The organism is Streptomyces sp. NPDC053069, from assembly GCF_044546895.1.
In the GTDB taxonomy this organism is placed as follows: domain Bacteria; phylum Actinomycetota; class Actinomycetes; order Streptomycetales; family Streptomycetaceae; genus Streptomyces.
Window position 1 is genome coordinate 56,444 of the sequence record NZ_JBITZN010000003.1, and the last position, 55,868, is coordinate 112,311.

51 protein-coding genes and 1 pseudogene (2 of these 52 running past the window's edge) are annotated in these 55,868 nt (G+C 71.6%); 23 read left to right on the plus strand and 29 right to left on the minus strand.

The genetic code is table 11. The features are described from left to right. The 3 genes from egtC to ACIGXP_RS07250 all read left to right on the plus strand — a co-directional run. Window positions 1–323: the 3' portion of an ergothioneine biosynthesis protein EgtC gene (gene egtC / locus ACIGXP_RS07240; protein ID WP_399765036.1), read on the plus strand. Its footprint begins 493 nt before the window's first position; 323 of the gene's 816 nt are visible here — the last part of the coding sequence; its start codon lies beyond the left edge, outside the window; its stop codon occupies window positions 321–323. After that, complete coding sequence (gene egtD / locus ACIGXP_RS07245; protein WP_399765037.1) at window positions 320–1,279, plus strand: L-histidine N(alpha)-methyltransferase; 960 nt, start codon at window positions 320–322, stop codon at window positions 1,277–1,279. The genes egtC and egtD overlap by 4 nt, the downstream gene beginning before the upstream one ends. Window positions 1,280–1,383: 104 nt before the next feature. After that, window positions 1,384–1,599, plus strand: a complete 216-nt coding sequence (locus ACIGXP_RS07250; protein ID WP_363215562.1) for a dodecin — start codon at window positions 1,384–1,386, stop codon at window positions 1,597–1,599. Between the two features lie 16 nt (window positions 1,600–1,615). Here ACIGXP_RS07250 and ACIGXP_RS07255 read toward each other — a convergent pair whose 3' ends face one another. Further along, window positions 1,616–2,104 carry a hypothetical protein gene (locus ACIGXP_RS07255; protein WP_399765040.1) on the minus strand — a complete coding sequence of 163 codons (489 nt, stop codon included), beginning with the start codon at window positions 2,102–2,104 and terminating at the stop codon, window positions 1,616–1,618. Between the two features lie 81 nt (window positions 2,105–2,185). Here ACIGXP_RS07255 and ACIGXP_RS07260 point away from each other — a divergent pair, with 81 nt between their 5' ends. From ACIGXP_RS07260 to ACIGXP_RS07270, 3 genes are all read left to right on the plus strand, one after another. Next, on the plus strand, window positions 2,186–3,193 hold the full coding sequence (locus ACIGXP_RS07260) for an LLM class flavin-dependent oxidoreductase (protein ID WP_399765043.1): 1,008 nt from the start codon (window positions 2,186–2,188) through the stop codon (window positions 3,191–3,193). 81 nt (window positions 3,194–3,274) lie between these two features. Next, entirely contained in the window at window positions 3,275–3,469 is a 195-nt protein-coding gene (locus tag ACIGXP_RS07265; protein WP_363215559.1) for an antitoxin, read from the plus strand. Between the two features lie 27 nt (window positions 3,470–3,496). Then, entirely contained in the window at window positions 3,497–5,848 is a 2,352-nt protein-coding gene (locus ACIGXP_RS07270) for an ATP-binding cassette domain-containing protein (protein ID WP_399765046.1), read from the plus strand. Window positions 5,849–5,857: 9 nt separating this feature from the next. Here ACIGXP_RS07270 and ACIGXP_RS07275 read toward each other — a convergent pair whose 3' ends face one another. The 7 genes from ACIGXP_RS07275 to ACIGXP_RS07305 all read right to left on the minus strand — a co-directional run bounded on the left by ACIGXP_RS07275 (window position 5,858) and on the right by ACIGXP_RS07305 (window position 12,111). After that, a complete protein-coding gene (locus ACIGXP_RS07275) occupies window positions 5,858–6,343 on the minus strand; it encodes a hypothetical protein (protein WP_399765049.1) in 486 nt (161 codons plus the stop codon). A 31-nt stretch (window positions 6,344–6,374) separates the two neighbouring features. Continuing rightward, entirely contained in the window at window positions 6,375–6,935 is a 561-nt protein-coding gene (locus ACIGXP_RS07280; RefSeq protein ID WP_363215556.1) for a hypothetical protein, read from the minus strand. Between the two features lie 80 nt (window positions 6,936–7,015). After that, window positions 7,016–7,825 (minus strand): lysophospholipid acyltransferase family protein, encoded by an 810-nt coding sequence (locus ACIGXP_RS07285; RefSeq protein ID WP_399765053.1) that lies wholly within the window; start codon window positions 7,823–7,825, stop codon window positions 7,016–7,018. After that, window positions 7,825–8,595 carry a GNAT family N-acyltransferase gene (locus ACIGXP_RS07290; RefSeq protein WP_363215554.1) on the minus strand — a complete coding sequence of 257 codons (771 nt, stop codon included), beginning with the start codon at window positions 8,593–8,595 and terminating at the stop codon, window positions 7,825–7,827. The genes ACIGXP_RS07285 and ACIGXP_RS07290 overlap by 1 nt, the downstream gene beginning before the upstream one ends. Before the next feature lie 147 nt (window positions 8,596–8,742). Further along, the gene (locus tag ACIGXP_RS07295; RefSeq protein WP_399765056.1) at window positions 8,743–9,492 is read right to left on the minus strand and encodes a succinate dehydrogenase/fumarate reductase iron-sulfur subunit; all 750 of its coding nucleotides are present in this window, start codon (window positions 9,490–9,492) and stop codon (window positions 8,743–8,745) included. After that, window positions 9,489–11,438 carry a fumarate reductase/succinate dehydrogenase flavoprotein subunit gene (locus ACIGXP_RS07300; protein WP_399765058.1) on the minus strand — a complete coding sequence of 650 codons (1,950 nt, stop codon included), beginning with the start codon at window positions 11,436–11,438 and terminating at the stop codon, window positions 9,489–9,491. The genes ACIGXP_RS07295 and ACIGXP_RS07300 overlap by 4 nt, the downstream gene beginning before the upstream one ends. 1 nt (window position 11,439) lies before the next feature. Next, the gene (locus tag ACIGXP_RS07305) at window positions 11,440–12,111 is read right to left on the minus strand and encodes a succinate dehydrogenase (RefSeq protein ID WP_363215574.1); all 672 of its coding nucleotides are present in this window, start codon (window positions 12,109–12,111) and stop codon (window positions 11,440–11,442) included. A gap of 119 nt (window positions 12,112–12,230) precedes the next feature. Between ACIGXP_RS07305 and ACIGXP_RS07310 the strand changes: the two genes are divergently transcribed. Further along, window positions 12,231–13,115, plus strand: coding sequence for a LysR substrate-binding domain-containing protein (locus ACIGXP_RS07310; protein WP_363215551.1), 885 nt, complete (start codon window positions 12,231–12,233; stop codon window positions 13,113–13,115). Between the two features lie 115 nt (window positions 13,116–13,230). On the opposite strand, the gene ACIGXP_RS07315 is transcribed toward ACIGXP_RS07310, so the two are convergent. The 4 genes from ACIGXP_RS07315 to ACIGXP_RS07330 all read right to left on the minus strand — a co-directional run bounded on the left by ACIGXP_RS07315 (window position 13,231) and on the right by ACIGXP_RS07330 (window position 18,173). Next, entirely contained in the window at window positions 13,231–15,375 is a 2,145-nt protein-coding gene (locus tag ACIGXP_RS07315) for a putative bifunctional diguanylate cyclase/phosphodiesterase (protein WP_399765061.1), read from the minus strand. Continuing rightward, window positions 15,372–16,184 carry an SAM-dependent methyltransferase gene (locus tag ACIGXP_RS07320; protein ID WP_399765064.1) on the minus strand — a complete coding sequence of 271 codons (813 nt, stop codon included), beginning with the start codon at window positions 16,182–16,184 and terminating at the stop codon, window positions 15,372–15,374. The genes ACIGXP_RS07315 and ACIGXP_RS07320 overlap by 4 nt, the downstream gene beginning before the upstream one ends. Before the next feature lie 309 nt (window positions 16,185–16,493). Beyond that, window positions 16,494–17,450, minus strand: a complete 957-nt coding sequence (locus tag ACIGXP_RS07325; RefSeq protein WP_399765067.1) for an SCO0930 family lipoprotein — start codon at window positions 17,448–17,450, stop codon at window positions 16,494–16,496. 465 nt (window positions 17,451–17,915) lie between these two features. Beyond that, window positions 17,916–18,173, minus strand: coding sequence for a hypothetical protein (locus ACIGXP_RS07330; RefSeq protein ID WP_399765070.1), 258 nt, complete (start codon window positions 18,171–18,173; stop codon window positions 17,916–17,918). A gap of 46 nt (window positions 18,174–18,219) precedes the next feature. Here ACIGXP_RS07330 and ACIGXP_RS07335 point away from each other — a divergent pair, with 46 nt between their 5' ends. Together ACIGXP_RS07335 and ACIGXP_RS07340 are read left to right on the plus strand one after the other, a co-directional pair. Beyond that, the gene (locus tag ACIGXP_RS07335) at window positions 18,220–18,348 is read left to right on the plus strand and encodes a hypothetical protein (RefSeq protein ID WP_399765073.1); all 129 of its coding nucleotides are present in this window, start codon (window positions 18,220–18,222) and stop codon (window positions 18,346–18,348) included. A 31-nt stretch (window positions 18,349–18,379) separates the two neighbouring features. Beyond that, window positions 18,380–19,144 carry a hypothetical protein gene (locus tag ACIGXP_RS07340; RefSeq protein WP_399765076.1) on the plus strand — a complete coding sequence of 255 codons (765 nt, stop codon included), beginning with the start codon at window positions 18,380–18,382 and terminating at the stop codon, window positions 19,142–19,144. Between the two features lie 120 nt (window positions 19,145–19,264). Here the strand turns inward: ACIGXP_RS07340 and ACIGXP_RS07345 are convergent, their stop codons facing one another. Further along, window positions 19,265–20,050 carry a hypothetical protein gene (locus tag ACIGXP_RS07345; RefSeq protein ID WP_363215545.1) on the minus strand — a complete coding sequence of 262 codons (786 nt, stop codon included), beginning with the start codon at window positions 20,048–20,050 and terminating at the stop codon, window positions 19,265–19,267. A 333-nt stretch (window positions 20,051–20,383) separates the two neighbouring features. On the opposite strand from ACIGXP_RS07345, the gene ACIGXP_RS07350 reads away from it, so the two are divergent. Beyond that, entirely contained in the window at window positions 20,384–21,055 is a 672-nt protein-coding gene (locus ACIGXP_RS07350; protein ID WP_363215544.1) for a class F sortase, read from the plus strand. Window positions 21,056–21,087: 32 nt separating this feature from the next. Here the strand turns inward: ACIGXP_RS07350 and ACIGXP_RS07355 are convergent, their stop codons facing one another. After that, window positions 21,088–21,924, minus strand: a complete 837-nt coding sequence (locus tag ACIGXP_RS07355; RefSeq protein WP_399765080.1) for a polysaccharide deacetylase family protein — start codon at window positions 21,922–21,924, stop codon at window positions 21,088–21,090. Window positions 21,925–22,343: 419 nt separating this feature from the next. Then, window positions 22,344–25,625, minus strand: coding sequence for a bifunctional lysylphosphatidylglycerol synthetase/lysine--tRNA ligase LysX (gene lysX, locus ACIGXP_RS07360; RefSeq protein WP_399765083.1), 3,282 nt, complete (start codon window positions 25,623–25,625; stop codon window positions 22,344–22,346). 230 nt (window positions 25,626–25,855) lie between these two features. On the opposite strand from lysX, the gene ACIGXP_RS07365 reads away from it, so the two are divergent. Continuing rightward, window positions 25,856–26,332: a universal stress protein gene (locus ACIGXP_RS07365; RefSeq protein WP_363215541.1), complete on the plus strand. Its 477-nt coding sequence runs from the start codon at window positions 25,856–25,858 to the stop codon at window positions 26,330–26,332. On the opposite strand, the gene ACIGXP_RS07370 is transcribed toward ACIGXP_RS07365, so the two are convergent. Next, entirely contained in the window at window positions 26,268–27,509 is a 1,242-nt protein-coding gene (locus ACIGXP_RS07370; protein ID WP_399765088.1) for an MFS transporter, read from the minus strand. The two genes, ACIGXP_RS07365 and ACIGXP_RS07370, sit on opposite strands and share 65 nt — an antisense overlap. 108 nt (window positions 27,510–27,617) lie before the next feature. Here ACIGXP_RS07370 and ACIGXP_RS07375 point away from each other — a divergent pair, with 108 nt between their 5' ends. Both ACIGXP_RS07375 and ACIGXP_RS07380 read left to right on the plus strand, forming a co-directional pair. Next, window positions 27,618–28,565: a LysR family transcriptional regulator gene (locus ACIGXP_RS07375; RefSeq protein WP_399765091.1), complete on the plus strand. Its 948-nt coding sequence runs from the start codon at window positions 27,618–27,620 to the stop codon at window positions 28,563–28,565. Window positions 28,566–28,615: 50 nt separating this feature from the next. After that, window positions 28,616–30,040 carry an amino acid permease gene (locus ACIGXP_RS07380; RefSeq protein WP_363215538.1) on the plus strand — a complete coding sequence of 475 codons (1,425 nt, stop codon included), beginning with the start codon at window positions 28,616–28,618 and terminating at the stop codon, window positions 30,038–30,040. Window positions 30,041–30,051: 11 nt separating this feature from the next. Here ACIGXP_RS07380 and ACIGXP_RS07385 read toward each other — a convergent pair whose 3' ends face one another. Continuing rightward, window positions 30,052–31,197, minus strand: a complete 1,146-nt coding sequence (locus ACIGXP_RS07385; protein WP_363215537.1) for a CapA family protein — start codon at window positions 31,195–31,197, stop codon at window positions 30,052–30,054. A 216-nt stretch (window positions 31,198–31,413) separates the two neighbouring features. On the opposite strand from ACIGXP_RS07385, the gene ACIGXP_RS07390 reads away from it, so the two are divergent. From ACIGXP_RS07390 to ACIGXP_RS07400, 3 genes are all read left to right on the plus strand, one after another. Further along, entirely contained in the window at window positions 31,414–31,983 is a 570-nt protein-coding gene (locus tag ACIGXP_RS07390) for a sigma-70 family RNA polymerase sigma factor (protein ID WP_399765094.1), read from the plus strand. Between the two features lie 145 nt (window positions 31,984–32,128). After that, complete coding sequence (locus ACIGXP_RS07395) at window positions 32,129–32,644, plus strand: hypothetical protein (protein ID WP_363215535.1); 516 nt, start codon at window positions 32,129–32,131, stop codon at window positions 32,642–32,644. A 174-nt stretch (window positions 32,645–32,818) separates the two neighbouring features. Beyond that, window positions 32,819–33,475: a zf-HC2 domain-containing protein gene (locus tag ACIGXP_RS07400; protein ID WP_363215534.1), complete on the plus strand. Its 657-nt coding sequence runs from the start codon at window positions 32,819–32,821 to the stop codon at window positions 33,473–33,475. A 9-nt stretch (window positions 33,476–33,484) separates the two neighbouring features. On the opposite strand, the gene ACIGXP_RS07405 is transcribed toward ACIGXP_RS07400, so the two are convergent. Together ACIGXP_RS07405 and ACIGXP_RS07410 are read right to left on the minus strand one after the other, a co-directional pair. Then, window positions 33,485–34,348 carry an Fpg/Nei family DNA glycosylase gene (locus ACIGXP_RS07405; protein WP_399765098.1) on the minus strand — a complete coding sequence of 288 codons (864 nt, stop codon included), beginning with the start codon at window positions 34,346–34,348 and terminating at the stop codon, window positions 33,485–33,487. Window positions 34,349–34,382: 34 nt separating this feature from the next. Beyond that, on the minus strand, window positions 34,383–36,464 hold the full coding sequence (locus ACIGXP_RS07410) for a SpoIIE family protein phosphatase (protein ID WP_399765101.1): 2,082 nt from the start codon (window positions 36,462–36,464) through the stop codon (window positions 34,383–34,385). A gap of 199 nt (window positions 36,465–36,663) precedes the next feature. Here ACIGXP_RS07410 and ACIGXP_RS07415 point away from each other — a divergent pair, with 199 nt between their 5' ends. Then, window positions 36,664–38,085: a lipase maturation factor family protein gene (locus ACIGXP_RS07415; RefSeq protein WP_399765103.1), complete on the plus strand. Its 1,422-nt coding sequence runs from the start codon at window positions 36,664–36,666 to the stop codon at window positions 38,083–38,085. Here the strand turns inward: ACIGXP_RS07415 and ACIGXP_RS07420 are convergent. Continuing rightward, window positions 38,080–38,559, minus strand: a complete 480-nt coding sequence (locus ACIGXP_RS07420; RefSeq protein WP_363215530.1) for a cupin domain-containing protein — start codon at window positions 38,557–38,559, stop codon at window positions 38,080–38,082. The genes ACIGXP_RS07415 and ACIGXP_RS07420 overlap by 6 nt on opposite strands. Before the next feature lie 64 nt (window positions 38,560–38,623). Here ACIGXP_RS07420 and ACIGXP_RS07425 point away from each other — a divergent pair. Further along, window positions 38,624–39,025: pseudogene (locus tag ACIGXP_RS07425) on the plus strand (FadR/GntR family transcriptional regulator); the annotation flags it as partial. A gap of 1 nt (window position 39,026) precedes the next feature. Here ACIGXP_RS07425 and ACIGXP_RS07430 read toward each other — a convergent pair. Beyond that, a complete protein-coding gene (locus ACIGXP_RS07430; protein ID WP_399765107.1) occupies window positions 39,027–39,941 on the minus strand; it encodes a DMT family transporter in 915 nt (304 codons plus the stop codon). Window positions 39,942–40,004: 63 nt separating this feature from the next. Between ACIGXP_RS07430 and ACIGXP_RS07435 the strand changes: the two genes are divergently transcribed. Then, the gene (locus ACIGXP_RS07435; RefSeq protein WP_399765110.1) at window positions 40,005–40,964 is read left to right on the plus strand and encodes a LysR family transcriptional regulator; all 960 of its coding nucleotides are present in this window, start codon (window positions 40,005–40,007) and stop codon (window positions 40,962–40,964) included. 24 nt (window positions 40,965–40,988) lie between these two features. Here ACIGXP_RS07435 and ACIGXP_RS07440 read toward each other — a convergent pair whose 3' ends face one another. The 6 genes from ACIGXP_RS07440 to ACIGXP_RS07465 are packed head-to-tail and all read right to left on the minus strand — an operon-like array spanning window position 40,989 to window position 50,441. Beyond that, window positions 40,989–44,009 carry an alpha-mannosidase gene (locus ACIGXP_RS07440; protein ID WP_399765112.1) on the minus strand — a complete coding sequence of 1,007 codons (3,021 nt, stop codon included), beginning with the start codon at window positions 44,007–44,009 and terminating at the stop codon, window positions 40,989–40,991. A 38-nt stretch (window positions 44,010–44,047) separates the two neighbouring features. After that, the gene (locus ACIGXP_RS07445; RefSeq protein WP_399765115.1) at window positions 44,048–46,072 is read right to left on the minus strand and encodes an endo-beta-N-acetylglucosaminidase; all 2,025 of its coding nucleotides are present in this window, start codon (window positions 46,070–46,072) and stop codon (window positions 44,048–44,050) included. Continuing rightward, window positions 46,069–47,325, minus strand: a complete 1,257-nt coding sequence (locus ACIGXP_RS07450) for a glycosyl hydrolase (RefSeq protein WP_399765117.1) — start codon at window positions 47,323–47,325, stop codon at window positions 46,069–46,071. Before ACIGXP_RS07450 ends, ACIGXP_RS07445 begins: the two co-directional genes overlap by 4 nt. A 30-nt stretch (window positions 47,326–47,355) precedes the next feature. Further along, window positions 47,356–48,261 (minus strand): carbohydrate ABC transporter permease, encoded by a 906-nt coding sequence (locus ACIGXP_RS07455; RefSeq protein ID WP_363215524.1) that lies wholly within the window; start codon window positions 48,259–48,261, stop codon window positions 47,356–47,358. Further along, entirely contained in the window at window positions 48,258–49,145 is an 888-nt protein-coding gene (locus ACIGXP_RS07460; RefSeq protein ID WP_399765122.1) for a carbohydrate ABC transporter permease, read from the minus strand. The genes ACIGXP_RS07455 and ACIGXP_RS07460 overlap by 4 nt, the downstream gene beginning before the upstream one ends. A 6-nt stretch (window positions 49,146–49,151) precedes the next feature. After that, on the minus strand, window positions 49,152–50,441 hold the full coding sequence (locus ACIGXP_RS07465) for an ABC transporter substrate-binding protein (protein WP_399765125.1): 1,290 nt from the start codon (window positions 50,439–50,441) through the stop codon (window positions 49,152–49,154). Window positions 50,442–50,654: 213 nt separating this feature from the next. Here ACIGXP_RS07465 and ACIGXP_RS07470 point away from each other — a divergent pair, with 213 nt between their 5' ends. From ACIGXP_RS07470 to ACIGXP_RS07480, 3 genes are all read left to right on the plus strand, one after another. Then, window positions 50,655–51,701, plus strand: a complete 1,047-nt coding sequence (locus tag ACIGXP_RS07470; RefSeq protein WP_399765127.1) for a LacI family DNA-binding transcriptional regulator — start codon at window positions 50,655–50,657, stop codon at window positions 51,699–51,701. 199 nt (window positions 51,702–51,900) lie between these two features. Further along, the gene (locus ACIGXP_RS07475; protein WP_399765130.1) at window positions 51,901–52,959 is read left to right on the plus strand and encodes a M12 family metallopeptidase; all 1,059 of its coding nucleotides are present in this window, start codon (window positions 51,901–51,903) and stop codon (window positions 52,957–52,959) included. Window positions 52,960–53,212: 253 nt separating this feature from the next. Then, entirely contained in the window at window positions 53,213–54,562 is a 1,350-nt protein-coding gene (locus tag ACIGXP_RS07480) for an amidase (RefSeq protein WP_399765133.1), read from the plus strand. 7 nt (window positions 54,563–54,569) lie between these two features. Here the strand turns inward: ACIGXP_RS07480 and ACIGXP_RS07485 are convergent, their stop codons facing one another. Then, window positions 54,570–55,055, minus strand: coding sequence for a GNAT family N-acetyltransferase (locus tag ACIGXP_RS07485; protein ID WP_363215518.1), 486 nt, complete (start codon window positions 55,053–55,055; stop codon window positions 54,570–54,572). 61 nt (window positions 55,056–55,116) lie between these two features. Continuing rightward, entirely contained in the window at window positions 55,117–55,290 is a 174-nt protein-coding gene (locus ACIGXP_RS07490) for a hypothetical protein (RefSeq protein ID WP_351240678.1), read from the minus strand. Between the two features lie 494 nt (window positions 55,291–55,784). On the opposite strand from ACIGXP_RS07490, the gene ACIGXP_RS07495 reads away from it, so the two are divergent. Then, on the plus strand, window positions 55,785–55,868 hold the 5' portion of the coding sequence (locus ACIGXP_RS07495) for a hypothetical protein (protein WP_399765137.1). The gene runs 279 nt beyond the window's last position; the window shows 84 of its 363 coding nt (coding positions 1–84); it begins with the start codon at window positions 55,785–55,787; its stop codon lies off the right edge, out of view.

Genomic DNA, 55,868 nt, shown 5'->3' on the forward strand with positions numbered 1-55,868 from the left:
AGGCCCTCGGTGAAACGGTTCGGCAGCTGGCTGGGGCGGCCCCCGCCTCCCGGCTCAACCTGCTGCTGACCGACGGCGCGACGATCGCCGCCACCGCCTGGGGCGACACCCTCTGGTACCGCACGGAGCCCGGCCTGAGCACGGTCGTCGCCTCCGAGCCCTACGACGACGATCCGCTCTGGCAGGAGGTCCCCGACCGCACCGTGCTCACCGCGAGCCGCGCCGGCGTGCTGCTCGCACCGCTGGAGGATCCCGCGTCCTCCCCCACTCTCGACTGCGCTCGAGCGGGGGGACCCCCATCAACGAAGGAGCCCTGTACGTGAGCCCCCTGCACGTCACCCGCACCCTCCCCGAGGACGCGACGGACGCCGCGCTGCGCGCCGACGTCCGGCACGGCCTCACCGTCAATCCCAAGTGGCTGCCGCCCAAGTGGTTCTACGACGCCCGGGGCAGCGAACTGTTCGAGCAGATCACCGAGCTGCCCGAGTACTACCCCACCCGCGCCGAGCGCGAGATCCTCGCCACCCGGTCCGACGAGATCGCCGCGGCCAGCGGGGCACGCACACTGATCGAACTCGGCTCGGGCTCCTCGGAGAAGACCCGCTACCTCCTCGACGCGCTCGCCCCGGCGGCATACGTCCCGGTCGACGTCAGCGAGAGCGCCCTCACCCAGGCCGGGAAGGCGCTGGTCGCGGACCACCCGGACCTCGCCGTCCACGCGCTGATCGCCGACTTCACCGCCCCGCTGGCCCTGCCCGCCACCCCCGGGCCGCGGCTGCTTGCCTTCCTCGGCGGCACGATCGGCAACCTGCTGCCCGACGAACGCGCGCGGTTCCTGGCCTCCGTGCGCGCGCTGCTCACGCCGGGTGACGGGCTGCTGCTCGGCACGGACCTGGTCAAGGACGAACGGGTGCTGGTCCGGGCGTACGACGACGCGGCCGGGGTGACGGCCGCGTTCAACAAGAACGTGCTGTCCGTCGTCGACCGCGAGCTGGGCGCCGACTTCGACCCGGACGCCTTCGACCATGTGGCGCTGTGGGACGCCGAGCGGGAATGGATCGAGATGCGGCTGCGCTCCCGTACCGCACAGACCGTGAAGGTGCCCGCGCTGGACCTCGCCGTGGACTTCGCGGCGGGCGAGGAGCTGCGCACCGAGGTGTCGGCCAAGTTCCGCAAGGACGGCGTGAGGGCCGAACTGGCCACAGCGGGCCTGGAGTTGACTCACTGGTGGACGGACGCTCAGGGTCGCTTCGCGCTGTCGCTGAGCGTGCTGCGGTGAGCCGGACGTAAGGAACGGGACGCACGGCGGGCATGTGACCGCCGTGCGGTCCGGGCGCGGATGCGGCACCGTGGAGTACGGCGTGACACGAGAGGAGCACCCGCATGTCGAACCACACCTACCGGGTCACCGAGATCGTCGGCACCTCGCACGAGGGCGTCGACCAGGCCATCCGCAACGGCATCGCCCGCGCCGACCAGACCCTGCGCAATCTGGACTGGTTCGAGGTGACGCAGATCCGGGGCCAGATCGAGAACGGACGGATCGAGCACTACCAGGTGGGCCTGAAGGTGGGTTTCCGCATCGAGGACGGCGACTGAGGGCGGCCGCCAGCCGTCAGGTACGCCCTTCGCGTTCCTGCGCCTCTTCCAGTGCGGCGGACTTCGCGGCCCAGCGGGCCCGCACCACGGTGAACCCGGCACGTTCGGCGTCATCGCAGACCAGCTCGTCGTCGTCCACGACGACCCGCACCTCCCGGTCCCGCGCGAGCCGGCGCAGGATCTCCAGCTTGGTGAACCGGGCCGGCCTGCGGTCGGCGTTGCTCCGCATGTGCACCCGCCCCTCGGGCAGCCCGTGGTGCGCGAGCCACTCCAGGGTGTCCCGGCGGTACCGCTCGGGCCGGCCCGTCAGATAGACGACCTCGCACTCCCGGGCGCTCTCCACCGCCAGCGCCACCCCCTCGGCGAGCGGCGGATCCGCGGGCGCGGCGGCGAAGAACGCGCCCCACTCCCGCGGCCGGCTCTCCAGGAAGTGCTGCCGGTGAGCGGTGTCGGCCAGGGTGTTGTCGAGGTCGAACACGGCAAGCGGACGCCTGATGTCTGTCACAGGGTCACCCTAGCCAGGCGTTTCGGGACCGACGCCGGAACGCCTCGGGAATCATCCGGCCGTCAGGGTGTTGAAGCCTGCGTGAGCAGTACGACGATCGCGCGGACCCCGTTCTCCGTCCTCGACCGTTCCCGCGCCCGGCAGGGGCGTCCGCCCGCCGAGGCGCTGCGTGACACCCTCACGCTGGCGCGCGAGGCGGAGGCGCTCGGATACCACCGCTTCTGGGTGTCCGAGCACCACGGCGTGCCCGGCGTCGCCGGCTCCGCGCCGACCGTGCTCGCCGCCGCGGTCGCGTCCGCGACCCGCACGATCCGGGTCGGCACCGGCGGCGTGATGCTGCCCAACCATCAATCCCTGGTCGTCGCCGAGCAGTTCGGCGTCCTGGAGTCCCTGTTCCCCGGGCGGATCGACATGGGGCTCGGGCGTTCCGTCGGCTTCACCGACGGGGTGCGCAGGGCGCTCGGCCGGGACAAGGAGGACGCCGAGGACTTCGCGACACGGCTCGGGGAGCTGCTGGGCTGGTTCGAGGGAACCTCGCCGACCGGGGTGCGGGCACGCCCCGCGGAAGGTCTGCGGGTGCCGCCGTTCGTGCTGGCCATGGGCGAGGGCGCGCGGATCGCGGCACGTGCCGGACTGCCGATGGTGATCGGCGATCTGCGCGGCCGGGAGAGGCTGCTGCGCGGCATCGACCAGTACCGTGCGCTGTTCCACCCCTCCCCCTGGGCGTCCGAGCCGTACGTCGTGATCTCCGGCACGGTCGCCGTCGCGGGCACGGAGGAGGAGGCCCGGCGGCTGCTGGTACCGGAGGCCTGGTCGATGGCGTACTCCCGCACCCACGGCACCTTCCCGCCCCTCGCTCCGGCCGAGGAGATCGAGGCCCGCCCGATGACCGCGAAGGAGCGCGGCTTCTACGAGGCCGCTCTCGCCGGCCACATCGCCGGCACCGGCGAGCAGGTCGCCCATGCGCTGGAGACGGTGCTGAAGGAGACGGGGGCGGACGAGGTCCTGGTCACCACGAGCACGTACGACCGTCCGGCGCTGCTGGATTCCTACCGGCGGCTCGCCGGTCTCCTCGCGCCGGGCCGCTGAGGTCCCGCGGTCCCGAGATGCGAACCCGGCCGGGGCCGGTGACCCTGGGAGGGGAAGCCGCAAGCGACGAGGAGGGCTGCCATGTCCTTCATGGACAAGATCAAGGGGATGCTCAAGGGCCATGAGGACATGGCCGACAAGGGCATCGACAAGGGCGGCGACTACATCGACCAGCGCACCGGGGACAAGTACCAGTCGCAGGTCGACACCGGCCAGGACAAGCTGAGGGACGAGTTCGGCACCCGGCCGAACCGGGACAACCCGCCGCAGTCGTAGCGTACGGGGGCGGCTAGAGTTCCCCCCATGCACAGCCCCCGCGACCCGCACGACCCCTGCGTCCGCGTACGCGGAGCCCGTGAGCACAACCTCAAGGGCGTCGACGTGGACATCCCCCGGGACGTACTGGCCGTGTTCACCGGCGTGTCCGGCTCGGGGAAGTCGTCCCTGGCGTTCGGCACGATCTACGCCGAGGCTCAGCGGCGGTACTTCGAGTCGGTCGCGCCGTACGCGCGCAGGCTGATCCACCAGGTCGGGGCGCCCAAAGTCGGGGAGATCACCGGGCTGCCGCCCGCGGTCTCGCTGCAGCAGCGCCGCTCGGCCCCCTCCTCCCGTTCCTCGGTGGGCACGGTCACCAATCTCTCGAACTCGCTGCGCATGCTGTTCTCCCGCGCCGGGGAGTATCCGGCGGGCGCGGACCGGCTCGATTCGGACGCCTTCTCGCCGAACACGGCGGCCGGGGCCTGCCCGGAGTGCCACGGCCTGGGCCAAGTGCACCGCACCACCGAGGAGTTGCTGGTGCCGGATCCCTCGCTGTCCATCCGCGAGGGTGCCGTCGCCGCCTGGCCCGGTGCCTGGCAGGGCAAGAACCTGCGTGACATCCTCGACGCGCTCGGCCATGACGTGGACCGGCCCTGGCGCGAGCTGCCCGCGCGGGAGCGGGAATGGATCCTGTTCACGGACGAGCAGCCGGTCGTCACCGTCCACCCGGTGCGGGACGCCGACCGCATCCAACGGCCGTACCAGGGCACGTACATGAGCGCCCGCAGGTATGTGCTGAAGACCTTCTCGGACACCAAGTCCGCGTCGCTGCGGGCGAGGGCGGAACGGTTCCTGACCAGCGCCCCGTGCCCGGTGTGCGGGGGCAGCCGGCTGCGGCCCGAGGCGCTCGCGGTGACCTTCGAAGGCCGGAGCATCGCCGAACTGGCCGCGCTGCCGCTGACCGACCTGGCCGCCCTGCTGGACGGCGGCGGCGAGGCGGGCACCGAGACCGTCCGGGTCCTCACCGAGGACCTCACCTCCCGGATCGCACCGGTGGTCGAGCTGGGCCTCGGCTATCTGAGCCTGGACCGCGCCACTCCCACCCTGTCGGCCGGTGAGCTGCAACGGCTGCGGCTGGCCACGCAGCTGCGGTCCGGGCTGTTCGGCGTGGTGTACGTGCTGGACGAGCCGTCCGCGGGACTGCACCCGGCGGACACCGAGGCACTGCTGACCGTGCTGGACCGGCTGAAGGCCGCGGGCAACTCGGTGTTCGTGGTGGAGCACCATCTGGAGGTGGTGCGCGGCGCCGACTGGCTGGTGGACGTGGGCCCCGGCGCGGGCGAGCACGGCGGACGCGTGCTGTACAGCGGGCCGCCGGCCGAGCTGGCGTCGGTCGAGGAGTCGGCGACGGCCGCGTTCCTCTTCGACGAGTCACCGGGTCCCGCACGTGCAGTCCGCGAGCCGCGCGGCTGGCTGACGGTGGGTCCGGTGACCCGGCACAACCTGCGCGCGGTGACGGCCGAGTTCCCGCTCGGCGCCTTCACCGCCGTCACCGGGGTCTCCGGCTCCGGAAAGTCCACGCTGATCGGTGAGTTGACGGAGGAGCTGGCGGGGGTGGACCGGCTGGTCCGGGTCGACCAGAAGCCGATCGGGCGCACCCCGCGGTCCAACCTGGCCACCTACACCGGTCTGTTCGACGTCGTACGCAAGGTGTTCGCCGAGACGCAGGAGGCGCGAGCGCGCGGGTACGGCGTGGGCCGGTTCTCCTTCAACGTGGCGGGGGGACGCTGCGAGACGTGCCAGGGCGAGGGGTTCGTGAGCGTCGAGCTGCTGTTCCTGCCGAGCACGTACGCGCCCTGCCCGGACTGCGGCGGTGCCCGCTACCACCCCGGGACACTCGAAGTGTCGTACCGGGGGCGGAACATCGCCGAGGTGCTCGATCTGACGGTGGAGGCCGCGGCGGAGTTCTTCGCCGGCATCCCGGCCGCCGCCCGCAGCCTGGGCACCCTGCTCGACGTGGGCCTCGGCTATCTGCGGCTCGGTCAGCCGGCGACCGAGCTGTCCGGCGGCGAGGCGCAGCGGATCAAGCTGGCGAGCGAGCTGCAGCGCGGGCGGCGCGGGCACACCCTCTATCTGCTGGACGAGCCGACGACCGGCCTGCACCCTGCCGATGTGGAGGTGCTGATGGAGCGCCTGCACGGGCTGGTCGACGCCGGGCACACCGTCGTGGTGGTCGAGCATGACATGACGGTGGTCGCGGGCGCGGACTGGGTGATCGACCTGGGCCCCGGCGGAGGTGACCGGGGCGGGCGGATCGTGGCGGCGGGGGCACCGGAGCGGGTGGCCCGGGCGGAGGGCAGCGCGACGGCGCCCTTCCTGGCCCGGGTCATGCCCTGAACGGGGCGCTCAGGTACTGAGCAACCGGTTGAAGAACGAACGATAGCGGCGCAGCGCTCCGCGGAGTTCCTCGGTGTCGACCCGCTCGCCGTGGCTCCACTGGGCCTCCAGGTCCTTCTTGTGCTGGGCGAAGGTGGATGCCAGGGCCTGCATGACATCCGCCACGAGTGTGTCGGCGTCGTGCACGGCCTCGCGGGGATCGTCCACGAACTTGTTCTGGGTCTGCTGCCACCGGTCGCGGAACCGGCGCTCCTCGTCGTCCGTCAGCAGCTGCGGAACCTCCTCGTCCGAGGCGGCCGGGGCCTCGGGGGCCTCGGCGTCGGCTCCACCCGTGACGGAGTCGCCGCCCGCGCCCTCCGACGCGGTGCTCTCCCCGGGATAGACGGGGGCTCCTGAGGATGCCGGCTCCCCCTCCGGGCCGGTGGTGGACGGCTGGGCGAGGTCCTCGGTGGACAGACCGCCGGTGGTGCGGTCCTCGTCCTCGTTTCTGTGCATGGCGTTCCTCCATGCGGGGTCGTGGTCGTGGTCAGGACCGGGCGGGCTGCGCCCGGCCGCCGCCGTCGGAGAGCAACTCGTCGAACAGGGCGCGGTAGTGCACCATGGCACCCCGCAGCTGCTCGGTCGTCGCCTGCTTGCGGGTGGTGAGGGTCTCCACCTCGTGCGCGGCCCGGTAGTGCTCCAGCGTGGCGCCGTGCTCCACCGAGAGGTCCTTCAGCTGCTGCTCGAATCCCTCGGTCGGGTATCCGCGCTCGTGCATCAGGGAGGTCACCAGCCGGTCCGCGTCGTGCACCGCGTCCTCCGGGCGGTCGACGAACTCCTCCTGGACACTGCTCCACTCCCGCGTGTAGCGGTCCCGAGAGACGGTGGGCAGCGGTTTGATCTCCAGCGAGTCGTGTCGCCGCTCGCGGGCCCTGAGCTCACGCTCTGCGGCGAGCCGGCTGTCGGATCCCTCGACCGTCCGTTCGTACTCCGGGCCGAAGCGCTGACGGAGGTGACGGCGGCGCATCAGCAGTGCGGCCGCCACAGCGGCCAGAGCGACCACCACCACGATCGGGATGATGATCGCCAGAAGCGTTCCCGTGGACATGGCCACACGCTCCTCAGGGAGTAGTGATGTGCACTGTCCGTCTTCCCATTCGCCCGATATGTAAGCTTTCTCGGCGATGGTCAGGCGGAGAGCAGGGCCTCGTGGGTCCAGGCGGGCTCCGGGGCGACCGGCTGGGCTGCGCGGGCGAGGGACCGGCGGTCGGCATGGGTGCCCGGCGGTATCACAGGGAGTGTCTCCACCTCCGCGATCAGGCCGCGCGTACGGGCCACCCGCCACAGGGAGGCCAGCAGGGTGTCCTCGCCGACGAACGCCGCCGCCGTGCCGGCCGTACCGCCGTCCTGGGTGTAGCGGAGCCGTACCGGCTGCACGGGCGCGCCCGCGTCCAGCGCGGCCTGGAAGACCGCCCGGTGGAAGCGGCCGTGGGCCCGGCCGCACCAGGTGCTGCCCTCGGGGAACGCGGCCACGGCCGCCCCCTCGCGCAGCGACCCGGCGATCCGGGCCACCGTCCCGGGCAGGGCACGCAGCCGGTCCCGCTCGATGAACAGGACCCCGCCGCGCGCGGCCAGCGCGCCCGCCACCGGCCACTGCCGGATCTCGGTCTTGGCCAGCATCCGGGCGGGCCGTACGGCGGTCAGCAGCGGGATGTCCAGCCACGAGACATGGTTGGCGACCAGCAGCAGCCCGCCGGCCGGTGCGGCGGGACCGGTGCGGCGGACCCGGACCCCGATGGCCCGCACGATCGCCCGGCACCACCGCCCGACCCACTCGGCGGGGATCCTCCCGCCGAGCGGTGACAGCGCGGTCCCGGCCAGCAGCAGGACCACGACAGCGGCCAGCCGCAGCACGGCCCGGGGTACGGCCGCGGCGGCCGGGGCCGGCTCCACACAGGCGCCCGGGGTGCAGGGCGCGCTGGGCAGCCAGACGCTCATCAGGCCGGCACGAGGGAGAGGAAGTGCCGCAGATAGCGCGGGTTGACCCGGCGCATCGACAGCAGCACATACAGGTCGGCGACCCCGAAGTCCGGGTCGTGCGCGGGCGCGCCGCACACCCAGGCACCGAGGCGCAGGTAGCCGCGCAGCAGGGCGGGCAGCTCGCTGTGCCCGGCCGGGGTCTCGGCGTTCGGGACCCACGGCAGCAGCGGCCGTACCCGGAACTCCTCGGGCCCGAGGTGCTTGGCACTCACCCGCTCCCAGGTGGCCGTCGCGAGGGCGCCGCCGTCGGCGAGCGGCACCGAGCAGCAGCCCGCCAGCCACTCGTGCCCGCGGTCGGTCATGTAGCGGGCTATCCCGGCCCAGATCAGGCTGATGACGGCGCCGTCGCGGTGGTCGGGGTGCACACAGGAGCGGCCGACCTCGACCAGTCCGGGCCGGATCCCGTCGAGCGCGGCCAGCTCGAACTCGCCCTCCGAGTAGAGCCGCCCGGCGACCGCGGCCCGCTCCGGCGGCAGCAGCCGGTAGGTGCCGACGACCTGCCCGGTGGCGGTGTCGCGGACCAGCAGGTGGTCGCAGTGGGCGTCGAAGGCGTCGACGTCCAGTCCCGGCTGCGGCGTGGCCAGCAGGGCCCCCATCTCACCGGCGAAGACGTCGTGCCGCAGCCGCTGCGCGGCCCGCACGTCGTCCTCGTCACGGGCGAGGGTGACCGTGTAGCGGGTCGGTGCCGCGGGCTGTGGGGGGCGGTCGAGGGTGGAAACGCCGGTCATGGCTCTCTCCTGGTCATGGGCCGGTTCGGCGACGGCGGCGGGCTGGGCGGTATCGGCCCGCCGCTCCTTTTCTTCCGACGCCGGTTGGCGTGCGCGTGACCTGAGCGGGGAGAGCGGATGTGGGAATGCTGAACGCCGGGAGCGGCGCTACCTCTTCCCCGCCTTCCGGGTGGCCCTCAGCCACTCCTTGTTCATGTGGGTGATCGACATCAGCGGAATGCCCTTGGGACAAGCGGTCGCGCACTCACCCGTCAGCGTGCACCCGCCGAACCCCTCCTCGTCCATCTGCGCCACCATGTCCAGCACCCGCGTCTCCCGCTCGGGCGCGCCCTGTGGCAGCACGTTCAGGTGGTTGACCTTGGCGGAGGTGAACAGCATCGCCGCCCCGTTGGGACACGCGGCCACACACGCCCCGCACCCGATGCACTCCGCGTGCTCGAAGGCGAAGTCGGCGTCCGCCTTCGGCACCGGCGTGGCGTGCGCCTCCGGTGCGGACCCGGTCGGCGCGGTGATGTAGCCGCCGGCCTGGATGATCCGGTCGAAGGCGGAACGGTCGACCACCAGGTCCTTGATCACGGGGAAGGCCGCCGCCCGCCACGGCTCGATGTCGATCGTGTCGCCGTCCTCGAAGGACCGCATGTGCAGCTGGCAGGTCGTCGTCCGCTCCGGTCCGTGCGCCTCGCCGTTGATGACGAGCGAGCACGCGCCGCAGATGCCCTCGCGGCAGTCGTGGTCGAAGGCGACCGGTTCCTCGCCGGAGAGGATGAGCTGTTCGTTGAGGACGTCAAGCATCTCCAGGAAGGACATGTCGGACGAGATGCCGTCCACCTCGTATGTGGACATGGCGCCTTCGGCGTCGGCGTTCTTCTGGCGCCAGACGCGCAGGGTGAGCTTCATGCGTAGCTCCGCTGGGTGGGATGGACGTACTCGAAGACCAGGTCTTCCCTGTGCAGGACGGGTGCCACGCCGGTGCCGGTGAATTCCCAGGCCGCCGCGTAGCCGAACTCGTCGTCCTTGCGCGCGGCCTCGCCGTCCGGGGTCTGGGACTCCTCGCGGAAGTGGCCGCCGCAGGACTCGGCGCGGTGCAGCGCGTCGAGGCACATCAGCTCGGCGAGCTCCAGGTAGTCGACGATGCGGTTGGCCTTCTCCAGCGACTGGTTGAACTCCTCGCCGGTGCCCGGGACCTTGATGCGCCGCCAGAACTCCTCGCGGATCTGCGGGATGCGCTCCAGGGCCTTGCGCAGCCCGGCGTCGGTGCGGGCCATGCCGCAGAACTCCCACATCAGCTCGCCGACTTCGCGGTGGAAGGAGTCCGGGGTGCGGTCGCCGTCCACGGACAGCAGCAGGTTGAGCCGGTCCTCGGTCTCGGCCAGCACCTCCTGCACCACGGGGTGTTCGCCGGTGACCTGCTCCTGGTGCGGGTTGCGGGCCAGGTAGTCGTTGATGGTGGCCGGCAGCACGAAGTAGCCGTCGGCCAGGCCCTGCATGAGCGCGGAGGCGCCGAGGCGGTTGGCACCGTGGTCGGAGAAGTTGGCCTCGCCGATCGCGAACAGGCCCGGGATGGTGGTCTGCAGGTCGTAATCGACCCACAGGCCGCCCATCGTGTAGTGCACCGCCGGGTAGATCCGCATCGGCACCTCGTACGGATCCTCGTCGGTGATCCGCTGGTACATGTCGAAGAGGTTGCCGTACTTGGCCTCGACCGCCTTGCGGCCCATCCGCTCGATCGCGTCGGCGAAGTCGAGGTAGACGCCCTGGCCGCCGGGGCCCACTCCCCTGCCCTCGTCGCAGACGTTCTTCGCGGCGCGGGAGGCGATGTCCCGCGGGACCAGGTTGCCGAAGGACGGGTAGATGCGCTCCAGGTAGTAGTCGCGCTCGTCCTCGGGGATCTGGTTCGGCGGGCGGGTGTCGCCCTTGGCCTTGGGCACCCAGATCCGGCCGTCGTTGCGCAGCGACTCGCTCATCAGCGTCAGCTTGGACTGGTGGTCGCCGGTGCGCGGGATGCAGGTGGGGTGGATCTGCGTGAAGCAGGGGTTGGCGAAGTACGCGCCGCGCCGGTGCGCCCGCCAGATGGCGGTCGCGTTGGAGTTCATGGCATTGGTCGACAGGTAGAAGACGTTTCCGTAACCGCCGCTGGCGAGTACGACGGCGTCCGCGAAGTAGGTGTCGATCCTGCCGGTGACCAGGTCACGGGCCACGATGCCGCGAGCCCGCCCGTCGACGACGATCAGGTCCAGCATCTCGGTGCGCGGGTGCATCTCCACGTTGCCCGCGGCGATCTGCCTGCTGAGGGCCTGGTAGGCGCCCAGCAGCAGCTGCTGGCCCGTCTGGCCGCGGGCGTAGAAGGTGCGGGAGACCTGGACACCGCCGAAGGAGCGGGTGTCGAGCAGGCCGCCGTACTCACGGGCGAAGGGCACGCCCTGGGCCACGCACTGGTCGATGATCTCGACGGAGATCTGTGCGAGGCGGTGGACGTTGGACTCGCGGGCGCGGAAGTCGCCGCCCTTGACGGTGTCGTAGAACAGCCGGTGGATCGAGTCGCCGTCGTTGCGGTAGTTCTTCGCCGCGTTGATGCCTCCTTGCGCGGCGATGGAGTGGGCGCGGCGCGGGGAGTCCTGGTAGCAGAACTGGACGACGTGGTAGCCCTGTTCGGCCAGGGTGGCGCCCGCCGAGCCGCCGGCCAGGCCGGTGCCGACGACGATGATCGTGTGCTTGCGGCGGTTGGCGGGGTTGACCAGCTTGGCCTCGAATCGGCGCTTGTCCCAGCGCTCGTGGATCGGGCCGGACGGCGCCTTGGTGTCGGTGACCGGTTCGCCGGTCGGGTAGTTCACGTAGTCGGTCATGTCAGCTCACCACTCCGGTCATGACGCCCACGGGTACGGCGATGAAACCGGCCGTGAGCAGCAGCGCGAGGACGTTGGCGACGGTCTTCAGGGCGCGGTCGCGGGCGCGGCTGCCGACGCCGAGGGTCTGCGCGGCGCTCCAGAAGCCGTGCCGGATGTGCAGACCGAGCGCGAGCATCGCGACGATGTAGACGACGTTGCCGTACCAGGTGGAGAAGGTGTCGACCACGTTCTGGTACGGGTGGCCCTCCTGGAAGCCGCCGGAGTGCACGGTGCCGGTGGTCAGGTCCAGGATGTGCCAGACGATGAACAGGCCGAGGATGATGCCGCCCCAGCGCATGGTGCGGGTGGCATAGCTCGCCCGGGGCCTTGTGTGCACGTACTTGCTGGGCCGCGCCTTGATGTCGCGGCGGCTGAGCTGGTACGCGGACGTGGCGTGGGCGACCACGGCGACGACGAGGACGATCCGGATGAGCCAGAGCGTCCACTCGTAGTGCATGAAGGGTTCGCCGATGGTGCGCAGCCAGTGGGCGTAGTGGTTGAACTCGCCCGCCCCGAAGTAGATCTTCAGGTTCCCGATCATGTGCGCGACCAGGTACAGCAGCATGATCAGGCCGCTGACGGCCATCACCGTCTTCTTGCCGACGGAGGAGTCCCACATCGTGCGCGCCATGGACGTCCGTCGGTCCGTCCGCGTTGCCAGAGCCATGGACAGCACGCTAGGGGCGCACCCCCCGATCGGTCCAAGACATGGTCCAGCTTGTTTCCATAGGCGGGAACTATCATTGCTGTATGCAGTTCCAGCAGCTCCAGTACTTCGTCGCCGTCGCCGAGGCCCGGCACTTCACGCGCGCCGCCGAGCTGGTGCATGTCGCCCAGCCGTCGTTGTCACAGCAGATCAAGGCGCTGGAGCGGGAGCTGGGCGCGGATCTGTTCCTGCGCGCCCGGGGCAACATCACGCTCACCGACGCCGGCGAGGCGCTGCTGCCGCTGGCCCGGCGCATCCTGGCCGACGCGGACACGGCGCGGTACGAGGTGCAGGAGCTGGTGCAGCTGCGGCGGGGCCGGGTACGGCTGGGGGCGACGCCGAGCCTGTGCACGGGTCTGCTGCCGGATGTGCTGCGCGCCTTCCACGACCGGTATCCCGGCATCCAGTTGCTGATCGAGGAGGGCGGCTCGCACGACCTGGTGCGGGAGCTGGCGCGCGGCGCCCTTGATCTCGCGTTGATCGTGCTGCCGCTGCCCACGCCGGCGCCCGCGCTGTCGACGGTGGAGCTGCTCCGGGAGGAACTGGTGGTGGTGTCCTCCCCCGAGGCACCGGCTCCCGGCCGGGGAGGACGGGCCGTGCACATCGGCGACCTGGAGGGTGAGCGGCTGGTGATGTTCCGGCACGGGTACGACCTGCGGGAGCTGACCGTGGCGGCATGTCGCTCCGCCGGGTTCGAGCCGGAGTTCGCGGTCGAGGGGGGTGAGATGGATGCGGTGCTGGGGTTTGTCCGGGCGGGCCTCGGTGTCGCCGTGGTTCCGCAGATGGTTGCCACCCGGGCTGGGCTGGGACTCAAGGTGACTCCGCTTGCCCGTCCCGGGCTGCATCGGACGATCGCGTTGGCTCACCGGAGCGATGTGGCTCCGCCGCGGGCTGCCAGGGAGTTGCAGCGGATGCTGCTGGAGCGGTGATGCCGGGCCGCTGACAGGATGCCACCGCGCAGGCGGTGGGGCCGGCTGCAGCTCCCCAGGGACGCGGGGAACCGCGTGACCGGCCACGACGGACCCGCAGCCGAAAACGGACCGGTCAGCCCGTTGCGTCCACCAACGCCAGGTCGTGGAGTCGTTCCGGTGGGCCCGGGCGGGCGTAGTACCAGCCCTGGGCGGTGTCGCAGCCCAGTATCCGGAGTTGTTCGGCCTGGGCGCCGGTTTCCACGCCCTCGACCGTCACGGCGAGGTCGAGGCTGTGGGCGAGGGAGACGATGCCCTCCACGATCTTCAGATCGACCGGGTCGGCGGGGAACTGCTGCATGCCCCGGGTGAAGGAGCGGTCCAGCTTCAGGATGCGCACCGGGAGGCGGCGCAGGTTGGCGAGGTTGGAGTAACCGGTGCCGAAGTCGTCCAGGGCGATGTCGACGCCCATCTCGGCGAGCCGGTGCAGGGGTTTGAGCAGATCGTCGTCGGCGCCGATGAGCGCGGACTCGGTGACCTCCAGGCACAGGGCTTCCGGAGCGACCCCGGCCCGCTCCAGGATGTCGACGGTGTCCTGCACCAGGCGCGGATGGCTGAGCTGGCAGGGCGAGAGGTTGACGTTGATCCGCAGGGGCCCGGCGGCCTCGTCCTCGCCGTGCCGTTCTCGCCAGGCGCGGGCCTGCCGGATGGACTCCTCCAGGACCCAGCGGCCGAGCGGCACGATCAGGCCGGTGTGCTCGGCGAGCGGGATGAAACGGTCGGGGCCGAGCACGCCGTGCTGCGGATGCAGCCAGCGGACCAGGGCCTCGGCTCCGCGCACGCTGCCGTCGCCGAGGTGGACGAGCGGCTGGTACTCGATGAAGAACTCGCCGCGTTCCAGGGCCGTCGGCAGGGCCGTGGTCAGGCCGTGGCGGGTGATGGCGCGGGCGTCGGCCTCGGGGTCGGCGAGTTCGGAGCGGTTGCCGCCCGCCGACTTGGCCCGGTACATCGTGATGTCCGCGCTGCGCAGCACCTCGGCGGCGGTGCGCTCGCCGGCCGGGCCCTCGACGATGCCGAGGCTGCCGCGCACCATCAGATCGCGGCCGTCGATGCTGATCGGGGTGACCAGCGCGTTCATGATCCGCTCGGCCAGCTCGTCGACCTTGCGCGCGGTGCCGGGGCCGGTGGTCAGCGCCACGAACTCGTCGCCGCCGAGCCGGGCGACCATCTCGCCGGGCGCGGTCGCGCAGGACTGCAGCCGGTCGGCGACCTCCACCAGCAGCCGGTCGCCCGCCGCGTGCCCGAGGCTGTCGTTGACGGTCTTGAAGCCGTCCAGGTCGAGATAGCACAGGCCGAAGTGCTGCCCCTCACCCGCGTTCAGCACCTTCTCCAGGCGCTCGAAGAACAGCGTGCGGTTGGGCAGGCCGGTGAGCGCGTCGTGCGTCGCCTCGTAACGCAACCGGAGATTGAGCAGCCGACGCTCGGTGGTGTCCTCCATGAGGGCGAGCTGGTACTGCGGTCTGCCGTCGGCGTCGCGCAGCAGGGAGACCGTCAGGTTGGTCCACAGGACCGTGCCGTCGGGCCGGTTGAAGGCTTTTTCGAGGTGGTAGTGCTCGCGCTCGCCGCGGACGAGTTCGTCGTAGAGCTTCCAGGTCTGCGGCGCGTCCTCCGGGTGCACCCAGTCCTGGACGCGGCGTCCGCGCAGGGCCTGGCCGGACTGCCCGAACATGCGCAGCAGCGCCTCGTTGACCTGGAGGACATTGCCGTCGAGGTCGGCGATGCCGATCCCTATGGCCGCGCCCTCGAAGACGGCGCGGAAGCGGGCCTCGCTGGCGTGCAGCGCCTGCGCGACCACGCCCTGGGCCTGCAGGGCGGCCTGGGCGATGGATTCCTGCTCGGCGAGGGTGCGCTCGCGCAGCGCCACGGCGTACCCGGCGGCCATCGCGTGCTGCAACCGCGAGGAGCGCAGGCGGGGTTCGTCCTGCGGACCGTCCCCGGCGCAGTACAGCACCAGATAGGCGTCGACGCAGTCCAGGGTCCGGGCGAGTGCCTCCGGGTCGGTGCAGTGCGCGCCGACCAGCGCGGCGCCGACCGCCTTCGCGCCGTCCGCGTCGAAGCCGTGCGCGCGCAGCAGCTCGCTCAACCGGCGTGCGAGGGGCAGGAGTTGTTCCTCGAACTCGGCGCGGGTCAGCGATGTGGAGGTCACCGGGTAGACCGCCCGGCTCCAGATCGTGGTGAACCGGCGCAGTCTGTCCTCCGGCCCGTCCGGCTCGGCCCTCACGCCGTACGCCCCACGCCGGCGAATCCGGAGAAGGCGAACGGATCCTCGTCCTCCGGCGCCGACTCCGGCCGCCAGTGCGGCATCGGCACCAGTCCCGGTTCCACCATGTCGTACCCCTCGAAGAACCGCGCGATCTCGTCGCGCGAGCGCATGATCAGCGGGTTGCGAATGTCCTTGTATACGTCCACCGCGCCCTCGGCCCGCTCGGCAGGCACCGGGATTCCCTCGTACGAGGCATGGGTGAGGATCAGCAGGCTGCCGGGCGCGAGCGCGTCGCGCAGCTCGGCCACCGCACCGTAGGGGTCGTCCGCGTCTTCCACGAAGTGCAGTATGGCAACGAGGAGGAGCGCGACTGGCCGGTTCAGGTCGATCAGCCGCTCGACCTGGGGGCTGGACAGGATTTCCTGCGGCTTGCGCAGGTCCGCGGCGACGACGTCCGCGGTGTCGTCGGCCGCCAGTACCGCCTGGCTGTGTGCGACGGCGACCGGGTCGTGGTCGACGTAGACCACGCGGGCACCCGGTGCGGCCGCCTGGGCCACTTCGTGGACGTTGCCGAAGGTCGGGATGCCGGAGCCGATGTCGAGGTACTGGGTGATGCCCTCGCCGGCCGCGAACCGTACGGCGCGGCGCATGAACGCCCGGTTGGCCTGCATGATCTTCGGCAGCCCCGGCATGAACTCCATCGCCTTGCGGGCCGCTTCCCGGTCCACCTCGAAGTTGTGCGAACCGCCCAGGTAGTAGTCGTAGATCCGCGAGACGCTCGGCACCGAGATGTCGATGCTCCGGGGGGCCCAGGCGGGGCGCTCCATGTATCACTCCAAGGCGTAGGCGACAGGGACAGGCGATCCGGTGTTCGAGCTGAGGCTACTGATCGCCCGCGAAACGGGCGAGTCAAACCGGAAATTGACCGTCCGTTCCCGGTCACTGCCTGGGAAGTCGCTGTCGCGTGTGCCGCGTTTTGCCCGTCTTGCGAGTGCGGGTTGCGGGGGCCGGCCGGCACGGCGCCCGTGCCCCCTTTCGGGCACGCAAAACGGTCCGCCCCCTCCGTGCGGTGCGGAGGGGGCGGACCTGCGGTGGCGCTCCGGGCCGGGCGGGGCGATCGACCCTGGGGAGGTGATCTAGTTGCCCGGCGCGCCGACCGGCTTGCCGTCGGGCGAGACGGCGTACCAGGTGCCGCCCACGCCCTGACCGTTGGTGTCCCCGGGGGCCTTGTCGCCGGAGAAGGTGTAGATCGGCCAGCAGTTGACGGTCATCTGCTTCACTCCGTCGGGACGGGTGAAGCCCATCAGGCCCTTCTTCTTGACGCCCTGGGTGTCCTCGGGCTTGACGACGCCGACGGCCGGCCACTTCTCCAGGCAGGCACCGGTGCAGTTCGAGACGGACTTGGGCCAGGCCTTGTCCTTCATGAAGCGGTAGACCGTCCTGCCGTTCTTGTCCACGACGATGTCGCCGAGCTTGGGGTCCTTGCGCACGGACAGCCCCGGCAGGGAGGACAGGGAGGCCTTCTTGCCGTTGGGGGCGAGCGCGAACCACTTGCCCCCCACGCCCTGGCCGTTGACGTCACCGGCGTTGACGTCCTTGACGTAGCGGTAGGCGGGCCAGCCGCCGATGGTGAGCTGCTTGCTGCCGTCGGCGCGGGTGACCTCACCCAGCAGCGCCTTGTCGATGCCGGCGCCGGCCGTGGCGTCGTCGGCGGGTACCGGCGGCCAGGTGGTGGCACAGTCACCGTTGCAGTTCGACTTGGGCGGGTTCGCGGTGTCCTTGTCGAACCGGTACAGGGTGAGGCCGGAGCCGTCGGTCAGTACGTTGCCCAGGTCCGGGTTGGCGGCCACGGTCAGCTTGCCCGCGGGGGCGGCCTTGGTCGGGGAGCTGGAGGCCTGGTTGCCGTCGGCACCGTAGCCGTTGCCCGTTCCGGTACCGGCACCGGTGGTCGGGCTGCCCGCGGGTGCCGTGGCCCCGACGTTCTGGGCCGCCGACGCCGGAGTGGTGCTGTTGTCCTGACCGCACGCCGTCGTCAGCGCCAGCACCGAAGCGGCTGTGGCCACCAGTGAGGCGGTCCGCCAGGAGGTCTTCATGTCCAACTCCCCATTATCGCCTGGATGTTGCAGCGCTCTGCTGCGCCGCCGCACGGCCATTGGTACGCACCGAGGGGGTCGGAGCGTTCAACGGGGACGAGAAGTTCTTCGGGAAATTCTTCGGGCAATTCCTTCCGGACCCCGCCGGGTCGTGTGACGCGCACCGCCGCGGGAGGCTCGTACAGGCGTACATGTCGCGCCAACTGCACACTTCACCTATTCAAACCATTGATCGCATCATGTCCTCCCTTCGGAGCAATCCCGGCGCACTCCGGCATACGGCCGGGTTCGGCACCCCATGATCTTCGTCGTGCATGGACCCGAAGCGACCCGACGCGCGCCCGCCGTACGGGCGTTGGCTCTGGTGACGCTGACCTGGACCCTGGTGGGCTGCCCGGTCGGCAGTGCGTCGGCCGACGCCTGTGCGTACGCCTCCACGGGCCCGGACGGCACGGTGGCGACGGCCTACGCCGGCAGCCACCACTGGCCCGCACCGCCGCCGTGCCCCGAGCCCACCCCGCCGACGCCCAGCCCCACACCCACACCCACACCCACGCCGCCCCCGTCGCCCAAGCCGCCGAAGCCGACGCCGGCTCCGCGCCCGGTGCCGAAACCCACCCCGAAGCCGAAGCCGCCGCCGAGGCCCGCCCCGGCTCCACCGGCACCACGGCCGGCACCACGACCGACACCGACGCCGACGTCCACCCCCACACCCGCGCCCACGCCGACGCCCACCCCCAAGCCGACGCCGAGGCCGCCGGCGACGCCCGTGAGCTATCCGGCGTACCACCCGCACCCCACCGCACACACCGCGCCCGGCCACACCTCGCCGGTCACCTACGTCCTGCTCATCACCGTTCCGGCGATCGTCGCCGTCGCGGCCCTGCGCCCGCGCTGACGCGCCGGCCGCTCACTTCTGGAGGCACCTGTTGTCGGATTGGCTTGTTCTCGTCCTCGCGATGCTGGCGGCCTGTGCCGTGGTGATCGTCGTCACCGTCGTACGGCACAAGCGGGCTCCCGAGGACGAGGACCCCAACGAGACCCCGGACGTCATCGAGTACATGACGATGTGGATCGGCGTCGTGTACGCCATCGTCCTCGGTCTGGCCATCGCGGGCGTGTGGGAGGCGCGCAGTTCGGCCCAGGACTATGTGCAGTCCGAGGCGCAGGCGCTGCATGAGATCTCGGAGCGGGTCCGGGTCTATCCGCCGGAGGTCCGTGACCGGATCCGGGACGATGTCAACACCTATGTCGGCTACGTCGTGCATCACGAGTGGAAGACGATGGCCCGCGACGGGCGCGTCACCGACCACGGCGGCGAACTGCTGCAGAAGGTCCGCCAGGACGTCACCGACTACCAGCCGAAGAACGACTTCGAGGCGCAGACCTACCAGCCGCTGCTGGACCAGATCTCCGCCGCCGACCAGGCGCGCAACGCCCGCGCCGACTCCACCGGGGCCACCATGCCGCCGGTGGTGTGGTGGGGGTTGCTCACCGGGGCGCTGGTCACCGTCGGCATGGTGTTCGCGCTGCAGATCCGGCGCACCAAACGCGAGTTGGTCCTGGCCGGGCTGTTCTCCGCGACCATCGCGTTCATGCTGTTCCTCATCTGGGACTTCGACGCCCCCTACAGCCGGGGCATCGCGGTGACCGCGGAACCGTTGGTGAACCTCTTCCCCGGCGTCACCGGATAGCCCCCGGCCGAGCCGCGTGCCCGAGGCCGCCGTCGCCCCGGTTCCCGCCAGGGACCGGGGCCATCGCCGTGTGTCGTGCGCTGTGTGAAGAGGCGGGGCGGCGGGCCGGGAGACAGGGCGTCAGACCCTCCTCACGTGTCGCCGGCGGAACAGGAACGTACCGCCTCCGAGGACCGCGGAGGCCACGAGTCCGCTGCCGATGGCGACATCCTCGGGCGTGGCACCGGTGGAGATGCTGCCGCCGAGACCACCCTGGACGCCGCCGATCACGGTGAACGCGTCCGGCCGGGTCAGGCTTCTGCCGTCACAGCGGACCGTGATGGCGTACCGGCCGGGGCGGGCGTCGTGGTCGATCCAGGTGGTGCCGCGGGAGGTGTCGTCGTGGAACGGGTTGAGCTGGGTGGGAGGGAAGACGCGGGAGGTCGCCGTGCCGCCCCGGCAGCCGTCCACGCTGATGGTGAGCCGGCCGCCGGCCGTGACCACAGTGGGCACGACGTGGATGTCCCAGGGGCCTCGGAAGTCGTCACCCCGGCCGCCGTTGCCGCGGCCGCCGAATTCTTCACCACGTCCGAAGTCGTCACCGTGGCCCCGGTCACGACCCTCGTCTCCATGGCCCCGCTCACCGTGGCGGTTGCCGTTGCTGAAGTGACCGTTGAGGTTGAAGTTTCCGCTGAAGCCGCTGTCCGGGTCGAAGCCCCCGCCGGGCAGCACACCCACGCCGGGTGCGATGCCCACGCCGGGCGCCACGCCGACGCCGGGGTTCACTCCCACGCCGGGGTTCACTCCCACGCCGGGAGTGGACGGGCCGCCGCCGTTGCCCATGCCGTCCGCGACGGCCACAGGGGCGGCGAGCCCGAGCATGGCGACCGCGGTGCATGCCGCCGCCAGGGCACGTTGATTTCGCATGTGATCCTCCGCGGGAGGCGCCCCGGGTCCCGTTCCCGGTGGATCGGCGAGAAAACACCTCCCGGGAAGACCCTCAAGCTCGCGGAACACGCCCGCATGTCGAGAATCGTCCGTCCTGGTGAGACGACACGCCGACGAAAAAGCACACAATCTGATATTCCCGCAGGTCACGGACCGTCAGAAAATTCCTGGGAACGGCAACTCGGATGGCGCACCACAAGGCCTCTCGGCCACCCGTTCGCCACTTGCCCCGTCGTCCGGCGCCCGCGCGGGATTTAGCGTTTTCCCAAGCGTGCGGGACGTGGCGACGACCGCGTCGAGAGGGGATGGCGAATGTCTGCGTCCGAGCTGGCCGAGCTTGCCGAGGCGGAGGAGCGGCGGAAGAGGCGCGCCCCGTGGGGCGTGATAGCGCTTCTTCTGCTGACCGGCCTCGCCCTCATCCGGAACGGTTCGGGGGAGTTCGACGTGGGTCCGCCGCAGCCGGCTTCGGCGGCGGCCCCCGACAGCCGGGCCGGCCTCGGCACCTTCACCGCGGGTCCGGCGCCGCTCGCGTTCTCCGCCGTCGACCGGGTCCGGATTCCCGCGATCCAGGTGGACGCCCCGGTCACACCCGTCGGCCTGGACGCGGACGGCTGGGTCGCTGCTCCTCCGCCGGAGGACCCCAACCTGGCGGGCTGGTTCACCGGGGCGGTCTCCCCCGGCGAGAACGGCACCGCCGTCATCGTCGGGCACGTCGACAACAAACAGGGCCCCGCCGTGTTCTACGGACTCGGGGCCGTGAAAAAGGGAAACCGCATCGAGGTGCTGCGCAAGGACGGAAAGACCGCGGTGTTCGAGACGTATGGGGTCGAGGTCTTCTCGAAGGCCGGTTTTCCCGGTGGCCGGGTGTACGGCGCGAAGGGCGCACCGGAATTGCGGGTCATCACCTGCGGCGGCGGTTTTTCCAAGCAGCACGGTTACGACGGAAATGTCGTCGTCTTCGCCCGCCTGGTCGCGGTGAACTGAACCACCGCGGCCGGGCGGACCGGTGGCCGTGCTCACACGCGTCTGCGGGGCACCGTGAGGTGATATCCGGAGTCGAGGAGATAGGGCAGCCATTCACGGATCGCGTGGACGGTCTGCGAGCGATCGCCCCCGGCGTCGTGGGAGAGCACCACGACGCCGGGGGCGGCGCCGTTCTCCACCCGGTCGATGATGACGTCGGTACCGGGCGTCTCCCAGTCGGTGGTGTCGACCGTCCAGGCCATCGGCTCCATGCCCATCTCGGCGCCCAGCTGGAACGCGGCCCGGTTCCAGGCGCCGTAGGGCGCGCGGAACCACTGCGGGCGCTGGCCGTAGGTGCCCTCGATGATGTCGCTCGTGCGCTCCATCTCGGAGCGGATCTCCTTGCGCCTGAGGGTCGTCAGCAGCGGGTGCGTCCAGGTGTGGTTGCCGACGACATGGCCTTCCTCGGCCATCCGGGCGACCAGCTCCTTGTACTGGACGACGCATTCGCCGCACACGAAGAACATCGCCCGCACGTCGTACTTGGCGAGGGTGTCCAGGATGTGCGGGGTGTACTGCGGGTTGGGGCCGTCGTCGAAGGTCAGCATCATGTGCCGGCCGCGCCCGGAGATCCGCAGGATGGGCTCCTTACGGGTCTTCAGTCTGCGCGGCGCGGATCGTGGGGGTCCGTCACCGGTGAGCGGCTGGAGCCGGAAGGCGGACGACTTGAGCGCCTGACGGGCCTGCGGGCCGGCGACGGGAGCGGCGGCGGTCCCGGAACCCTCCCCGGCGCCGCTCGCCAGGAAGGCTCCGGCAGCACCCGCGGCCCCCAGCGCGGCGGCGCCGCCGAGGAGCATCCGCCGCCGCGTGAAGAGCTGATCATTCTGCATGACTCATCAGTCGCCCCGCCGGACTCCGGCGCACCGCAACGGCACCGGTGCGGCGGCAGGAATACACCCGGACGGCGGACCGCGGGACGGTGGCGGTCCGCCGCACGCGCTTCCGGCAAGCAGTCACCGCGCACAACTGCCGTGAGGGGCAAAGGGGTCGGGCCGAAGCGGCCGCACAGGGGGTACGGACACGGGATCGGGCGGCACACCGCGCGGCGCACCCGCAACCGGGGGCTGACCGTCGCCGGGCCGGCCTGCTGCCGGCCGTGCACAGCGCGTACGTGGCCGCGCTGCCGGTGTTCGCCGGGCTCTCGGCGCGGCGTTCGGACAGGGCGGGGTGCCGGCCAGGGCACCCCGCGGGTCCAGCGGTGCCGGACGCACCTCGCCGACGGGGCCGCGACTGGTTCGGGACCCGGGCGTCAGCGGCGGCGCACCAGCGGGAACGGCAGGGTCTCGCGGATCGTGAGGCCGGTCAGGAACATCACCAGCCGGTCGACGCCGATGCCGAGGCCGCCGGTCGGGGGCATCGCGTACTCGAGGGCCTGGAGGAAGTCCTCGTCCAGTTCCATGGCCTCCGGGTCGCCGCCGGCGGCCCGCAGCGACTGCTCGGTGAGCCGCCTGCGCTGCTCGACGGGGTCGGTCAACTCGGAGTAGGCGGTGCCGAGTTCGGTGCCGAAGGCGACCAGGTCCCAGCGCTCGGCGAGCCGTGGGTCGGTGCGGTGCTGCCGGGTCAGCGGGGAGACGTCGGTCGGAAAGTCCTTGAAGAACGTGGGGAGTTGGGTGCGCTCCTCGACGAGTCGCTCGTACATCTCCAGGACGATGTCCCCCGGCCCGTCGTCGGCGGTGTACGGCACCCCGGCCCGGTCGCACAGCCGGTGCAGCCGCAGCAGTTCGCAGCCCGGGCCGATCTCCTCCCCCAGCACCTCGGAGAGCGCGCCGTGGACCGTCTTGACCGGCCATCGCCCGGAGATGTCGTACTCCTGCCCGTCCTTGCGGGCCACCGGGGAGCCGAACGCGGCGGTCGCCGCGCCCTGGATCAGTTCGCGGGTGAGGTCCAGCATGACGTCGTAGTCGGCGTGGGCCTGATAGGCCTCCAGCATCGTGAACTCGGGGTTGTGCTTGTAGGAGATGCCCTCGTTGCGGAAGGTGCGGCCCAGCTCGAAGACCTTCTCCAGGCCGCCGACGCACAGCCGCTTGAGATACAGCTCGGGGGCGATGCGCAGGTACAGGTCGAGGTCGTAGGCGTTGATGTGGGTGGTGAAGGGGCGGGCGTTGGCGCCGCCGTGGATCTGCTGCAGCATCGGGGTCTCGACCTCCACGTAGCCGCGGTCCAACAGGCCCTGGCGCAGGGCCTGAACGGCGGCGGAGCGGGCCCGGATCACGGTGCGGGCGGCGGGGCTGGTCGCCAGGTCGAGGTAGCGGCGGCGGACCCGGGCCTCGGGGTCGGTGAGGCCGCGGCGTTTGTCGGGCAGCGGGCGCAGGCATTTGCCGGTGAGCTGCCAGGAGGCGACGAAGACGGTGGGTTCGCCCTTGTCGCTGAGGCCGGCCCGGCCGGTGGCGGTGATGTGGTCGCCGATGTCGGTGTCCGCCGTGAAGCGGTCGAGAACGGCGGTGCCGGATCCGTCGCGGGTGAGGGCGATCTGGTGGTCGCCGGACCAGTCCCGCAGCACGGCGAACACGATGCCGCCGAAGTCCCGGACCAGCATGAGCCGTCCGGCGACGGTGACGTCCTCGCCGGGGGGCACGTCGGCGAGGGCGTGGGTGGGGGCGGGGACGCCGACCGGATAGGGGTCGGTGCCGGTGGCGCGCAATCGGTCGAGCTTGTGGTGCCGGACGCGGACCTGGTCGGGCAGGCCCGCGCCCGGGGCGGCGGATCCGGCCTGGTCCCCTCCGTCGAGGCCGAGCGCCGTCAGAGGCGGCAGCCCGTGTGTGGTGGCGGGCCGGTGCCCCGGCTTCGGGTGCCCCTTTCCCCAGAGTTTGCGCAACGACGGTACGGAGACGAAGCCTTCGGCGATGCCCGAGGCGAGGCCGATACGGGCGAGGGAGGCGGTCTCGCCGTAGCAGATGAACCGCGGATACCACTCCGGGTGGTATTTGGCGTTGGAGCGGTACAGGGCCTCCAGTTGCCACCAGCGGGAGAAGAACAGCAGCAGGCGGCGCCAGAGCCGCAGGACGGGTCCGGCGCCGATACGGGCGCCCTCCTCGAAGACGGACCGGAAGACGGCGAAGTTCAGCGAGATCCGGCGCACGCCGAGCTTGGGGGCGGCGGCGCACAGTTCGGCGACCATGAACTCCATGACTCCGTTGGGGGCGGCGCGGTCACGGCGCATCAGGTCCAGGGACATGCCGTCGCGGCCCCAGGGGACGAAGGAGAGCAGGGCGAGGAGCCGGCCGTCCTCGCCGAGGGCCTCCACGAGCAGGCAGTCGCCGTCGGCGGGGTCGCCGAGCCGGTCCAGGGCCATGGAGAAGCCGCGTTCGGTCTCGGTGTCCCGCCAGGCGTCGGCCTTGTCGACGATCTCCTCCATCTCGTGTTCGGTGAGGGTGGCGTGGCGGCGGATGCGGCAGCTGGCGCCGGTACGGCGGACCCGGTGCACGGCCTGCCGGGTGACCCGCATGTCGCGGCCGTTCAGATCGAAGGCGGCCACCTGCACGATCGCCTCGTCGCCGAGCTGGAGCGCGCCGAGTCCGGCGCGGGCGTAGGCACGGGCGCCGTCCTCGGAGGCGCCCATCACGGCGGGTGCCCAGGCGTAGCGGCGGGCCACGTCCAGCCAGGCGGCGATGGCGTGCGGCCAGGCCTCCGGGTCGCCGACCGGGTCGCCGCTGGCGAGGCAGACGCCGGCCTCCACGCGGTAGGTGACGGCGGCCTTGCCGCTGGGCGAGAAGACGACGGCCTTGTCCCGGCGGGTGGCGAAGTAGCCGAGGGAGTCCCGGTCGCCGTAGACCCTGAGCAGCGCCCGGATGCGGGCCTCCTCGTCGTCGTGCAGGGCGGCTTCCAGGCGCTGGGAGCGGAACAGCGTGGCGGCGGCGTTCAGCAGGGCGAGGGCGCCGAACAGGCCGAGCAGGAAGGTGACCTTGCGGGGTGGGTGGCCGGCGAAGGAGCTGTTCGGTACCAGTCCGCCGCACACCCGGTCTGCGGCCCACGCCAGGTGCTGGCTCGCCGGCAGCGAGCCGGGGAACAGCAGGACCAGGCCCCAGCCGATCAGGATCGCGAGGACGAGCCCGGCCACCAGCACACCGAGGGCCCGCCACAGGGCGGCGCGGCGCGAGGCGGCGTAGAACTCCCCGCGGGCCACGACGAGCAGGAGCAGCAGCAGGGCGCACAGCACCAGGGAGGGCAGCGATTCGGCGTACATGCCGAGGGCCACGCCGAGCACGTCGCTGAGGACGAGCAGGCCCAGATAGACGACGACCAGCCACCAGGCGACCTTCTTGCGGGCGGCGGTGGCGCCGGCCAGCAGGAACAGGAAGACGGCGTAGGCCAGGTTGGCGCTGATGGGCACCAGCAGCAGGTCGAGGGCGTGGGCGACCGGGCGGAGCAGCCGGCGCAGTGGCTCGATGAGCGCGAGTACGGCGCACAGCAGGCCGAGCGCGGCGAAGAGCGTGCCGAAGGCCTCGGGCACCCAGCCGAGGCGCCCGCCGACGGGCGGGCGTATCGGGGCCGTGGGGTCCCTCCGGGCGAGGCGCTCGGCGCTGGCGGTCATGGTTCCGACTGTAGGAAGCGGGCGCGCGGCTCGCCCGTCGAAACGGAGCAGACCGGCGCCCCGGGCCCTCTCGCCGCACCGCGTGCTGTGTCGGTTCGGCGGCGTTGTGGTCCAGCGGTGCCGGGCCGGGCTCCTTCGCTGCGGCCTCGGAGCCGCCCGGGCGGTCGCCTTTCCGGTGCGCGGCAGCCCCGTGGCCCGGTGGGAACCGGCCGTTCCGATAGCCTCGGATCGTGACGGAACAGCACGAGCAGCGCACGCCCTCGCACCGGTTCGAGCGGGGCACGGACGGGCCGAAGGTCATCGTGGTCGGGGTGGACGGCTCCGACTCCTCGCTGCGTGCCGCGGCGTACGCGGGCGGCCTCGCCCGGCGGCAGCACGCGCTGCTGGCCGTGGTGTACGTGCAGCCGGTGCTGGCGGCCGGAGCGGCGCTCGGGGCGCCGGTGGCGGAGACGACCGACGAGATCGCCGAGGACCTGATCCAGCAGATCCGCGAGGCGGCCGAGCGGGTCAAGGGGATATTCGAGGTGCGCTGGGAGTTCCACACCTTCCGCGGCGACCCCTACAACGGGCTGGTGCAGGCGGCCGACGACCTGAAGGCGGACGCCGTGGTCGTGGGCGCCTCCGAGCAGGCGGGGCACCGGATCATCGGCTCTGTGGCGGTGCGGCTGGTGAAGGCGGGACGCTGGCCGGTGACGGTCGTGCCGTAGGGCGCCGCAGCAGCAGCGGGGTGGCCAGCAGCAGTACCCCGGCCACGGCGATCGCGGTGCGGGGGCCGGTGAGGGTGGCCAGCAGACCCCACAGGGCGGTCAGGGCGGCCGTGGTGGCCTTGCCGGTGACCGACCAGGCGGAGAGGGTGCGGACGACCCGGTCGTTCGGGGTGCACTCCAGGCGGCGGGTGGCGTACACGGGGCTGTAGACGGCCGAGCAGGTGATCACCCCGAACTCCAGGACCATCACCAGCAGCAGGCCGGGCAGCCCGGGCCGGACGAGGGCCAGCCCGAGGGGCCACACGGCGCGCAGGGTGCCCGCGGTGAGCAGCACCCGGTGCTGTCCGTGGCGGGCGACGAGCGGGCCGGCCGTCCGGGAGCCGATGAGGCCGCCGAGGCACGGCACGGCGAAGGCGAGGCCGTACTGCCAGGGGGCGAAGCCGAGCGGGCCGAGCATGAGCACGGCGAGCGGCGGCATGGCGACCATGATCAGGGCGTTGGCCGCGAGGTTGTTGAAGAACAGCGGCCGCAGCGCCGGGCTGGTGAGGATGTGCCGCCAGCCGTCCAGCAGGTCGGCGGCCCGCAGGCGTGTGGCCCCGGTGCGCTCGGGGCGGGGCTCGCCACCGCCGACGGCGCGGATGCCCAGGGCCGACAGCAGAAAGCTGACCGCGTTCGCCGCGACCGTCGTGACCGGGCCGAACAGGCCGATCGCGGCGCCGCCGAGGGGTGGTCCGAGGACCAGCGCCGTCCAGTTCGTGGATTCGAACCGGGCATTGGCGGTGAGCAGCCGGTCTGCCGGTACGAGGCCTTTCAGGAAGGCGCCGGAGGCCGCGTTGAAGGTGATGTCGGCCGCTGCGACGATCACGGACACCGTCAGCAGCTGGCCGAAGCCGAGGCTGCCGAGCGCGTAGGCGGCGGGGAGGGTGAGCAGCACGGCACACCGGACCACATCCATCACCACCATGACCGGTCGCTTGCGCCGGAACTCCACCCATGGCCCGAGCGGCACCGCCGCCACCGCGCCCACGGCGGGTCCGGCCGCGGCGAGCAGCGCCACCTGGGCCGGCCCGGCGTGCAGCGCGATGACCGCGATCACCGAGAAGGCGTCGAAGGCGAGCCAGGTGCCCACCGCACTCACCGAGTACGCGGCCCACAACCACCCGAACTGTCGTCCCATGCACAACCTCCCGTTGCCCCGGGACATGAAAACGGGCAGGTCGGGCCCGGATCAAACAACCGGAAGGAGAGGACGTACAACCGATGGTTGTACGAGTAGGGTGAGCGAGTGGATCTCAAGGCCGTGCGCACCTTCGTGACCGTGGTGGACACCGGGCAGTTCCAGGAGGCGTCGGCCGTCCTCGGCATCACCCAGCAGGCGGTGTCCAAGCGGATCGCGGCCCTGGAGAAGGACCTCGGGGTGCGGGTGTTCACGCGGACCGCGCGCGGGGCGGAGCCGACCATCGACGGCCAGGCGTTCCTGCCGCACGCCAGGGAGCTGCTGCTGGCCGAGGAGCGGGCCCTGGCCTCGGTACGGCCGGGGCGGCGGGCGCTGCGCGTCGACGTGATCGGGGCCAGACTGGCCCCGGCGGCCCTGCTGCAGTCCTTCCACGCGGCACATCCCGGCACGGCTCTCGACGCCGTGACGCTCTTCGACGCGGACACGGCCGTGGCCGCCGTGCGCGCGGGCACGATCGACGCGACCATTCGCGCGGTCACCACAAGGCTTCCCGAGGGGCTGCGGTCCGTCCGGGTGCTGGACGAGCCGGTGCAGCTGCTCACCGGAGCGCGGCACCCGCTCGCCGGGGCCCGCTCGGTGACGCCGTCGCAGCTGGCCGGGCACCGGATCTGGATGCCGGGTCTCGTGGACGGCACCGAGTGGGCCGCGTACTACACGACGCTCGCCGCCGAGTTCGGGCTGACCATCGACCCGGTCGTCGCCGACTTCGGCGGGGAGCCGCTGCTGGACGCGGTCGCGGGCTCCGACTCGATCGCCACCTTCGTCTGTGAGCAGATCCGGCTCTCCCGGCCCGCCGGCCACGATCTGCGGCGCATCCCGCTCATCGACCCGACGCCGGTGTACCCGCACTCCCTGGTCTGGAGCGCGGCCAACACACATCCGGGGCTGGCCGCGCTGCGCGCCCATCTCACCGCCCGGCCGCCGGCCCGGCCCGCGTCGCGTACCTGGACACCGGCCTGGGCCGTGCGTGGCGTCTTCCCTGTGGGGCGCCCCTGAGCCATCATGATCCGCCGTCAGCCGTTGCCGTCGGCGAAGAGGTGAGGCACATGGCCAGGCTCCGTGCGGGTGAGGGGATTCTCCGCCGCAAACCCATCGAGCACATCGAGGAGACCGAAGTCGGCGAGGGCGCCCGACTGGACCGTTCGCTCGGGCTGTGGCAGCTCACCGCGATCGGGGTGGGCGGCATCATCGGTGCCGGCATCTTCACGCTGGCCGGAACCGTGGCCAACGGCACGGCCGGGCCCGCGGTGCTGGTGTCGTTCCTGATCGCCGGTGTGGCGAGCGCCTGTGCGGCGCTGTCGTACGCCGAGTTCGCCGGGCTGATCCCGAAGGCGGGGTCGGCGTACACCTACGGCTACGCCGTGCTCGGCGAGTTCGCGGGCTGGTTCATCGGCTGGGACCTGCTGCTGGAGTACACCGCGATCGTGGCCGTGGTGGCGATCGGCATCTCGGGCTACTTCGGCTTCCTGGTGGGGGAGATGGGCGCGAAGCTGCCGCACTGGATGCTGGGCGCGCCCGGCACCGGTTCGGGGCACCGGTTCGACCTGTTCGCGGCGGTCCTGTGCCTCCTGATCGCCTGGCTGCTGAACCTGGGCATCCGCAGCGCGGCCCGCTTCGAGACCTTCGTGGTGGCGCTGAAGGTGCTGGTGGTGCTGCTGGTGATCGGCGTGGGGGTGTTCCACATCACCACGGTGAACTACCACCCCTTCTTCCCGTACGGGATCGGCGGCGCGTTCACCGGCGCGGCGACCGTGTTCTTCGCGGTGTTCGGCTACGACGCCATGTCGACCGCGGCCGAGGAGTCGAAGGACGCGCAGCGGCACATGCCGAAGGCGATCGTCTACTCGCTGGCGATCTCGATGGTGCTGTACGTGGCGGCCTGTCTGGTCCTGACGGGCATGCAGAACTACCGGCACATCGACCCGAAGAGCGGCTTCTCCACCGCGTTCAAGTCGGTGGGCCTGGACCGGCTGGCGGACGTGATCGCGGTGGGCGCGATCATCGGAATCCTCACCGTCATGTTCACGTTCATGCTCGGTGTGACCCGGGTCTGGTTCTCCATGTCCCGGGACGGACTGCTGCCCAAGTGGTTCGCCAAGACGCACCCGACCCGGCATGTGCCGACCCGAGTGACCTGGATCGTCGGCCTGGCCTCGGCCGCCATCGCCGGGTTCGTGCCCATCGGCTCGGCGGCCGAGCTGACCAACATCGGCATCCTGCTGGCGTTCGTGGTGGTGTGCACGGCCGTGATCGTGCTGCGCTACCGGCAGCCGGAGCTGCCGCGCACCTTCCGTACGCCGGGGATGCCCGTGGTGCCCGCGCTGGGTGTCGTGTTCTCGATCTGGCTGATCACGTTCCTGCAGTGGCAGACCTGGGTGCGGTTCGCGGTGTGGTTCGTGGTCGGGTGCGTGATCTACTTCGGCTACTCCTACCGGCGTTCGGCGCTGGCCGGGCGCCGGCCCGCCGAATGAGCAGGGGCTGATCACTCCCCCATGACCAGGCCGTCCTTGGCGGCCCCGCGGCTGAGCACCACATTGCGGATGCGGTCGCGCACCGCGGCCGGCTCGGTGCCGTCGGCGACGGCCCGGTTGAGGTTCAGCACCCGGCCGGTGCCGACGTCGTAGAACTGCGGGACGAACTCCGCCTTGGTGACCTGCCAGCGGGCGCCCTCTTGCGCGGGCGGGGCGAAGGTGAACCGGCCGATCGTGGACTCGTTGCCGCGCGGGTCCCGGGCGCCCTTGCCGTTGAACATCTCGCCGGCGATCTGATGACCCATGCCGTAGATCACCCAGGTGCCGTTGATCTTCTCGTACGCCTGCGGGACATGGGCGTGGGTGCCGAGGATCAGGTCGATGTCCGGGCGGCCGCCGGTGGTGGAGGCGGTGAGCCGGCGGGCGAGGCCGAGCTGCAGCCGGTCCGGCGCGTCCTGCCATTCGGTGCCCCAGTGCACGGAGAGGACGACCACGTCGGCGCCGGCCTGCCGGGCGGCGCGGGCGTCGGCGATCATCCGCCGCTCGTCGATGAGGTTCACGGCCCAGGGCCGGCCTGCGGGCAGCGGGATGCCGTTGGTGCCGAAGGTGTACGCCAGGTGTGCGACCTTGGCGGGACCGGCCTTGAGGAGCGTGACCGAGCGGGCCTCGTCCTCGGAGCGGGCGGTGCCGGCGTGCCGGAGGCCGGCCTCGTCCATGCCGTCCAGGGTGCGGCGGATGCCGTCGGCGCCGTCGTCCAGCGAGTGGTTGGAGGCGGTGGAGCAGCCGTCGTAGCCGGTCGCGGCGAGGCCCTGGGCGATCTGCGGCGGTGTCCTGAAGGCGGGGTAGCCGGAGTACTCGCCCTCGGCGCCGTAGACGGTCTCCATGTGACACAGTGCCAGATCGGCCCGGGAGACGACCGGTTCGACGCCGGAGAGCATGGGCCGGAAGTCGAAGCCGTCGTCGCCGGAGTCGTGGGCCGCCCGGTCGAGGACGGAGGTGTGCGGCAGGACGTCACCGGAGGCGACGAGGGTGAAGCCGGCAGCGGCCCCGGGCGGGCCCGCACTGCCGGCCTCCTGCCGGTCATGATTCTGGCAGGCGGCCGCGACCGCCAGGACGGCGGTGATCGCCAGGGCCACCTGTTGCCTGCGTCCGAACATCAGCTCACCCCAGGAATGTCGTATTTACCGACAATGCCGTGTCGGGCATATGGGTACGAATCTGGCTCGCCGGATAAACGACCCGAGCGCTGTCATTAGCCCGTTCGGTGCTGTGCCGGACCGTTCGTCCGACCGTTCGCCGACGCGATCGACCGTCCGCCGCACGGCCGCGCGCCCGCCCTGTCCCCGGGCCGCGCCCTGCGCTGCCATACGGCCATGACGGCCGGAACCTCACTCACCCACGGGACGGCGGCACCGACCCCCAGGGCGACGACCGCCGAGCACGAACTGGCCGCGCTCCAGCGCGAGCACGGCCGTCCGCTCTTCGCCCTGCTGCTCAGGCTCTGCGACGGCGACCGGCAGCGGGCCGAGGATCTCGTCCAGGAGACCCTGGTACGCGCCTGGCAGCACCCGGAGGCGCTGCACGCCACCGACTTCGACTCCGTACGGCCCTGGCTGCTGACGGTCGCCCGGCGGCTCGCGATCGACGCCCGGCGGGCCCGCCGGGCACGACCCCCGGAGACCGGCACCGAGGTCCTGGAGAACGCGCGGGTGACCGCCGATCACGCCGAGCGGGCCGCCGCGATGCTCGACGTCCGCGAGGCTGTGAAGACACTCACGCCGGAGCACCGTGACGTTCTGGTACTCGTGTATTTCCTCGGGGCCAGTGTGGCGGAAGCGGCGCAGACCCTGGGCGTCCCACCCGGTACCGTGAAGTCCCGCGCGTATTACGCGCTGCGCGCGCTGCGCCGGGTCCTTCCGGGTTATGCGGCCGACCTGCACTGAAACCGGCAACAGAGCAAAGCTCTCGTAAAGCGCCTTGCTGTGGCCCCCGTTCGGGCAATGGGCTGTCCTCATCCGCGTTCCGGGCGACGGGCTGCGACCCGGCGGACTCGGGCGACGCGCACGCACCGGAGGAAGGCAGGAAGGGATGCTGCACAGAGGGCACGAGAGCACGGACGGCACCGACGGCGGTGAACTGGCCGTCCCCATGGCCTGGTTGTACGCCGAGTACATCGCCGACGAGCTGCTGCGCACCGGCGATCTGATGCCGCCGACGTCCTTCGAGTTCCGGGCCGGCCGGGACGCGCTGGCGCTCACCGTCTTCCTGTCCGACACCGACGGGGAACTGTCCGGCATCCGGGTGATCTCCCAGCTGGAGAACTGGCTCTCGCTGACCGCCTACGACCAGCCCTGGCAGGACTGGGTGCGCGAGCGCATGGCCGAGCTGACCGAGACGGCCGACCGGGCCGGCACCCGGTCGCCCGACCTGGCCCTCGCGGCGGACGCGTGGCGGTGGCTGGAGGAGACCGAGCTGCTCGCACCGGACCTGGACGCGGTGCCGGGCGGCGGTGCGGTGGGCGACGAGGACGACGGGCCGAAGGTGTGGACACCGGCCTGGCGGCTCGGGCTGCCCCTCGGGCACCTCGCGATCCATCTGTTCTGACCACCCGTTCCGAGCCGCTGGGAAGTTTTCCGCGATCCGACCAATCCGCGGCCCGCGCGGCTCCGAATCTCTTGTCCGGGATTCTTTGGGTGGCTTGAGTGATTCGGCTGTCGGCTGCGTACGGATGGGTGCACGGAGTAACCCCACCCCCACCCATCGGCACGAGGATTCGGCATGAGGTCCCTGGAAAGGCATCGCGACGTCGGCGCGTACGCGCTCGGCGTGCTGGACGAGGCGGAGGCCTTCCGCTTCGAGGACCACCTCATGGAGTGCCCTCAGTGCGCGGCACAGGTGACCGAATTCGGTCCGGCCACACGGCAGTTGATGCTGTACCGCCGGGCCACGCCGCGCTTTGTGCACCCCATGGCACAGCCCGGTCCCCGGCTGCTGGACCGGCTGCTCGGCGAGGTCGCGCACCGGCACCGGGCGCGCCGACGGCGCTTTCTGTACGGCCTGGCCGCGTCCGTGGTGCTCGCGGTCGCCGGTCCGGGAATCGTGGCCTTCACCGGCCATCAGGAAACGACCGCACACGTCACCGCGGCGACCGATCCGAGAACCGGGGTCTGGGCCGAGGTCACGGCCGACGACGGGGACACGGGCAGCCGGCTGCTGCTGCGGGTGAAGGACGGCACCGGCCCCCATGCCTGCCGGCTCGTCGTCGTGGGCCGCGACGGCACCGAGCAGGTCGTCGGCACCTGGATGGAGCCCGGCCACGACATCGGCACCTTCTCCGCGCTCGGGTCGTCCACGATGCACCCGCAGGAGATCGCCCGCTACGACGTCCGCACGGAGGACGGGCAGCGTCTGGTGTCCGTCGAGGCGCCGCAGTGACGGCGGGGCTCATTTGAGCAGCCGGGACAGTCTGCGGTCCGCCAGGGGCTTGCCGCCCGTCTGGCAGGTGGGGCAGTACTGCAGCGAGGAGTCGCTGAAGGAGACCTCACGGACGGTGTCGCCGCACACCGGGCAGGGCTCGCCGGTGCGGCCGTGGACGCGCAGTCCGCTCTTCTTCTCGGCCTTCAGCCGTCCGGCGGCCACCCCCCGGGAGCGCTCGACCGCCTCGGTGAGCGTGCCGCGCAGCGCCTCGTAGAGCAGGCGGGTCTCCTCGGGGGTCAGCGAGGCGGCGAGCTTGAACGGGGACATCTTCGCGGCGTGCAGGATCTCGTCGCTGTAGGCGTTGCCGACGCCGGCGATCAGGGACTGGTCGCGCAGGGCGCCCTTCAGCTGACGTCTCTCGTCCTTGAGCAGGGCCGCGAACCGGTCCTCGTCGAAGTCGGCGGCCAGCGGGTCCGGGCCGAGCCGGGCGATTCCCTCGATCTGCCGCGGATCGCGGACGAGGTACACCGCGAGGCGTTTCTGGGTGCCGGCCTCGGTGAGGTCGAAGCCCTCGCCGGTCTCCAGCGCCACGCGCAGTGCGAGGGGGCCCTTGCCCGGCCTGGGCGGGCCGTCCGGCAGCCGGTCCTTCCACTGCAGCCAGCCGGCCCGGGCCAGATGGGTCACCAGGTGCAGTCCGCTGTCCGCCGCCAGGTCCAGGAACTTGCCGTGCCGGTCCACGGCCGTGACCTCGCCGCCCTCCAGGGCGGTGACCGGAGGGTCGTACGTCTTCAGGACGCTGACGGCGACCGGCAGCACCCGTGCCACCCGGCGGCCGACCAGGTGCTCGGTGAGGAAGTCCTTGAGCGCTTCTACCTCGGGCAGTTCCGGCATACGTCCAGAGTGCCATCCGGTACCGACAACGCCCTCAGACAGTGCGCCGGAACTCGCACCACACCGCCTTGCCGCCGCCGCGTGCCTCCACGCCCCACGCGTCGGCGAGGCTCTCCACGAGGAGCAGGCCCCGGCCGGAGACGCCCTCCTCCCCCGCCTCGCGGCGGCGCGGCAGGGCGCTGGAGGAGTCCTCGACCTCGATCCGCAGCCTGTGGACCCCGTTGCCGAGGGCCCGCAGCGTCACGATCGCGGAGCCCTCGGTGTGCATCAGCGCGTTGGTGATCAGCTCGTCGGCGACCAGCTCGATCTCGTCGGCGCGGTCACGGTGGCCCCAGGAGCGGACCGCGGCCCGGATCAGGTGCCGGGCCTGGGTGAGCGCCTCCGGGTCGCCGGGGGCCACATGCTGCTGGAGCCGGCCGCCCGCCCGCGGGGCCTCCGGGACGCGCCGGCGCAGCAGGAGCAGTGCCACGTCGTCGTCGCCGCCCCGCTCCTCGGCCAGCTGGATCAGCCGGTCGGCGAGCGCCCCCACGTCCTCGGGACCGTCCGCGACCAGTGCCGTCAGGCGACGCATGCCGTCGTCGAGGTCGGCTCCGGGCTGTTCGACGAGCCCGTCGGTGCACAGCAGCAGGGTGTGGCCGGGGTCGAGTTCCAGGGTGGAGACGGGGTAGTCCAGGCGGCCGAACTCGGCGGACAGACCGAGCGGCAGGCCGCCCTCGACGGGGACCCGGCGGCAGGTGCCGTCGCCGTGCCGGATCAGCGGGTCGATGTGCCCGGCACGGACGGCCTGTACGACGCCGGTGGACAGGTCGGCCTCGGCGTACAGACAGGTGGCGAAGCGGTCGGTGTCCAGTTCGTGGAGGAAGACCGAGGCACGGGCCATCACGGTGGCCGGCGGGTGCCCCTCGGCTGCGTAGGCGCGCAGCACGATCCGCAGCTGGCCCATGACGGCCGCCGCGTGCGTGTCGTGGCCCTGGACGTCACCGATGACCGCGCCGACCCGGCCGCCGGGCAGCGGGATCAGGTCGTACCAGTCGCCGCCGATGTCCCGGCTGAGAGTGCGCCCCGCGGCGGCGGAGAGGTAGCGGACTGCTGTCTCGGCGCCCCGGACGCTGGGGATGGTGCGGGGCAGCATGGCCTGCTGGAGGCCCTGGGCGACGTCCTTCTCCTGCTCGTACAGCATGGCTCGCTGCAGGCTCTGCGCGATGCTGGAGCCGAGCGCGACCAGGACGGCGCGCTCCTCGGTGGAGAAGCCGCGCCGGTCGCTGTAGAGCAGCCCCATCGCGCCGATCGGGCGGGCCTGGGCTATCAGCGGCAGATAGGCGGCCGAGGTGATGTGCAGGTCGGTGAGGTGCGGCCACAGGATCGGGTAGCCCCGGGCGAACTCCTCCGGGGACTCGATGAACCGCGGCAGGAGCGTGCGGACGACCTCGCTCATCGGGTACGGCTCGTCGATCCGGGTGACCTGGGTGCCGGGGACGGAGGCACCGGCGGGTCCCTCGGCGACGAGCCGGATCCGTCCGGCCTCCACCAGTCCCATCACCAGGCTGGCCGCGCCGAGGTGACGGATGCCGTGGGTGTTCTGAAGGGCGTCGATGACGTCGTGGACGCTGCGGGCGTGGGCGAGGGCGGCGGAGACGGCCTGGACGACGTTCGTCTGCTGGCGGAACGCCTCGTCCTGGGCGGCCCGCAGACTGCGGTCCGCGCTCTCGGCGAGCTCCTCGGTGGCGTCACGGACGATGCCGACGACCCGGCGCGGGCGGCCGGTGTCGTCGCGGCGGATGTAGCCCTGGGTGTGGGTCCAGCGCGGGGTGCCGTCACGGCGGCGGATGCGGAAGTAGGCGCCGTAGTTCTCGCTGCCGTCCTTGATGGCCCGCGCCACCGCCGCGTCGAGGCGGGCCGCCTCGGGCGGCGGCACCCGGAGGGCCAGCGACTCGGGGCGCCCGTCGTACTCCTCCGGCAGCAGGTCGAACACCTCGTGCGCCTGGGCGTCCATGTGGAACAGACCCGTGTCCAGGTCCCAGTCGAAGGTGCCCATGCGGTTGAGCGCCAGGATCGGATCCGGGTGGGCGGGCCAGTCCTCGGACAGTGACACGGCACTCGCTCCCCGCTCTGCCATGGGGCCACCTTGCCAGGATTCGTGCGAATCTTCGACCTGATCGTTCCGAAACCTGGCACATATCCTCACCGCACACATAACGTCACTTTGAGTGACTTCCCCTCATTGTGTGCATCGCGCCCGTTCGGCTGGCAACTCGGGGAAGGCCATGATGAGGACGACACCGGCGGTGTAGCCGCGACGAAGGGTGCGCACGGTCGTGAACTGGTTCACCGCTGACGACTACTGGCTGAGCCGGCTGGTCTTCCAGCGGGCCCTGGCCGCCGTGTACCTGGTCGCGTTCCTCACTGCGGCGCTGCAGTTCCGCGCCCTGCTGGGCGAACGCGGCATGCTGCCGATCCCCGGCTTCGTGGCCCGGATCCCCTTCAAACGGGCCCCGAGCCTGTTCCATCTGCGCTACTCCGACCGCTTCTTCGCGGGCTGCGCCTGGACCGGCGCCGCGGTGTCGGCAGCCCTGCTCGCCGGCGCCGACTCGCTGCTGCCGCTCTGGGCCGGGATCCTGCTGTGGCTGGTGCCGTGGGCGCTGTATCTGTCGATCGTCAACGTGGGCCAGACCTGGTACGCGTTCGGCTGGGAGTCACTGCTGCTGGAGACGGGCTTCCTGGCCGCGTTCCTCGGCAACGACGAGGTGGCACCGCCGATCGTGGTGCTGTTCCTGCTGCGCTGGATCCTGTTCCGGGTGGAGTTCGGTGCCGGGTTGATCAAGATGCGCGGCGACGCGTGCTGGCGGGAGCTGACCTGCCTGTACTACCACCACGAGACACAGCCCATGCCGGGCCCGCTGAGCTGGTTCTTCCACCATCTGCCGAAGCCGCTGCACCGGGCGGAGGCGGCCGCCAACCACATCACCCAACTGGTCGTCCCGGTGTTGCTGTTCACGCCGCAGCCGATCGCCTCGGCGGCCGCCGCCCTGATGATCGTCACCCAGCTGTGGCTGGTGCTGTCCGGCAACTTCTCCTGGCTGAACTGGATCACCGTCGTGCTGGCCCTGTCCGCGCTCCGGATCCCCGGGTCCGCGCCGTCCGTGCCGTCGGCGCCGCTGTGGTACGAGGTGCTGGTGCTCGCGGTCGCCGCGCTGCTGCTCTTCCTGAGCTATCACCCGGTGGTCAACATGATCTCCCGCCGGCAGGTCATGAACCGCTCCTTCGACCCCCTGCACCTGGTGAACACCTACGGCGCGTTCGGCAGCGTCAGCCGGGTCCGGTACGAGGTGGTGGTCGAGGGCACGCTGGACGCCGTACCCCGGGAGGACTCGGACTGGCGGGAGTACGAGTTCCGGGGCAAGCCCGGGGACACCCGGCGCTGGCCGCGCCAGTTCGCCCCGTACCATCTGCGCCTGGACTGGCTGATGTGGTTCGCGGCGCTGTCCCCGGGCTATGCCGGCGACTGGTTCGGCGGTCTGGTGGAACGCCTGCTGGAGAACGACCGCGACACCCTGCGCCTGCTGCGCCGCTCCCCCTTCCCGCCGGACACCCCGCCCCGCTATGTCCGGGCCCGCCTCTTCCGCTACCGCTACACCACCTGGCGTGAGCTGCGGGAGTCGGGTGCGTGCTGGGAGCGGTCGTATGTGCGCGAGTACCTGCCGCCGACGCGGCTGGCGTCGGTGGCCCGGCGGTCATGAGCGGCCGTGCGACCGGGTCCGGTAGCGGCTGCGGAACTCGGCCAGCAGCTCGTCGGTCGGCTCGGCCCCGGCGTTCACGGCGGCGTGCACGTCCCGGAAGTAGTTCTCGTAGCCGGCCGGGGTGTAGAGGCACAGTGCGCGCGCCGGGACCGGCCCGGCGTTGCGGAAACCGTGCGGGGTGCCGCGGGTGGCGGCGAGCAGGTGCCCGGGGCCGGCCGTCACCTCGCCGTCGCCGGTGTGCAGGGTCAACTCGCCTTCCAGGACGTAGAAGTACTCGTCGTGTCCGTCGTGCACATGCGGCCTGGCGCCGATGGTGCCGGGGGCGAGGCTGAACTCCTCGAAGGCGAAGTGCCCGCCCGTGTGCTCGCCGGTGAGCCGGAAGAAGTGCGCGACGCCGGCGACGTCGATGAGTTCACCGTCCTCGGGGCGGCGCAGCAGCGGACGACGGGGCACAGCGGCCTGGTGATCGGTCATGTTGCCATTGTGGCCTCACAGACGGTAGACGGTGATGGCGGTGCCCTCGAACAGGCGCCGGCAACGGCGCGTCCTGGAGTCGACGGCGACCGCACTGGCCGCCGCCCGCATCACGACCGGCCAACTGGCGGCGGTCGAAAAGCACTTGGCGGCGATGAACGCCACCGACGACCCCGAGGAGATCCTCGCGCACGACCTCGCCTTCCACCGCGAGATCGCCTCCGCGGCGGGCAACGAGACCATGGCCGCGATCCTGGAGGGCCTGTCCTCGCGCACCTTCCGCGCCCGCGTCTGGCGCGGCTACCAGGAGGAGGGCGCCTTCACGCGCACCCGCCGCGAACACGCCGCCATCCACCGCGCCCTGGCCGCGCGGGACCCCGAGGCGGCCCGGGCGGCGGCGGCCGCGCATGTGGGCGAGGTGGAGGAGTGGCTGCGGGCGCAGCCGGCAGGGCAGGCCGGGGAGTAGGTCACACCCGGACCGGCGGAGCCTTCTGCCCCTCGGCGCATGCCGCGTCCCTGGCCCTGCCCGCCCCCCGGCGACCGGCCAGCGCCACCCCCACGACCGTCAGCGCGCCGCCCAACAGCTCCACCGGCTGCGGGCGTTCGCCCAGCCAGACGAAGGCGACCGCGAGGGTGGCCACGGGCACCAGGTACAGGGCGGCGGTCGCCGCGGTGACGGTGAGCCGGGCGACCGCGTAGCCCCAGACGACGAATCCCGCGGCCGAGGGCAGCGCGCCCAGGTAGACGGCGGCGAGCAGCGCGCCGGAGGGGGCGTGCAGGGCGGCGCCGATCGCCGCGGGGGCGAGCGGGAGGACCAGGGCGGTGCCCGCCCACATCGCGTAGCCGGCGACCTCCAGGCCGGTGTACGTCCGCAGCAGCGGCTTGATGCCCAGGTGGTAGGCGGCCTGAGCACCGGCGGCGGCCACCACCGCCCAGGCCGCGGTGCAGTAGCCGGTGTCACCCCTGGCGAGCGCGATGACGGCCGCCCCGGCCAGGGCCACGACGGACCCGGTGACTTTGCCGAGCGTCAGCCGCTCACTCAGGAACACGGCCGCGAGCAGGGCGCTGATCGCCGGGGTGACAGCCACGATCATGCTCGCGGTACCGGCCGGCACATGCAGCTCGCCCCAGTTCAGCAGCAGCTGGTAGGCGCTCATACCGGATGCCCCGACGAACATGATCCGGAGCAGATCGCGGCGGGCGGGCCACCGTATCCGCAGCAGGGGGGCCACGGCCGCGAGTGCCAGGGAGGCAACGGCCAGGCGCAGGAAGGACAGCTCGGCGAAACCGTAGCCGCGCAGGCCGACCCGGATCGCGGGGAAGGCGGAGGACCACAGCAGCACCGTGGCGGCGAGGGCGAGGAGGGTCTTGTCGGGCTTCATGTCCTCGACTGTGCTCCCTAGAATTGAAAAGGTCTATTTACTCTTTCTTCCATGATTCGGTAGGTGAGCTTCTTGTTGGAGGTGCGCAGGCTCCGGGTGCTGGCCGAGTTCGCGGCGTGCGGCACCGTCGCGGCGACCGCCGAGGCGCTGCATCTCACCGGCCCGGCGGTGTCCCAGCAGCTGGCAGCCCTGGAGCGGGAGACGGGGCTGCCGTTGCTGGAGAAGCAGGGCCGCACGCTGCGGCTGACGGGAGCCGGGCAGCGGCTCGTCGACCACGCCCGGGTCGTGCTGGGCACGCTCGCCGCCGCCGAGTCGGACCTGGTGGCGCTGCGCCGGGGCGAGCGGGCCCGGGTGCGTATCGCCGCGTTCCCGTCCGTGGCACGGCGGCTGGTGCCCGAGTTGTGGCCCGACCCGGACGGGCCCGCCGGGGCGGCCGGACCGCTGATCGAGCTGGTCGAGCGCGAGCCGGACCAGGCCGAGGCCGCGCTCGGCCGGCGCGAGGCCGACCTCGCGCTCACCCACTCGTACAGCCTGCTGCCGCGTCCGCTGCCCGCCGGCTGCGAGCGCCGGGACCTGTTCGAGGAGCCGGTGTATCTGGTGCTGCACCCGGCCGAGGCCGCCGAAAGGGGCCTGGCTCCGGGTGCCGCGGCCGACCTGGCCGGGTTCGCGGAGCTGCCCTGGCTGCTGCCGGGCCCGGACACCGCGTGCCACGAGATGACCCAACGGGCGTGCGGGGCGGCCGGGTTCGTGCCCCGGCCGGTGGCAGTGGCGAGCGACTTCGCGGTGCTGTGCGCGCTCGCCGCCCGCCGGGCGGGCGTCGCTCTCGTGCCCCGGCTCGCCCTGCCCGATCCCGGCCCGCCCGGCCTCAGCGTGCATCCGCTGCGGGTTCCGGTACGGCGCAGCATCCACGCCGTCTACCGGACCGGGACGGGCGGACACCCGGGCACCCGCCATGTCCTCGACCGCCTGGCGCGCCTCGCCGCGGATCAGGAACCGGTCCCGCCTGCGCCTGAACGGGTGTGAGGCGGTGGCGGCGCCCGGCTCCGGTCAGGCGCGCCGCAGCCGCAGCGTCACCAGCTCGAACGGCCGCAGTCGTACGGTGATCCGCTCGCCCTCGCGCGCGGGCGGCTCGGTGTCACCGCCCGGCCGCTCCAGCAGGTCCGTCGCCGTGACGTCCGCGACCTCGAAACCGGCCGTGAGGGTGGCCCGGGCCCGGCCGCCGTGGGCCTCGTGGAAGCGGACCACCACGTCACCGCTGCCGTCGTCGGCGAGTTTCACGGCCGTGACCACGACGGCGTCGTTGTCGACGGTGACCAGCGGGGCGACCTCACGGGCGCCCGTCAGGTGCCGTTCCGGCAGGTTGATCCGCCAGCCCTCACGCACCGCTTCGGCGATCGAGGCGCCGGGGACCAGGGCGTGCCGGAAGCGGTGGACGCCCTGGTCGGTCTCGGGGTCGGGGAAGCGCGGGGCACGCAGGAGGGAGACGCGGAGCGTGGTCGTCGTACCGCGGTCGCCTTCGGTGCGCACCGTGCGGGTCACGTCGTGGCCGTACGTGGAGTCGTTGACGACCGCCACGCCCCAGCCGGGTTCCTCCAGGTGGACGAAGCGGTGGTTGCACGCCTCGAACTTGGCGGCCTCCCAGGAGGTGTTGGTGTGCGTGGGGCGGAAGACATGCCCGAACTGGGTCTCGGACGCGTACCGTTCGGCGTGCAGGTCGAGCGGGAAGGCCAGCTTCAGGAACTTCTCCGTCTCGTGCCAGTCGACTTCGGTGTCGACCACCAGCCGACGCTCGCCGGGCGGCAGCGACAGCACCTGGGTGACCCGGGAGTCACCGAAGGAGCGGACGATCCGCACCGAGATCCCGTCCGCACCGGCGCCCACCTCCTCCGCGTCCGTCAGGTCCGTGACCGTGTTGCGGTAGAACTCGTCCACGTCCCAGGCGTCCCACATGTTCGGGAAGTCCTGGTGGAGCTGGAGGAGGCCCGCGGCCTTGCCGGGGGCGACGGTCTCGCGGTCGGCGGTGATGTCGTAGGCGGAGATCACCAGACCCCGGTCGTCGATCTCGACGCGCAGCAGGCCGTTGTCCAGCAGGTACCCGCCGCCCTCTCGCCGGACGAGCCGCGTGTGGCCCGTCACGGCCGGGACCGCGGCACCGCCCGCGGCGACCCCTGCCTTCTCGTGCGGCGCGGCGTTGAAGACGAGGTCCCGGTCCCCTTCTCCGGCCAGTGCCCGCTGCGCCGCGCCGATGATGCCGTTCAGTTCACCGGCGACCCGCTCGTACGTCGCCCTCGCCTCCCGGTGCACCCAGGCGATGGACGAGCCGGGCAGGATGTCGTGGAACTGGTGCAGCAGCACCGTCTTCCAGATCCGGTCCAACTCCTCGTAGGGGTAGACGAATCCGGTGCGTACGGCGGCCGTGGCCGCCCACAGCTCCGCCTCCCGCAGCAGGTGTTCGCTGCGCCGGTTGCCCTGCTTGGTCTTCGCCTGGCTGGTGAGGGTGGCGCGGTGCAGTTCCAGGTACAGCTCGCCGGCCCAGACGGGCGGCTCGGAGTACTCGGCCTCGGCCTTCTCGAAGAAGGCGCGCGGTGTCTCCCAGACGACGGTGGCCGATCCTTCGAGGTCGCGCAGCCGGGCCGCCTTGGCGACCATCTCGCGGGTGGTGCCGCCGCCTCCGTCGCCCCAGCCGGTGGGCGCGAGCGAGTGCCGGGCGCGGCCCTTGTCCTTGAAGTTCCTGGCGGCGTGGGCGATCTCGCTGCCCTTCATGGAGCAGTTGTAGGTGTCGACGGGCGGGAAGTGGGTGAAGATCCGGGTGCCGTCGATTCCCTCCCACCGGAAGGTGTGGTGCGGGAAGGTGTTCGTCCGCGACCAGGAGATCTTCTGGGTCAGCAGCCACTTGGAGCCCGCCGCCCTGATGATCTGGGGCAGTCCGGCGGCGAAGCCGAAGGTGTCCGGCAGCCAGGCCTCCTCGTTCTCGATGCCGAACTCGTCGAGGAAGAACCGCTTTCCGTGCACGAACTGACGGGCCATCGCCTCCGAGCCCGGCATGTTGGTGTCCGACTCCACCCACATCCCGCCCGCCGGCACGAACCGCCCCTCCGCGACGGCCTTCTTCACCCGCGCCCACACCTCGGGTCGGTGCTCCTTCACCCACGCCCACTGCTGCGCCTGGGACATGGCGAAGACGAACTCCGGCTCGTCCTCGATCAGCGCGGTCATGTTGGCGGTCGTACGGGCCACCTTGCGCACCGTCTCGCGCAGCGGCCACAGCCACGCCGAGTCGATGTGCGCGTGCCCGACGGCACTGATCCGGTGCGCGGACGGTACGGCGGGGGCCGACAGCACACCGGTGAGCCGGTCACGGGCCCGGTCGGCCGTGCCGTTCACGTCCTGCAGATCGACGGCGTCGAGGGCCCGCTCGACGGCACGCAGGATGTCGTACCGGCGCGCGGAGTCCACGGGCAGCTCGGCCATCAGCTCGCCGAGCACCTCCAGGTCCATGACCAGCTGCCACACCGACTCGTCGAAAACGGCCAGGTCCATGCGGGTCAGGGTGTACTGCGGCGCGCTGCCGGCCGTCTCCTTGTCGCCGAGCTTCGTGGGCAGGAAGGGGTGGTAGTCGAGGATGACCGGGTTGGAGGCGGCCTCGATGTGCAGGCGGACCTCCTCGCCGCCCTCGGCGGGCGCGCCGATGCGCACCCACTGGTTGCGGGGGTTCAGGCCCTTCACCGGGGTGCCGTCGGGCCGGTGGACCAGGCCCTCGCACTGGAAGCCGGGCATGTTCTCGTCGAAGCCGAGGTCGAGCAGGGCCTCGACGGTCTTTCCGGCCCACGCCTCGGGCACGGTCCCGGTCACCCGGAACCAGCTCGTGCCCCAGGGCGCACCCCAGCGGGCACCGATGTCGATGGGCTCCGGCTCGGCGGCGAGTCCTTCGGCGACCGGCACGGGTTCGCCGGGCGCGTGCCACACCGCGACCTGCAGCGGCACGGACTCGGGGTACACGGCGGGGCGGATGCGTTCGTCGAGGACGCGCCTGAGGCGGGCTTCCACCAGAGTGCGGTCGTCATGCATGCGGGGCGCTCCCTGCGGGGTCCGGGTGATCGCGGTCGTTACCAGGGGTGGGTGACGGTGACGGGGGTCGAGGTGGTGTAGAGCTCCCCCACGGCGCGCAGTTCGAACCGTGCGACGCCCTCCCCCTGTTCGGGCTGCAGGCCGGTGAGGCAGTAGGCGCGCTGGCAGGTGCCGCCGAGGAAGCGGCGGCTGCCGTCGGGCAGGAGGCGGTGCAGCTCGTAGTGGCGGACGGCGCCGGGGGCGGCGTGCCAGGCGAGGCGGAGGTCGCCGCCGCTCGCGGCGGTGACGCGGGCGCCCGTGGGCGCGGCGGGAGCGGTGACGGTGTCCCGGACGGCCAGGCCGCCCAGGCGCCAGCGCACCGGGCCGTCGGTGGCGGTGAGCCGGACGCCGAGGGCATGCGCGGTGCCGGTCAGCCCGGTGAGCGGGACCGTCACGGTCTGCCAGCCGTTGACGCACTTCACGCCGGTCTTCTCGTGTACTGGGTTCACAGCCGGATACCTGTACGGCGGAGTCGTCCCCGCCTCCCTCGGCTCGGCCGTCGCCACCGCCAGCTCCGCGTTCACAGCACCCGCATCGGTCCGGAACGTCAGCTCGACAACCGTGTCCACACCGATCGGCAGCCGGGTCGCGTACAGATCCACCACCACGGGTTGATCCAGTTCACCGTCCACCAGCACACTGCTGCCACCGCGCCAGGCATCGGCGAAGTCGAACGAGACCGTCGGCCGCTCCCCCGCCGTGCGAACCACCCAGCGCCGCGACGGCAGCCGGTCCTGGAGCCCGAGATGGTTCCAGGCCGCGTCCGAGGTGACCGCCCCGTCCTCGTGCCAGCGCAGTCCGTGCCCGGTGTTGAACACGGTGGCGAACGGCAGCGAGGTCACCGTCGAGCGGTCGGCGACCGACACCGCCGGCGCCCGCCACGGATCACTCGCGTCCGGCCGGGACGGGTCCAGCGACCGCCCGGTCCAGAACCGGTCGTCGGCGGCGTGGAAGTCCTCAGGGGCGCGCCGGCCCGCAGGCAGGTGGTTTCGGGTCCACTCGGGCCGGTAGAAGCCGATCGAGGTGATGTGCGGCTTGCCGGCCGGCACGATCGCGTCCCAGTCCACGGACGTACCGGACCCGTTCGACTCGACGTCGACACCGGCCCACAACTCGTACCGGCTGCGGCCGAGTCGGCCTGCCTTCGTGCCGGAGGCCGCGAGGGTGGCCGCGCTCCACCGGAAGTCCACGAACATGTCGTCGGCGGCCTGGAAGAACGCCTGGTTCTGGCTGTTCAGCTCACCCTGCCAGCCGACCGTGCCGTGCACGGTCATCGCGTCGTACCAGGTCACCCGCTGCCCCTTCGCCGCAGCGCGCGCCTTCAGCTCGTCGACGAAGCCGAGCACGGCCTGGCCCAGCGCGGTGTTCCCGCCGCCCGTCTCGGCGTTCAGGAACCAGCCGTCGAAGCCGTAGGCCGCCGCGACCGCGACGAGTTGCGCGGCGAGCGGATGACGCCCCGCGGTGTCCTTCTGCACCAGGTCCCGGGTCCACCGCAGCTGCCCGCCGTACGCCACCGGGGGCAGGAAGACGGTGCCCAGCACCGGGACGCCGTGCCGGTGGGCCGCGTCCACGACCGGCGCGTTGGGCGCGAGGATCAGGCCCTCGCCGGCCGAACCGCCCCAGAAGACCAGCTCGTCCAGATACGCCCAGTGAGTGAGGGCGTAGTAGTCGGCGGTCGCCGAACCCTGGGAGGGGTTGCTCGACGTCGGCCCGAAGGAGACCAGGGCCTGGACGCGGGCCTGGCCGGAGCGGGCGGTGGTGTTCGCCGGGGCGGGGGTGAAGCGGGGAGCGAGCGGCACGGACGCGGCGTTGAACGCGAGGTCGGTGTCGTCGGCCGCGCGCCAGCTCTTCAGGCTGCGCCAGGTGATGCCGCTGCCCGGGCTGCCGGCGGGGAGCGAGTCCGGGTACCAGTAGGAGGCGTACGGCGGGGTCGCGGCGGCCCTGGGGCGGGCGGTCGCGACGGCGGGCACGGGGAGCAGCGCGGCGGCGCCGGCGACGAGGACGGTGCGTCTGGCGGGGTTCACGAGCGGGTGCCTCCGTGTGGGGTGGGGAGAACCTGGTCGGGAATGACGACTTCGGTGATGCCGCGCGCGGCGAGGTGGTCGTTGTCGTCCGCGCGGTTGTCGAGGACGGTGGTGGGGCGGGCGCCGTCGGCGACCAGCCGGAAGAAGGCGTCGAAGACGGCTCCGCCGGGGGCGCAGCAGGAGCGGCGGCCCGGATCGTCGGGGACGACGAGGGCCGTCGTGCGCACGGCGGGGGCGGGGTGCGGCCGGCGTGCCGCCTCGGCCAGGACGCGTGCGATGTCCTTGGGCCGCCGGTCGTTGGTGAACAGGCCGAGCCCGTATTCGAGTGCGGGGAAGTCGGCGAGGTCGCGTGAGACGTCGTGGGAGCACCACCAGGTGACGCCCCACAGGTCGGGGCAGTCGAGGGCGTGGGCGACGGTCGCCTCGGCGAAGCCGGCGGCGTGCTCGGCGGGCACGAGCGGCGCGGGTGCGCCGACCTCCTGCAGCCACACCGGCCGATGGGGGGTGTCCGCCCAGGCTTTGCTCAGCTCGGCCAGGTAGGCGGCGTGGTGCTCGGCCGGCACCGAGGTACGGCCGTGCCGCTGGGCGGTGCCGTTGAACACCCAGGAGTGCACGGCGGTGACGTCGCCGAGGCGGGCGGAGTGACCCGGAGTGAAGGGCTGGTCGTCCTGGTACCAGGCGGCGTCGTAGGAGGCGTGCAGATGGAGCCGGCCCGGGGCGCCCTCGGCGCAGGCGGCCAGCATCCGTACGAGCCACCGCTCGGCCTGCTCGGCGGTGATGCGGTCGGGGTCGGGGTGGGGGCCGGCGGCGAACTGGTTGACCTCGTTGCCGACGGTCATGCCGATGAAGTTCGGCCGGTCGGCGAGGGCGGCGGCGAGGGTGCGGAGGTAGGCGGCCTGGCCCTCGACCACGTCGGGGTCGGTGAAGAGGTTGCGCCGGTGCCAGGTGCGCGTCCACGCGGGCAGGAAGTCGAAGCTGCTCAGGTGGCCCTGCAGGCCGTCGACGTTGACGTCGAGGCCCCGTTCGGCGGCCGCGTCGGCGAGGGCCACGAGCTGCTCGACGGCGCGCGGGCGGATCAGTGTGCGGTTGGGCTGGAAGTAGGGCCACAGCGGGAAGACGCGGATGTGGTCGAGGCCCAGCGCGGCGATCGCGTCCAGGTCGGCGCGCACGGAGTCGAGGTCGAAGTCGAGCCAGTGGTGGAACCACCCGACACTCGGGGTGTAGTTGACGCCGAAGCGCACGGCAGGAGGCATGGAGTGTCCTTGTGGCGTACGGATGGTCGGTCAGCCCTTGACGGCGCCCTCGCCGACCCCGCGGAAGAAGTACCGCTGGAGGCAGGCGAACAGGACGATGAGCGGGGCCACGGCGATCACGGTGCCGGCGGCCACGAGGCGTTCGTCGCCCGCGAAGGTGCCGTGCAGATAGTTCAGGCCGATGGTCAGGGTGAATCTGGACGGGTCGCTGAGCACGATCAGCGGCCACAGGAAGTCGTCCCAGGCGCCCATGAAGGCGAAGATCGCGACGACGGCCACCGTGCCCTTCACCGAGGGCAGGGCGACGCGCAGGAAGCGCTGCCAGACGTTGGCACCGTCGACGTAGGCCGCCTCCTCGATCTCGTAGGGAAGGTTGCGGAAGGCGCCCCGCATCAGCAGCACGTTCATCGCGCCCACCGCGCCGGGCAGCACGACGCCGACGAGGGTGTTGTTCAGGCCGAGTTCGCGCATGGTGGTGAACTGGGCGATGACGATGCCCTCGACGGGCACGAGCATCGCCAGCACGAACACCAGCGTGGTCACGCGCCGGCCACGGAAGCGCAGCCGGGCCAGGGCGTACCCGGCGAGCGCCGAGCCGACGCAGTTGGTGACGACGTTGGCGGTGGCGACCTTCAGGGAGTTCAGGGCGTAGTCCCAGACGGGGATGGTGTCGGCGACCCGCGTGTAGTTGTGCAGGGTCGGGTGTGCGGGCAGAAAGCTCGGCGGTGAGCTGTAGATGTCCTCCGTCGGGCCCTTAAGGGAGGTGGCCAGCTGCCACAGGAACGGGCCGGCGGTCAGCGCGAGGACGGCCAGCAGCAACAGGTAGCGCCAGAGCAGCTCGCCGGCGCGGACACGGCGGCCGTGCTGGTCGGTGACGCGGGGTTCCCGCTCCGGGGCGAGGGTCCGCTCGGGCCGTACCTTCTCCAGGACGCTCACGGCTCCTCCCTGCGGTCGGTACGCAGCACGAGCAGCATCAGCGCGACGGTGACGGCGAACACGACGACGGAGAGCGCGGAGGCGTAACCGACGCGGCCGGTCAGGCCCGTGCCGGTGCGCTGGACGAGCATGACGAGGGTGGTGTCCTCGCCGGCCGGGCCGCCGCTCGGGCCGGCCATCAGGTACACCTCGGAGAACACCTTGAAAGCGGCGACCGAGGAGAGCGCGGCGACCAGCACCATGGTGGAGCGCACGGCGGGCACGGTGACCGAGACGAAGCGGCGCACCGGTCCCGCGCCGTCCACGGCGGCGGCCTCGTGCAGTTCGCGCGGCACGTTCGCGAGCGTGGCCAGGTAGATGATCATGTAGTAGCCGAGGCCCTTCCACACGGTGACGGCCATCGCGCTCAGCAGGAGCAGCCACTGGTCGCTGAGGAAGCCGATCCGGCCGATGCCGACGGTGTCCAGCAGCGAGTTGACCAGGCCGCGTTCGTCCAGCAGCCACACCCAGATCAGCCCGACCACCACGATCGAGGCGACGACCGGGGTGTAGAAGGCCGAGCGGAAGAAGGTGATGCCCGGGATGTTCTTCTGCACCAGCAGGGCGAGCAGCAGCGGCAGGACGACGAGAGCGGGTACGACGCCGACGATGTAGAGGGTGCTGTTGCGCAGGCCGGTCCAGAACATGTCGTCGTGGAGGAGCTCGCGGAAGTTGGCGAGGCCCACGAAGCGGCCCGGCAGCAGGGTGCGGCGGTCGGTGAAGGAGTTCACCAGGGTGGAGACGAACGGGTAGAGCACGAAGGCGCCGGTGACCAGCAGCCCGGGCGCGGCGAACAGCCAGGGGCTGAAGGGAAGCTGGCGCCTGATGCGGACAGGCGTGGCCATGGCCGGTCAGCCCTGCTGCAGGAGGCGGTCGGCGGCGTTGACAGCGTTGTCGAGTGCCTGCTTGGGGCTCTCCTTGCCCTGGAGTGCCTTGGCCACCTCGTTGCGCAACGCGGTCTTCATCTGGTCGCTGAACAGCACCGGCGTGTAGTTGACGGCCGTCTTCAAGGACCTGGCGGCGGCGATGCGGACCCGGGTCTCGTCGGTGCCGTCCTGCTTGGTGAAGTAGGGATCGTTCAGGGATCCGGCGGTGCTCGGGAAGATGGCGACCTTCTTGGCGAAGGTCATCTGGTGGTGCGCGTCGGTGACGAAGTGCGCGAAGGCGACGGCTGCCGGGGTGTGCCTGGTGCGGGAGTTGACCATCACGCCCATCACGTACATGTTGACGTGCCCGGTGCTGGTGATCTGGTCGGTGATGCCGATGTTCCTGTACAGACTTGGCGCGTTCTTCTTGAAGTTGTCGAGGTCGAGGGCACTGCCGGGGTTCATGGCGACGGCGCCGGTGAGGAACTTCTTGCCGGAGGACTCCGGGGTGGCGGTCAGGGCCTGTGGGTCGAGGGCCTTGGCGTCGTACAACTCCTTGTATCTGGTGAGGAGTTCGACTCCCTTGGCGTCGTTGAAGGCGAACCCGGTCCCCTCCTTGTTCATCAGCCGCACGCCATAGCGCCCGAAGTCCTCGATGGTGGGCACATTGGCGAGCGTGGCGATCGTGCCGTCGCTCTTCTTCGCCATCTGCAGGGCGTCGGCGAAGAGTTCGGCGTACGTCTTCGGCGGCTTGGCGGGGTCGAGGCCGGCCTTCTCGAACAACGACTTGTTGTAGAAGAGCGGCCCGGTGTTCAGATACCAGGGGAAGGCGTAGGTACCGCTCATGCCGGGCACCTGGTGGCCGGCCCAGGCCCCGGCCAGGTACTCGGACCTGTATGTGCTCGCGGCCTTGTCGAGGTCGAGGGCCATGCCCGCCTTGGCGAGCGGGGCGACCAGGTCCGGGGAGACGTTGACGACATCGGGCAGGGTGCCGCCGGCCGCGTCGGCGCTGATCTTGTCGGGGTAGCCCTCGGCGGGCTGGTCGATCCATTTCACATGGGTGCCGGGGTACTTCTTCTCGAAGTCGGCTATGAGGCCCTCGAAGTACGACTTGAAGTTCGCGCGCAGGTTCCAGGTCTGGAAGGTGATGTCGCCCTCGACCTTGCCCGATGCGTCGGTCGAGCCGCCGCCGTCACCACCCGAGCCGCAGGCGCTCAGGGGCAGGACGAGGGAGAGGAAGGCGGCAGCGGCGAGGGCTCTGCGGGATGTGGGCACGGTGACACGGCTCCCTTGCGGTGTCGGCGGCGGTGATGCCAGCGACCTTGCCCGGGCCGTTCGGAGAAAGTCAATGCATGGTTCTCAGCTAAAGAAATCCGTACTTCATTAGCCCAGGTGAGGGCGGCGTCGGCGGAATCTTGCCAGTGTCGCTAATGCGCTTTAGGGTCATCGCACTCAAGCGCATTAGTCTTTGGTGAGACGAGGGATGACGTGGCGTCGAAGCGATCACCCGCGCGGCGGCCGACGATGAAGGACATCGCGCGCCGCGCCGGGGTCTCCGAGAGCGCGGTCTCCTTCGCCCTCAACGGCCGTCCGGGTGTCTCCGAGAGCACCCGTGCCCGGGTCCGCCGGGTCGCGGAGCAGCTGGGCTGGCGTCCCAGTACGGCGGCCCGCGCGCTCTCCGGTGAGGGCGCGGCCACGGTCGGTTTCGTCCTGGCCCGCCCCGCGCACACCCTGGGCGTCGACTCCTTCTTCCTGCAACTCGTCTCCGGCATCCAGGAGGTGCTGGCCGAGCGCCATCTGGGCCTGCTCTTCCAGGTGGCCGAGGACGTGGACGAGGAGTGTGCGGTCTACCGCCGCTGGTGGGCGGAGCACCGGGTGGACGGCGTGCTGGTGGTGGACCCGCGCGCCGAGGACCCGCGCCCCGGCCTGCTGGACGAACTGGGCCTGCCCGCGGTGGTCATCGGTGGCGCGTCCGATGTGCGGCACCCCGGGCTGTCCACGGTCTGGGCGGACGACGCGGGCGCGATGGCGTCCGTGGTGGACGAGTTGACGGCCCTCGGCCATCGCCGGATCGTGCACATCGCGGGCCTGCCCGGCCTGGCGCACACCGAGCGCCGTATCGCCACCCTGCGCGCGGAGGCGGAGCGCCGGGGCCTGACCGGGGTGAGCTCGGTGACCACCGACTACTCCGACACGCAGGGAGCGGCCGTGACCCGCCGGGTGCTCGGCGGCTCCCCCGCCCCGACCGCGCTGATCTACGACAACGACGTGATGGCCGTGGCCGGCCTCGCCGCCGCGGCGGAACTCGGCTTCCGCGTCCCGCAGGACGTCTCCCTGGTCTCCTGGGAGGACTCGGCGCTGTGCCGCATGGTCACACCGCGGCTGTCCGCGCTCTCCCGCGACAGCGCCGAGTTCGGCCGGACGGCGGCACGGGAGCTGCTGGCCCTGCTGGACGGTGAGGCGGCGCGGGCGGTGGGGGTGCCGGTGCCGAGGCTGACGGGGCGAGGCAGTACGGGAACGGCACGGCAGGCATGAAGAGGCAGTGTTTCACTGTTCAACCGCCCTTTTTCCTATGCTATTTAACCATTCAACACTTGCAGAATGGGTCGTCCGGAAAGATGCTGGAATCACCAGATCAGGCATTTCACCCAGAGCCGTAACACCGTGGTGGCGACCAGCGTCACGCCGCCGTGCTCGCCCTCGCGGTGGCAGACGCGTACCCGAAGGAGCCACCATGAACGCGCCGGCCGAGAACAGGGCCATGCCCCGCTACTGCAACCAACCGCCGCAGACCCAGCCCGTGTTGCCCTCGGACCTCAGTCCGAACCGGTCGCGGGCCATACTTCTGGTCCGCGCCAAGTGGATCAACGGCACGGTCCTGCACTACGCCTTCCTCGACCAGGGCGGTGACGTCGGAGGCCCCGAGCAGCTGGACGAGGTCCGGCACGCCTTCCAGGCCTGGAAGGCGCTCGGGATCGGGCTCGAGTTCCAGGAGGTGGAGGATCCCAGCGACTCCGAGATCCGCATCGTCTTCCAGCAGAGCCAGGGCTCCTCGTCGTACGTCGGCCGGGACAATCTGGGGATCAGCACCAGAGAACCGACCATGACGTTCGGCTGGGACCTGACCACGCCGTACGGCAAGGCCACCGCGCTGCACGAGACCGCGCACGCGATGGGCCTCGCCCACGAGCACCAGAACCCGTTCGCCGGCATCGTCTGGGACGAGGAGAAGGTCTACGCGGACCTCGCCGGACCGCCCAACAACTGGCCCCACGAGGTCACGTTCAACAACATCCTGCGCAAGCTGTCGCCGAACGAGGTGACGGGTTCCGCCTGGGACCCCGACTCCATCATGGAGTACAGCTTCGGGCCCGGACTGATCCTCAGCCCGGAGGCCTACCGGGGCGGCATCCCCGAGACACTGAGCCTGTCCGCCACGGACAAGGCGCGCGTCCTGCAGTGGTACCCGCCACTGGCCGCCCGGCCGCAGCAGCTGCAGGCGTTCCAGTCGACACCGCTGCAGCTCGCCACCGGACAACAGACGGACTTCGAGATCGTTCCGTCGGAGACCCGCAGCTACCAGATCGGCACATTCGGCAACAGCGACGTCCTCCTGGCCCTGTTCGAGGAGACCGCGGACGGCGGCCTGCGGTACGTCACCGCCGACGACGACAGCGGACAGGACCGCAACGGACGCCTTGAGACCAGGCTCGTCAAGGGCCACCGTTACCTGGCCCGGGCCCGCCTGTACTCCGCCTGGGGCAGCGGCTCCGCCGCGCTCATGTACTGGTGAGCGGTGGGCCGTGGGGTCAGCCGTGCCGGTCCACCTTGAAGACCCACACGTACCGGCTCGTCTTCCGGGCCGCCTCGGACACGTCGATCATTGCCTGTCAACGGGGCTGCACGGGGCTGGATTTCACGTAATGGTCGGACGACCGTGGTGTGAGTGGGAACGGCCTCTCGACGTGGGCGGCCCGGCCGGGCACAGTTCTCCGTGCGCCGTGATTCCTACCACCGAGTAGCCGACGACCGACGAAGGAGTGCCCGTGGGTGACTGGGCCGGACGGACCGCCACCGAGATAGCCGCCGCCGTACGCGAGAAGCGGGTGACGCCCCGTGAGGTGGTGGCCGGGCACCTCGCGCGGATCGAGCGGTTCGACGGACGGATCGAGGCGTTCCGGAAGGTGCGGGCCGAGGCTGCGCTCGCCGAGGCCGACGCCGTGGCCTCCCGCACCGATCTCACCGAACTGCCGCTCGCGGGCGTGCCCGTGGCCGTGAAGGACAACCTCGCGGTGCGCGGCGAGTCCCGCCGCGACGGCTCCGCCGCCACCCCCGACACCCCGGCCGTCGAGGACCATGTCACGGTGGCCCGGCTGCGGGCGGCCGGCGCGGTGGTGGTGGGCCTGACGAACGTGCCCGAGCTGTGCGTCTTCGGCACGACGGAGGGGCCGTACGGCACCGCTCGCAATCCGTGGGACACCTCCCGTACGGCGGGCGGCTCCTCCGGCGGCAGCGCCGCCGCGGTGGCCGCGGGGCTCGTCCCCCTCGCGCTCGGCAACGACGGGATGGGTTCGCTGCGCATCCCGGCCGCGAACTGCGGTCTGGTCACCCTGAAGCCGGGGCACGGTGTGCTGCCGGCCGGGATCGGCAACGGCGACTGGTTCGGCATGGCGGAGAACGGTCCGCTCGCCACCACGGTCGAGGACCTGCGGCTGATGCTGGACGTCCTGGCGGACTCCGGGGTTGCCCACGCCACGGAGCCCGGACCCCGGCGGATCGCCGTGGCCCTGCGCAGTCCGCTCGCCGGAGTCGGCGTGAGCAGGCCGTACACGACCGCGGTCCGGGAGACGGCCGCGGTGCTGACGCGGGCCGGCCACTACGTACGGCGGGCCGAGCCGCCCTATCCGCTCTCGCTGGGCGTGACCGCGCTGCGGCACTGGACGGCCGGCACCGCGGCGGACGCCGCGGGCCTGGACCGGACGCGGCTGGCCCGGCGCACCCGGGTGCACGCCGCGGTCGGCCGGCGGTTCGTCCGCTCGGTGCGCACCGGAGACAGCCGGGAGCGGCTGCGCGCCCGGCTGACGCCCTTCTTCGCCGAGTACGACGTCCTGCTCACCCCGGCCCTGGCCCGCCGCTCCCCCGTGGCCGGCCCGTGGCACGAACGCGGCTGGCTGCACAACGTGCTGGCCAACACCGCGTACTCCCCGTTCACCCCGCCCTGGAACCTGACCGGCTGGCCCGCGATGTCGGTGCCGTCCGGAGCCCTTCCCTCGGGCGCCCCGTGCGCCGTACAGCTCGTGGGCCGCCCGGGTTCGGAGGCGGTCCTGCTGGAGCTGGCGGAGGAACTGGAGCGGCTGCGCCCCTGGCGGCGTACGGCACCGGTGACCGGCTCCTGAGCACCGGCTATTCGAGTGACCGGTACATGATGTGCAGGCCCACCCTGCCGTGCCGGGGGTGGTCGAAGGCCTCCGGGACCGTGCCGAGGACGGTGAAGCCGAGGGAGGTCCACAGGGCGACCGCGGGGTTCGTCTCGACCACGGCGTTGAAGACCATCGCGCGGTAGCCGTGGGCCCTGGCCTCGGCCAGGACGTGTTCGGCGAGGGCGCGGCCGATGCCCTCACCGGTCCGGTCGGGGTCGACCATGAAGCCCGCGTTGGCCACGCGGGCGGCGGGGCCACCGTAGTTGGGAGTGAGGTAGGCCGAGCCGACCACGGTTCCGGTCGCGTCCTCGGCGACGTAGACGCGCTTGGCCGGGTTCATCCACAGGGCGCGGGCGTCCTCCTCGGAGGTCCCCGGGTCCCAGGCGTAGGTTTCGGCGGCGGCGACGATCCGGTGCCAGAAAGGCCAGATCCGCGGCCAGTCCCCGGCCGCGGCTTCTCTGATCAGCATGGGCGTGAGTCTGCCAGGTCACGCCCATGCCGCGGCGATCGCGAAGGTCCGGCCCCGGGTGTCAGTCCACGCTGGGCAGGATGTGCGGCTCGGCAAGGTCGTCCTCGTAGCCCGCGAGGCGGATCGGGGCCGAACGGGCCCACACATCGAGGCTGCCGAGCTCTTCGGGCCGTCGGCCCGCGCGCTCCGTGCGTTCCTTGGGGCGCTGTTCGCGATTCGTCTTCTCCGGTGTCACCGCGCACTCCTTATGTGTCGGTCACCCTCGAGGGCCTGCCGGACAACCTGTGCTTCGGCACTCGACGCCCGCTCGGGTCTGGATGGAAGGCCAGTTCGGACGCGGTGGCGCCGGTACGTCATGCAGAGCAGGCCGTTGTCAACCGGCTCACCCCGGGACGGACGATGGGTGTGGGTGGGACCCCGTAATGCTGTCCGTCCCCTCCAGATTAACCAAATGAGCGGCCTGCCGCTCGATAGGGAGTGCAAACAAGATGTAACTATCGGACGCCGAATACCCCCTCAATGCCCCCCAATATGCAGCTATTTGGCACTGGGCGCATCACACGACCAGCACGACGAATCACCCGCTCGGCCCACGCGCACGAACACACCTTCGAGCCGGCTCGGCTTGCGGCCCGGGCCGCGGTGCAGTTCAAGTGCCGTTGGCCGGGCCGCAAGCTCGCCATGGTCTGCTCATGAGCCGCAACGGCTGTCTCGCGGAAGGACTGACGCATGGAGCTGCGCAGCGTCGAGGAGCTGATGGATCTGCTGTACGCCGGCCGGCACCAGCACGCGCTGCGCACCGCCGCGCTGCTG

Bases quoted from the DNA above. Each gene is read 5' to 3' on its own strand.
- ACIGXP_RS07250 (WP_363215562.1), top strand. From the start codon at position 1,384: ATGTCGAACCACACCTACCGGGTCACCGAGATCGTCGGCACCTCGCAC.
- ACIGXP_RS07265 (WP_363215559.1), top strand. From the start codon at position 3,275: ATGTCCTTCATGGACAAGATCAAGGGGATGCTCAAGGGCCATGAGGAC.
- ACIGXP_RS07270 (WP_399765046.1), top strand. From the start codon at position 3,497: ATGCACAGCCCCCGCGACCCGCACGACCCCTGCGTCCGCGTACGCGGA.
- ACIGXP_RS07275 (WP_399765049.1), bottom strand. From the start codon at position 6,343: ATGCACAGAAACGAGGACGAGGACCGCACCACCGGCGGTCTGTCCACC.
- ACIGXP_RS07280 (WP_363215556.1), bottom strand. From the start codon at position 6,935: ATGTCCACGGGAACGCTTCTGGCGATCATCATCCCGATCGTGGTGGTG.
- ACIGXP_RS07285 (WP_399765053.1), bottom strand. From the start codon at position 7,825: ATGAGCGTCTGGCTGCCCAGCGCGCCCTGCACCCCGGGCGCCTGTGTG.
- ACIGXP_RS07290 (WP_363215554.1), bottom strand. From the start codon at position 8,595: ATGACCGGCGTTTCCACCCTCGACCGCCCCCCACAGCCCGCGGCACCG.
- ACIGXP_RS07295 (WP_399765056.1), bottom strand. From the start codon at position 9,492: ATGAAGCTCACCCTGCGCGTCTGGCGCCAGAAGAACGCCGACGCCGAA.
- ACIGXP_RS07300 (WP_399765058.1), bottom strand. From the start codon at position 11,438: ATGACCGACTACGTGAACTACCCGACCGGCGAACCGGTCACCGACACC.
- ACIGXP_RS07305 (WP_363215574.1), bottom strand. From the start codon at position 12,111: ATGGCGCGCACGATGTGGGACTCCTCCGTCGGCAAGAAGACGGTGATG.
- ACIGXP_RS07310 (WP_363215551.1), top strand. From the start codon at position 12,231: ATGCAGTTCCAGCAGCTCCAGTACTTCGTCGCCGTCGCCGAGGCCCGG.
- ACIGXP_RS07320 (WP_399765064.1), bottom strand. From the start codon at position 16,184: ATGGAGCGCCCCGCCTGGGCCCCCCGGAGCATCGACATCTCGGTGCCG.
- ACIGXP_RS07325 (WP_399765067.1), bottom strand. From the start codon at position 17,450: ATGAAGACCTCCTGGCGGACCGCCTCACTGGTGGCCACAGCCGCTTCG.
- ACIGXP_RS07345 (WP_363215545.1), bottom strand. From the start codon at position 20,050: ATGCGAAATCAACGTGCCCTGGCGGCGGCATGCACCGCGGTCGCCATG.
- ACIGXP_RS07350 (WP_363215544.1), top strand. From the start codon at position 20,384: ATGTCTGCGTCCGAGCTGGCCGAGCTTGCCGAGGCGGAGGAGCGGCGG.
- ACIGXP_RS07355 (WP_399765080.1), bottom strand. From the start codon at position 21,924: ATGCAGAATGATCAGCTCTTCACGCGGCGGCGGATGCTCCTCGGCGGC.
- lysX (WP_399765083.1), bottom strand. From the start codon at position 25,625: ATGACCGCCAGCGCCGAGCGCCTCGCCCGGAGGGACCCCACGGCCCCG.
- ACIGXP_RS07370 (WP_399765088.1), bottom strand. From the start codon at position 27,509: ATGGGACGACAGTTCGGGTGGTTGTGGGCCGCGTACTCGGTGAGTGCG.
- ACIGXP_RS07380 (WP_363215538.1), top strand. From the start codon at position 28,616: ATGGCCAGGCTCCGTGCGGGTGAGGGGATTCTCCGCCGCAAACCCATC.
- ACIGXP_RS07385 (WP_363215537.1), bottom strand. From the start codon at position 31,197: ATGTTCGGACGCAGGCAACAGGTGGCCCTGGCGATCACCGCCGTCCTG.
- ACIGXP_RS07390 (WP_399765094.1), top strand. From the start codon at position 31,414: ATGACGGCCGGAACCTCACTCACCCACGGGACGGCGGCACCGACCCCC.
- ACIGXP_RS07395 (WP_363215535.1), top strand. From the start codon at position 32,129: ATGCTGCACAGAGGGCACGAGAGCACGGACGGCACCGACGGCGGTGAA.
- ACIGXP_RS07400 (WP_363215534.1), top strand. From the start codon at position 32,819: ATGAGGTCCCTGGAAAGGCATCGCGACGTCGGCGCGTACGCGCTCGGC.
- ACIGXP_RS07405 (WP_399765098.1), bottom strand. From the start codon at position 34,348: ATGCCGGAACTGCCCGAGGTAGAAGCGCTCAAGGACTTCCTCACCGAG.
- ACIGXP_RS07410 (WP_399765101.1), bottom strand. From the start codon at position 36,464: ATGGCAGAGCGGGGAGCGAGTGCCGTGTCACTGTCCGAGGACTGGCCC.
- ACIGXP_RS07420 (WP_363215530.1), bottom strand. From the start codon at position 38,559: ATGACCGATCACCAGGCCGCTGTGCCCCGTCGTCCGCTGCTGCGCCGC.
- ACIGXP_RS07430 (WP_399765107.1), bottom strand. From the start codon at position 39,941: ATGAAGCCCGACAAGACCCTCCTCGCCCTCGCCGCCACGGTGCTGCTG.
- ACIGXP_RS07440 (WP_399765112.1), bottom strand. From the start codon at position 44,009: ATGCATGACGACCGCACTCTGGTGGAAGCCCGCCTCAGGCGCGTCCTC.
- ACIGXP_RS07450 (WP_399765117.1), bottom strand. From the start codon at position 47,325: ATGCCTCCTGCCGTGCGCTTCGGCGTCAACTACACCCCGAGTGTCGGG.
- ACIGXP_RS07460 (WP_399765122.1), bottom strand. From the start codon at position 49,145: ATGGCCACGCCTGTCCGCATCAGGCGCCAGCTTCCCTTCAGCCCCTGG.
- ACIGXP_RS07475 (WP_399765130.1), top strand. From the start codon at position 51,901: ATGAACGCGCCGGCCGAGAACAGGGCCATGCCCCGCTACTGCAACCAA.
- ACIGXP_RS07485 (WP_363215518.1), bottom strand. From the start codon at position 55,055: ATGCTGATCAGAGAAGCCGCGGCCGGGGACTGGCCGCGGATCTGGCCT.